Source organism: Clostridium sp. BSD9I1 (genome assembly GCF_900185645.1).
In the GTDB taxonomy this organism is placed as follows: Bacteria; Bacillota; Clostridia; order Clostridiales; family Clostridiaceae; genus Clostridium_AK.
The window spans coordinates 1-57,671 of record NZ_FYAM01000024.1 but is presented as its reverse complement, the minus strand read 5'-3'; the positions used below and the strand labels follow the sequence as shown (position 1 = coordinate 57,671).

53 protein-coding genes, 1 other RNA gene, 2 riboswitches and 1 other annotated feature (1 of these 57 running past the window's edge) are annotated in these 57,671 nt (G+C 31.4%); of the genes, 44 read left to right on the top strand and 10 right to left on the bottom strand.

Going from position 1 to position 57,671, the window contains the following annotated elements:
* From hemW to ppdK, 22 genes are all read left to right on the top strand, one after another.
* Window positions 1-68 carry the end of a radical SAM family heme chaperone HemW gene (hemW, locus tag BSD9I1_RS13700; RefSeq protein WP_186430823.1) on the top strand. The gene continues 1,063 nt to the left of window position 1, outside the view, so only the last 68 of its 1,131 coding nucleotides appear in the window; its start codon lies beyond the left edge, outside the window; its stop codon occupies window positions 66-68.
* Between the two features lie 205 nt (window positions 69-273).
* Entirely contained in the window at window positions 274-1,299 is a 1,026-nt protein-coding gene (hrcA, locus tag BSD9I1_RS13695; RefSeq protein WP_186431096.1) for a heat-inducible transcriptional repressor HrcA, read from the top strand.
* Window positions 1,300-1,349: 50 nt separating this feature from the next.
* Window positions 1,350-1,964 carry a nucleotide exchange factor GrpE gene (gene grpE / locus BSD9I1_RS13690; RefSeq protein WP_186430822.1) on the top strand — a complete coding sequence of 205 codons (615 nt, stop codon included), beginning with the start codon at window positions 1,350-1,352 and terminating at the stop codon, window positions 1,962-1,964.
* Between the two features lie 78 nt (window positions 1,965-2,042).
* Window positions 2,043-3,890 (top strand): molecular chaperone DnaK, encoded by a 1,848-nt coding sequence (gene dnaK / locus BSD9I1_RS13685; protein WP_186430821.1) that lies wholly within the window; start codon window positions 2,043-2,045, stop codon window positions 3,888-3,890.
* Between the two features lie 137 nt (window positions 3,891-4,027).
* The gene (gene dnaJ, locus BSD9I1_RS13680) at window positions 4,028-5,140 is read left to right on the top strand and encodes a molecular chaperone DnaJ (protein WP_035308432.1); all 1,113 of its coding nucleotides are present in this window, start codon (window positions 4,028-4,030) and stop codon (window positions 5,138-5,140) included.
* Window positions 5,141-5,367: 227 nt separating this feature from the next.
* A complete protein-coding gene (prmA, locus tag BSD9I1_RS13675) occupies window positions 5,368-6,315 on the top strand; it encodes a 50S ribosomal protein L11 methyltransferase (protein ID WP_186430820.1) in 948 nt (315 codons plus the stop codon).
* 12 nt (window positions 6,316-6,327) lie between these two features.
* Window positions 6,328-7,080 carry a 16S rRNA (uracil(1498)-N(3))-methyltransferase gene (locus tag BSD9I1_RS13670; protein WP_186430819.1) on the top strand — a complete coding sequence of 251 codons (753 nt, stop codon included), beginning with the start codon at window positions 6,328-6,330 and terminating at the stop codon, window positions 7,078-7,080.
* Window positions 7,080-8,381, top strand: coding sequence for a tRNA (N(6)-L-threonylcarbamoyladenosine(37)-C(2))-methylthiotransferase MtaB (gene mtaB, locus BSD9I1_RS13665; RefSeq protein WP_186430818.1), 1,302 nt, complete (start codon window positions 7,080-7,082; stop codon window positions 8,379-8,381). Before BSD9I1_RS13670 ends, mtaB begins: the two co-directional genes overlap by 1 nt.
* Window positions 8,382-8,512: 131 nt before the next feature.
* Window positions 8,513-8,857, top strand: coding sequence for a histidine triad nucleotide-binding protein (locus BSD9I1_RS13660; RefSeq protein WP_186430817.1), 345 nt, complete (start codon window positions 8,513-8,515; stop codon window positions 8,855-8,857).
* Window positions 8,858-8,992: 135 nt separating this feature from the next.
* A complete protein-coding gene (rpsU, locus tag BSD9I1_RS13655) occupies window positions 8,993-9,169 on the top strand; it encodes a 30S ribosomal protein S21 (protein WP_010292600.1) in 177 nt (58 codons plus the stop codon).
* A 27-nt stretch (window positions 9,170-9,196) separates the two neighbouring features.
* Window positions 9,197-9,643 (top strand): GatB/YqeY domain-containing protein, encoded by a 447-nt coding sequence (locus BSD9I1_RS13650; protein WP_035308445.1) that lies wholly within the window; start codon window positions 9,197-9,199, stop codon window positions 9,641-9,643.
* A gap of 105 nt (window positions 9,644-9,748) precedes the next feature.
* Entirely contained in the window at window positions 9,749-10,033 is a 285-nt protein-coding gene (yqfC, locus tag BSD9I1_RS13645) for a sporulation protein YqfC (RefSeq protein WP_035308446.1), read from the top strand.
* Complete coding sequence (yqfD, locus tag BSD9I1_RS13640; RefSeq protein WP_242966487.1) at window positions 10,026-11,171, top strand: sporulation protein YqfD; 1,146 nt, start codon at window positions 10,026-10,028, stop codon at window positions 11,169-11,171. The genes yqfC and yqfD overlap by 8 nt, the downstream gene beginning before the upstream one ends.
* A 20-nt stretch (window positions 11,172-11,191) precedes the next feature.
* Window positions 11,192-13,291, top strand: a complete 2,100-nt coding sequence (locus BSD9I1_RS13635; protein WP_186430815.1) for an HD family phosphohydrolase — start codon at window positions 11,192-11,194, stop codon at window positions 13,289-13,291.
* Entirely contained in the window at window positions 13,288-13,788 is a 501-nt protein-coding gene (gene ybeY / locus BSD9I1_RS13630; protein WP_186430814.1) for an rRNA maturation RNase YbeY, read from the top strand. The genes BSD9I1_RS13635 and ybeY overlap by 4 nt, the downstream gene beginning before the upstream one ends.
* 22 nt (window positions 13,789-13,810) lie before the next feature.
* Window positions 13,811-14,512 (top strand): diacylglycerol kinase, encoded by a 702-nt coding sequence (locus BSD9I1_RS13625; protein ID WP_186430813.1) that lies wholly within the window; start codon window positions 13,811-13,813, stop codon window positions 14,510-14,512.
* Between the two features lie 105 nt (window positions 14,513-14,617).
* Entirely contained in the window at window positions 14,618-15,031 is a 414-nt protein-coding gene (locus BSD9I1_RS13620; RefSeq protein ID WP_035308457.1) for a cytidine deaminase, read from the top strand.
* Between the two features lie 10 nt (window positions 15,032-15,041).
* On the top strand, window positions 15,042-15,923 hold the full coding sequence (era, locus tag BSD9I1_RS13615; protein WP_035308461.1) for a GTPase Era: 882 nt from the start codon (window positions 15,042-15,044) through the stop codon (window positions 15,921-15,923).
* Window positions 15,924-15,938: 15 nt separating this feature from the next.
* Entirely contained in the window at window positions 15,939-16,694 is a 756-nt protein-coding gene (gene recO, locus BSD9I1_RS13610) for a DNA repair protein RecO (RefSeq protein WP_186431094.1), read from the top strand.
* On the top strand, window positions 16,687-17,289 hold the full coding sequence (locus BSD9I1_RS13605; RefSeq protein WP_186430812.1) for a DUF4342 domain-containing protein: 603 nt from the start codon (window positions 16,687-16,689) through the stop codon (window positions 17,287-17,289). Before recO ends, BSD9I1_RS13605 begins: the two co-directional genes overlap by 8 nt.
* Window positions 17,290-17,596: 307 nt before the next feature.
* A complete protein-coding gene (locus BSD9I1_RS13600) occupies window positions 17,597-18,232 on the top strand; it encodes a helix-turn-helix transcriptional regulator (RefSeq protein WP_035308467.1) in 636 nt (211 codons plus the stop codon).
* A 78-nt stretch (window positions 18,233-18,310) separates the two neighbouring features.
* Complete coding sequence (ppdK, locus tag BSD9I1_RS13595; protein ID WP_186430811.1) at window positions 18,311-20,944, top strand: pyruvate, phosphate dikinase; 2,634 nt, start codon at window positions 18,311-18,313, stop codon at window positions 20,942-20,944.
* Between the two features lie 42 nt (window positions 20,945-20,986).
* On the opposite strand, the gene BSD9I1_RS13590 is transcribed toward ppdK, so the two are convergent.
* Window positions 20,987-22,054 carry a CotS family spore coat protein gene (locus tag BSD9I1_RS13590; protein WP_186430810.1) on the bottom strand — a complete coding sequence of 356 codons (1,068 nt, stop codon included), beginning with the start codon at window positions 22,052-22,054 and terminating at the stop codon, window positions 20,987-20,989.
* 135 nt (window positions 22,055-22,189) lie between these two features.
* On the opposite strand from BSD9I1_RS13590, the gene BSD9I1_RS13585 reads away from it, so the two are divergent.
* From BSD9I1_RS13585 to rnpB, 7 genes are all read left to right on the top strand, one after another.
* A complete protein-coding gene (locus tag BSD9I1_RS13585) occupies window positions 22,190-23,224 on the top strand; it encodes a deoxyguanosinetriphosphate triphosphohydrolase (RefSeq protein WP_035308473.1) in 1,035 nt (344 codons plus the stop codon).
* 239 nt (window positions 23,225-23,463) lie between these two features.
* The gene (gene dnaG / locus BSD9I1_RS13580; protein ID WP_186430809.1) at window positions 23,464-25,230 is read left to right on the top strand and encodes a DNA primase; all 1,767 of its coding nucleotides are present in this window, start codon (window positions 23,464-23,466) and stop codon (window positions 25,228-25,230) included.
* A 24-nt stretch (window positions 25,231-25,254) separates the two neighbouring features.
* Window positions 25,255-26,322 (top strand): RNA polymerase sigma factor RpoD, encoded by a 1,068-nt coding sequence (gene rpoD / locus BSD9I1_RS13575; protein ID WP_035308477.1) that lies wholly within the window; start codon window positions 25,255-25,257, stop codon window positions 26,320-26,322.
* A gap of 68 nt (window positions 26,323-26,390) precedes the next feature.
* A complete protein-coding gene (locus BSD9I1_RS13570; protein WP_186430808.1) occupies window positions 26,391-27,086 on the top strand; it encodes a class I SAM-dependent methyltransferase in 696 nt (231 codons plus the stop codon).
* Window positions 27,086-27,895: a Nif3-like dinuclear metal center hexameric protein gene (locus tag BSD9I1_RS13565; protein ID WP_186430807.1), complete on the top strand. Its 810-nt coding sequence runs from the start codon at window positions 27,086-27,088 to the stop codon at window positions 27,893-27,895. The genes BSD9I1_RS13570 and BSD9I1_RS13565 overlap by 1 nt, the downstream gene beginning before the upstream one ends.
* A 125-nt stretch (window positions 27,896-28,020) precedes the next feature.
* Complete coding sequence (locus tag BSD9I1_RS13560; RefSeq protein WP_186430806.1) at window positions 28,021-28,746, top strand: zinc ribbon domain-containing protein; 726 nt, start codon at window positions 28,021-28,023, stop codon at window positions 28,744-28,746.
* Between the two features lie 117 nt (window positions 28,747-28,863).
* Window positions 28,864-29,206: RNase P RNA component class A (gene rnpB / locus BSD9I1_RS13555), an RNA gene on the top strand.
* A gap of 93 nt (window positions 29,207-29,299) precedes the next feature.
* On the opposite strand, the gene BSD9I1_RS13550 is transcribed toward rnpB, so the two are convergent.
* Together BSD9I1_RS13550 and mscL are read right to left on the bottom strand one after the other, a co-directional pair.
* Window positions 29,300-29,446, bottom strand: coding sequence for a hypothetical protein (locus BSD9I1_RS13550; protein WP_035308604.1), 147 nt, complete (start codon window positions 29,444-29,446; stop codon window positions 29,300-29,302).
* A gap of 185 nt (window positions 29,447-29,631) precedes the next feature.
* Complete coding sequence (gene mscL, locus BSD9I1_RS13545; RefSeq protein ID WP_186430805.1) at window positions 29,632-30,054, bottom strand: large-conductance mechanosensitive channel protein MscL; 423 nt, start codon at window positions 30,052-30,054, stop codon at window positions 29,632-29,634.
* A 164-nt stretch (window positions 30,055-30,218) separates the two neighbouring features.
* On the opposite strand from mscL, the gene BSD9I1_RS13540 reads away from it, so the two are divergent.
* Window positions 30,219-31,184: an aromatic acid exporter family protein gene (locus BSD9I1_RS13540; protein WP_186430804.1), complete on the top strand. Its 966-nt coding sequence runs from the start codon at window positions 30,219-30,221 to the stop codon at window positions 31,182-31,184.
* A gap of 3 nt (window positions 31,185-31,187) precedes the next feature.
* Here BSD9I1_RS13540 and sdaAA read toward each other — a convergent pair whose 3' ends face one another.
* The 3 genes from sdaAA to BSD9I1_RS13525 form a co-directional block, all read right to left on the bottom strand.
* A complete protein-coding gene (sdaAA, locus tag BSD9I1_RS13535) occupies window positions 31,188-32,060 on the bottom strand; it encodes an L-serine ammonia-lyase, iron-sulfur-dependent, subunit alpha (protein WP_035308609.1) in 873 nt (290 codons plus the stop codon).
* A gap of 333 nt (window positions 32,061-32,393) precedes the next feature.
* Window positions 32,394-34,574: a cell wall-binding repeat-containing protein gene (locus tag BSD9I1_RS13530; protein ID WP_186430803.1), complete on the bottom strand. Its 2,181-nt coding sequence runs from the start codon at window positions 34,572-34,574 to the stop codon at window positions 32,394-32,396.
* A gap of 121 nt (window positions 34,575-34,695) precedes the next feature.
* Entirely contained in the window at window positions 34,696-35,994 is a 1,299-nt protein-coding gene (locus BSD9I1_RS13525; RefSeq protein ID WP_186430802.1) for a hemolysin family protein, read from the bottom strand.
* Window positions 35,995-36,193: 199 nt separating this feature from the next.
* On the opposite strand from BSD9I1_RS13525, the gene BSD9I1_RS13520 reads away from it, so the two are divergent.
* The 9 genes from BSD9I1_RS13520 to trpA all read left to right on the top strand — a co-directional run bounded on the left by BSD9I1_RS13520 (window position 36,194) and on the right by trpA (window position 46,019).
* Window positions 36,194-37,915, top strand: a complete 1,722-nt coding sequence (locus BSD9I1_RS13520; RefSeq protein WP_186430801.1) for a [Fe-Fe] hydrogenase large subunit C-terminal domain-containing protein — start codon at window positions 36,194-36,196, stop codon at window positions 37,913-37,915.
* Entirely contained in the window at window positions 37,912-39,084 is a 1,173-nt protein-coding gene (locus tag BSD9I1_RS13515; protein WP_186430800.1) for a SpoIIE family protein phosphatase, read from the top strand. Before BSD9I1_RS13520 ends, BSD9I1_RS13515 begins: the two co-directional genes overlap by 4 nt.
* Window positions 39,085-39,232: 148 nt before the next feature.
* Window positions 39,233-39,570: a binding site (T-box leader), on the top strand.
* A gap of 44 nt (window positions 39,571-39,614) precedes the next feature.
* Window positions 39,615-41,042 (top strand): anthranilate synthase component I, encoded by a 1,428-nt coding sequence (gene trpE, locus BSD9I1_RS13510; protein WP_186430799.1) that lies wholly within the window; start codon window positions 39,615-39,617, stop codon window positions 41,040-41,042.
* Window positions 41,043-41,639, top strand: coding sequence for an aminodeoxychorismate/anthranilate synthase component II (locus tag BSD9I1_RS13505; protein ID WP_186430798.1), 597 nt, complete (start codon window positions 41,043-41,045; stop codon window positions 41,637-41,639).
* A gap of 19 nt (window positions 41,640-41,658) precedes the next feature.
* Complete coding sequence (gene trpD / locus BSD9I1_RS13500; RefSeq protein WP_186430797.1) at window positions 41,659-42,678, top strand: anthranilate phosphoribosyltransferase; 1,020 nt, start codon at window positions 41,659-41,661, stop codon at window positions 42,676-42,678.
* Window positions 42,675-43,451: an indole-3-glycerol phosphate synthase TrpC gene (trpC, locus tag BSD9I1_RS13495; RefSeq protein ID WP_186430796.1), complete on the top strand. Its 777-nt coding sequence runs from the start codon at window positions 42,675-42,677 to the stop codon at window positions 43,449-43,451. The genes trpD and trpC overlap by 4 nt, the downstream gene beginning before the upstream one ends.
* A complete protein-coding gene (locus tag BSD9I1_RS13490) occupies window positions 43,451-44,062 on the top strand; it encodes a phosphoribosylanthranilate isomerase (protein WP_186430795.1) in 612 nt (203 codons plus the stop codon). Before trpC ends, BSD9I1_RS13490 begins: the two co-directional genes overlap by 1 nt.
* Window positions 44,059-45,234 (top strand): tryptophan synthase subunit beta, encoded by a 1,176-nt coding sequence (trpB, locus tag BSD9I1_RS13485; RefSeq protein WP_186430794.1) that lies wholly within the window; start codon window positions 44,059-44,061, stop codon window positions 45,232-45,234. The genes BSD9I1_RS13490 and trpB overlap by 4 nt, the downstream gene beginning before the upstream one ends.
* On the top strand, window positions 45,231-46,019 hold the full coding sequence (gene trpA / locus BSD9I1_RS13480) for a tryptophan synthase subunit alpha (protein ID WP_186430793.1): 789 nt from the start codon (window positions 45,231-45,233) through the stop codon (window positions 46,017-46,019). Before trpB ends, trpA begins: the two co-directional genes overlap by 4 nt.
* 106 nt (window positions 46,020-46,125) lie before the next feature.
* On the opposite strand, the gene BSD9I1_RS13475 is transcribed toward trpA, so the two are convergent.
* The 3 genes from BSD9I1_RS13475 to nuoE are packed head-to-tail and all read right to left on the bottom strand — an operon-like array spanning window position 46,126 to window position 50,278.
* A complete protein-coding gene (locus tag BSD9I1_RS13475; protein WP_186430792.1) occupies window positions 46,126-47,862 on the bottom strand; it encodes an NADH-dependent [FeFe] hydrogenase, group A6 in 1,737 nt (578 codons plus the stop codon).
* A gap of 24 nt (window positions 47,863-47,886) precedes the next feature.
* The gene (locus BSD9I1_RS13470) at window positions 47,887-49,782 is read right to left on the bottom strand and encodes an NADH-quinone oxidoreductase subunit NuoF (protein WP_186430791.1); all 1,896 of its coding nucleotides are present in this window, start codon (window positions 49,780-49,782) and stop codon (window positions 47,887-47,889) included.
* A gap of 13 nt (window positions 49,783-49,795) precedes the next feature.
* The gene (gene nuoE, locus BSD9I1_RS13465) at window positions 49,796-50,278 is read right to left on the bottom strand and encodes an NADH-quinone oxidoreductase subunit NuoE (RefSeq protein ID WP_035308627.1); all 483 of its coding nucleotides are present in this window, start codon (window positions 50,276-50,278) and stop codon (window positions 49,796-49,798) included.
* A gap of 443 nt (window positions 50,279-50,721) precedes the next feature.
* Here nuoE and BSD9I1_RS13460 point away from each other — a divergent pair, with 443 nt between their 5' ends.
* The 3 genes from BSD9I1_RS13460 (at window position 50,722) to BSD9I1_RS13450 (ending at window position 54,845) form a co-directional block, all read left to right on the top strand.
* On the top strand, window positions 50,722-51,264 hold the full coding sequence (locus tag BSD9I1_RS13460) for an ECF transporter S component (RefSeq protein WP_186430790.1): 543 nt from the start codon (window positions 50,722-50,724) through the stop codon (window positions 51,262-51,264).
* Between the two features lie 199 nt (window positions 51,265-51,463).
* Window positions 51,464-51,534: riboswitch (glycine riboswitch) on the top strand.
* Between the two features lie 14 nt (window positions 51,535-51,548).
* Window positions 51,549-51,648, top strand: a riboswitch (glycine riboswitch).
* A gap of 100 nt (window positions 51,649-51,748) precedes the next feature.
* Window positions 51,749-53,152: a sodium:alanine symporter family protein gene (locus tag BSD9I1_RS13455; RefSeq protein WP_186430789.1), complete on the top strand. Its 1,404-nt coding sequence runs from the start codon at window positions 51,749-51,751 to the stop codon at window positions 53,150-53,152.
* Window positions 53,153-53,399: 247 nt separating this feature from the next.
* A complete protein-coding gene (locus BSD9I1_RS13450) occupies window positions 53,400-54,845 on the top strand; it encodes an NCS2 family permease (RefSeq protein WP_186430788.1) in 1,446 nt (481 codons plus the stop codon).
* A 417-nt stretch (window positions 54,846-55,262) separates the two neighbouring features.
* On the opposite strand, the gene BSD9I1_RS13445 is transcribed toward BSD9I1_RS13450, so the two are convergent.
* Window positions 55,263-56,018: an ATP-binding protein gene (locus BSD9I1_RS13445; protein WP_186430787.1), complete on the bottom strand. Its 756-nt coding sequence runs from the start codon at window positions 56,016-56,018 to the stop codon at window positions 55,263-55,265.
* 177 nt (window positions 56,019-56,195) lie between these two features.
* Here BSD9I1_RS13445 and BSD9I1_RS13440 point away from each other — a divergent pair, with 177 nt between their 5' ends.
* Window positions 56,196-56,876: a Crp/Fnr family transcriptional regulator gene (locus BSD9I1_RS13440; RefSeq protein WP_035306029.1), complete on the top strand. Its 681-nt coding sequence runs from the start codon at window positions 56,196-56,198 to the stop codon at window positions 56,874-56,876.
* 89 nt (window positions 56,877-56,965) lie between these two features.
* Window positions 56,966-57,538, top strand: a complete 573-nt coding sequence (locus tag BSD9I1_RS13435; protein WP_186430786.1) for a YdcF family protein — start codon at window positions 56,966-56,968, stop codon at window positions 57,536-57,538.
* Window positions 57,539-57,671 lie beyond the last annotated feature (133 nt).

Sequence of the window (57,671 nt, the reverse complement as noted above, 5' to 3'; positions counted from 1 at the left end):
TATATCTATCCCCTAGAGGAATAGAGGTTTCGAATGTGATTATGAGTGATTTTATATTAACTGTCTAAAATAAAATCAATAAGTATTAGTAATAAAGAAGAGATTTTGAAAGAAATATAGTTAAAAATTAATTTATAAGGGATAATTACCTATATTTCTTTAATATTTAAAATTAAATTAATTTGACAAATGATTTCGATAATGATATTTTTTAATCATAGCAGTTAGCACTCAACAGGAGTGAGTGCTAATAAAAGAGGTGATATTATGGAAATGGATGAGAGAAAAATAAAAATACTTCAGGCTATAATACTTGATTACATAGATACAGCAGAGCCTGTGGGTTCCAGGACCATAGCTAAAAAGTATGATCTAGGTATAAGTTCTGCTACTATAAGAAATGAAATGGCTGATCTTGAGGAAATGGGATATTTAGAGCAACTTCATAGTTCTTCAGGAAGAAAGCCTTCTGACAAAGGATACAGGTTATATGTAGATAAATTAATGCAGGTTTCCCGTGTAACCTATGAAGAAGAAGAATTCATAAAAAAGCATATAATAAAATCTACACTACATGAAATAGATAAAGTAATAAAAGAAGCATCATATTTACTTGCGGAACTTACGAGACTTACATCAGTAGTAAAGGCACCATCATTTAGAAAAGGCAAGATTAAATCTATACAACTTATACACATTGATAATAATAATATCCTATCTGTAATTGTTATAGATAGAGGAATAATAAAAAACAATTTGATAAGGATGACAAAATCTATAGATACAGAATTATTAGTTAAGATTAATAATTTATTAAATATAAGATTAAGTAATTTAAATATAGAAGAAATTAATTTAGAAGTTATAAATAATTTAAAAAGTGATTTATTTGGATATGAAGAGATATTTAATTCTATTATGCCAGTTATATACGAAAGCTTAAATAGTATGGAGTCTTCAGATATTTATTTTGAGGGAACTACTAATATATTTCATTATCCTGAATACAACGATATACAAAGAGCTAAGGAATTCTTATCATTAATTGATAATAAGAAGAAAGTAAATGATTTAATAAATTCTACTGAAAGTATGGATATTAAAATTGGAGGAGAAAACTTTTTAGAAGATGCTAAGGAGTGCAGTATAGTTTCTGCAGTTTATAGCATTGGGGGACGTCCATTGGGCTCTATAGGAGTAATAGGACCAACAAGAATGCCTTATGATAAGGTTATCTCTATTTTAGCAGCAGTGGTGAATGAATTAAATAAAACTCTTACAGATGACTATATAAGATAAATTAGATTTAAATTACCTTAAATATAAAGATAAGAAACGGAGGCAGTCAAATGGAAGAAATAAAAAAAGAGGATTTGAATAATGAAGATAAAATATTTTCAGAAGATATGAAAATAGATGAATCCTTGGAAGAAGCTGAAATAAAAGAGGATAAGGAATTTGAGGAAATTGACGAAGAATTTGAAGGGGAAAGTATAGAAGAATTGAAAGAAAAAAATTCCAATATTTTAAATGAGAATAATAAATTAAGTAATGAATTAGAAACATTGAAAGAAAGACTTTTAAGAACAATAGCAGAGTATGATAATTACAGAAAAAGAACTTCTAAAGAAAAAGAAGGAATATACACAGAGGCTTGCAGCGATGTTTTAAAGCATATGCTTCCAGTACTTGATAATTTAGAGAGAGCTGTAAGTGCTGAGGGAAGTTTTGAAGATTTAAAGAAGGGTGTTGAAATGACACTAAAACAATTTAAAGGATCTCTTGAAAAATTAGGTGTGGATGAAATTAGTATAGATAATGGATTTGATCCTAATTATCATGAAGCTGTAATGCATATACAAGACGAGAATTATGGCAATAATGAAATAGTGGAAGTATTTCAAAAGGGGTATAAAAGAGCAGACAAAGTAATAAGACACAGTGTGGTAAAAGTTGTTAATTAAAATTTAAATAGAAATTCTATTTAATATTCATATATAAAAATATTTTATTGTTTGATTTATAAGGAGGTAAAAAATACTATGGCAAAGGTAATAGGTATAGACTTAGGAACTACAAACTCTTGTGTAGCAGTAATGGAAGGTGGAGAGCCTGTAGTTATAACAAATGCAGAAGGAGCTAGAACAACACCATCAGTTGTATCCTTTCAAGCTAATGGAGAAAGATTAGTAGGACAGGTGGCTAAAAGACAGGCCATAACAAATCCTGACAAAACTATAATTTCCATAAAGAGACATATGGGAACAAATCATAAGGTTAATATAGATGGAAAAGATCATACTCCTCAAGAAATTTCAGCTATGGTGCTTCAAAAATTGAAAGCAGATGCTGAGGCATATTTAGGAGAAAAAGTATCACAGGCAGTTATCACAGTGCCTGCATATTTTAATGATAGCCAAAGACAGGCAACTAAAGATGCAGGAAAAATAGCTGGGCTTGAGGTTTTAAGAATAATAAATGAGCCAACAGCTGCAGCTTTAGCATATGGTCTTGATAAGATGGATAAAAATCACAGAATATTTGTTTATGACTTAGGTGGCGGTACATTTGATGTATCTATACTTGAACTTGGTGATGGTGTATTCGAAGTTAAATCCACTAATGGTAACACAAAACTTGGTGGTGATGACTTTGATGAGAGAGTTATGAATCATATAGCAGATACATTTAAGGCGGAATATGGTATAGACTTAAGAAATGATAAAATGGCACTTCAAAGATTAAAGGAAGCAGCAGAAAAAGCAAAGATAGAGTTATCTTCATCAATGCAAACTAATATAAACTTACCATTTATCACTGCTGATGCAACTGGTCCAAAGCATATAGATATGAATTTAACAAGAGCTAAATTTAATGAATTAACTCATGATTTAGTAGATGCTACTATAGAACCAATGAGAAAAGCTCTAAGTGATGCTGGATTAAGCATGGGTGAGGTTGATAAGGTAATACTTGTAGGTGGATCTACAAGAATACCAGCTGTTCAGGAAGCTGTTAAAAACTTTACTGGAAAAGAGCCTTCTAAGGGAGTAAACCCAGATGAATGTGTTGCAGTTGGTGCAGCTATACAGGCTGGAGTTTTAACAGGAGATGTAAAAGATGTATTACTTCTTGATGTTACTCCATTAACACTTGGAATTGAAACTTTAGGTGGAGTAGCAACTCCATTAATAGAAAGAAATACAACTATTCCAACAAGAAAGAGTCAGGTATTCTCTACAGCTGCTGATGGCCAAACTTCTGTTGAAATTCACGTAGTTCAAGGGGAAAGACAAATGGCAGGAGGTAACAAGACCCTTGGAAGATTTACACTTTCAGGAATCGCACCAGCTCCAAGAGGAATTCCACAAATAGAAGTTACATTTGATATAGATGCTAATGGTATAGTTAATGTTTCTGCTAAGGATAAGGGAACAGGAAAAGAAGCTAACATTACAATTACAGCTTCAACTAATTTATCAGAAGATGAAATAAATAAAGCAGTTAATGAAGCAAAACAATATGAAGAAGAAGATAAGAAGAGAAAAGAATCTATTGAAGTTAGAAATAATGCAGACCAAATGGCATATCAAACTGAAAAAGCATTAGCTGATTTAGGAGATAAGGTTTCAGCAGAAGATAAATCTAATATAGAAGCAAAGCTTAATGCTTTGAAAGAAGTTAAAGAAAAAGAAGATTTAGAAGCAATTAAAAAGGCTACTGAAGAGTTAACACAAGCGTTTTATGCAGTTTCATCTAAGATGTATCAAGGCGCAGAAGGTGCTGGATTTGATCCAAACATGGCTGGAGGAAACCCAGGTGCTGGAGCAAATGGTCCTAAAGATGATAATGTTGTAGATGCAGATTATAAAGTAGAAGATGACAAATAGTATATAATTGACATATAATATAAAAGTAAATTGTGATTTGATTCAGATGGGGAGTATTCTCCATCTGAATATTTATGTTACATGATTTATGGAAATTTTTGATTTCGATATTTCAATTCATTAAAGGTGGTAAAAGTATGGCTAAAAAAGATTTTTATGAAATACTAGGACTTCAAAAGGGCGCAAGCGAAGAAGACATAAAGAAAGCCTTTAGAAAACTAGCAATAAAATATCATCCTGATAAGAATCAAGGGGATAAAGAAGCTGAAGAAAAGTTTAAAGAAATAAATGAAGCATATCAAGTGCTTTCTGACCCACAAAAGAAGGCTCAATATGATCAATTTGGAACCACAGATTTTAATGGTGGAGGATTTGATCCGTCTGGTTTTGATTTTTCAGGTTTTGGAGGCTTTGGAGACATATTTGATTCATTTTTTGGAGGTTTTGGTGGAAGTAGAAGAAGAAATGGACCTCAAAAGGGTGAGGATATGGAATATGCCGTAAATTTAACTTTTGAAGAAGCAATGACTGGAATAGAAAAAGAAATAAATATAACAAAGAGTGAAACTTGTGAAACTTGTAAGGGTAGTGGTTCTAAACCAGGAAGTCATTCTAAAACTTGTACCAAGTGTGGAGGTACTGGTCAAGTTAAGGTGCAAAGAAATACTCCACTTGGAAGTTTTGTAAGTGTAAATACTTGTGATGAATGTAATGGTAAAGGAACTGTAGTTACAGATCCATGTCCAGAATGTAAGGGTAAGGGTATATTAAGAAAATCTAAAAAAATAAAAGTTAATATACCAGCTGGGGTTGATACTGGAAATGTTATTCCTATAAGAGGACAAGGAGAAGCAGGAGTAAATGGAGGTCCTCCAGGAGATCTATATGTTGCAATAAGGGTAATGCCACATCCGTTCTTTAAAAGAAAGGGAGATGACATATATGTTGATACACATATAAGTTTTGGCAAGGCTTCACTTGGAACGGAACTTAAGGTGAAAACTATCGATGGAGAAGTTAAGTATACTGTTCCAGCAGGAACTCAGCCAGGTACAGTATTTAGACTAAAAGGAAAAGGAGTTCCACATGTAAATGGAAGAGGAAGGGGAGATCAATACGTAAATGTAGTAGTTGATATACCTAAATCTCTAAATCAAAAGCAGAAGGAAGCACTAGTTGCTTACATGGAAGCTAGCGGTGAAATAAAGAGTTCTGAAAAAGAAGGATTTTTAAAGAAATTTTTTAAATAAAAGTTGCGGAGCAATTTGTTTTTAGGAATTAGGATTAAGGTACTAGGAATTGGGAAATGTAGAAACTTTGCAATGCAAAGTTTCATCTAATCCTATTACCTGGTACCTTTGGCCTAGTACCTATAAAAAATGCTTCGCATTTTTTATAGGGTGTTTACTTTAAAAAAGTAGGTCAATAATGTATAATTGATAAGTAATTTAGGATAATAAAAATTGGAGGGCATTTTATGCATAATGAAGATAAAGATTGGTTAGAGGTAAGTATTATAACTAGCAGTGAAGCTATGGAAGCAGTGTCTGGAATAATGTATAATACAGGAGTAAAGGGAGTTTCAATTGAGGATCCTGAAGATATAGAATATAAGAAAAATCATCCTGGAGATTGGGATTATTTTGATGAGACATTGCTTGTTGTAAAAGATGGCGTTGTAATTAAAGGATATTATAAAGATGATGAAAGTTTTGAGGAATATATATCATACATAAAAGAAAGTATAGATAATTTACATACATATGGAATAGACAAGGGAAAAGGAATAGTTACTGTAACTAAGGTAAATGAGGCAGATTGGGAAAATAACTGGAAGAAATATTATAAACCTACGAAAATAGGACAAAAAATAGTAGTAAGGCCCATATGGGAAGAATATAAGGCAAGCCCGGAAGAATTAGTTATAGATTTGGATCCAGGTATGGCATTTGGTACAGGTACTCACGAAACCACGCGCATGTGTGTGAAGGCATTAGAAAAATATGTTAAAGAAGATTCAACAGTATTTGATATAGGAACAGGGTCTGGAATACTTGCTATTGCTGCAGCAAAACTTAAGGCTAATAAGGTTATAGGTGTTGATTTAGATCCTGTAGCTGTAAAATCTGCCAAAGAAAATATATCATTTAACGAAGTAGATAATATAGAAATACTTCATGGAAATCTAATGGATGTAGTTAAAGGAAAAGCAAATATAGTAGTAGCTAATATAATAGCAGATATTATAATATTTTTAACAGATGAGGTAAAAAGTTTTATAGAGAAGGATGGATATTTCATTTCATCTGGCATAATCAAAGATAGAAAGCAAGATGTAATAAATAAGTTAAAGGCAAGTGGATTTGAAATAATAGAAGAAAATACTGAGGGAGAATGGGTTTGTATTGTTGCAAAACGTAACTAAGGAGTGTTGAATTTGCATAAGTTTTTTGTTCCTAAAGAAAATGTAAATATGCATCAAGCTGTAATTGAGGGAGAAGATGTAAAGCATATATATAAAGTATTAAGGCTTGAGGCAGGAGAAGAAGTAAGCATTAATAATTGTAATGGAGAAGAATATTTAGGTATAGTAGAGGAAGTAAATAAAAGTCAAGTAATAGTAAAGATTAAAGAAAAGCTTTCTATAAATAATGAAGCACCTATTAATGTTTTTTTATTTCAAGGACTGCCTAAATCTACTAAAATGGATTTAATAGTACAAAAGAATTGTGAACTTGGCATAAAGGAAATAACGCCTATAATTACAGATAGGGTAGTTGTAAAAGGGGAAATTGGGCAATTTAAAAAAGTAGATAGATGGGTAAGAATTGCATTAGAGGCAGCAAAGCAAAGTAAGAGAACTATTATTCCAGAAGTAAGAGAACCCATAGAATTTGATGAAGCATTAGCTGAGTTAAAAGACATGGATTTAGTTATAGTGCCTTATGAAAATGAAAAGGGATACGGAGTAAGAAAAGTAGTAAATAGCATAATTAAAGATGAAGTTAAAAATGTAGGTATTGTAATAGGACCAGAGGGCGGATTTGAGGAAAGTGAAATAGAAAAGCTAAAGAATATGGGAGCTTTTATAGTGACACTAGGACCTAGAATACTTAGAACCGAAACAGCAGGGTTTGTAGCTGCATCTTTAATTATGTATGAATTAGGAGATTTAGGAGGAAATATTTAATGAGAGTTGCATTTACTACCTTAGGTTGTAGAGTGAATCAATATGAAACGGAAGCTATGACAGAAAAATTCATAAAATCAGGATATGATTTAGTAAACTTTGATGAGTGTGCCGACGTATATGTTATAAACACATGCACTGTTACAAATATGGGGGATAAAAAATCCCGTCAAATGATAAGTAGGGCTAGAAGACTTAATGAAGAAGCTGTTATAGTAGTTGCTGGATGTTATTCTCAAATTGCACCAGATAAGGTGGCTGAAATTCCAGGAGTAGATATAGTAGTAGGGACTAGAAATAAGGGCGAAGTAGCAGAACTTGTAGGGAAATTTTTAGATGAGAAAAGTCAAATTGTAGAAGTAGCTGATGTTCTTAGAAATAACATATTTGAAGAATTAAATATTGAAGAATATCAAGATAAAACAAGAGCCTTTTTAAAGATTCAAGATGGATGTAATAGATTTTGTTCATATTGTTTAATTCCATTTGCCAGAGGAGCGGTATGCAGTAAAAATCCTGAAAAGGTAATGGAAGAAGTATATAGACTTGCAAATCATGGATTTAAAGAAGTTATTTTATCCGGTATACATATAGCTTGTTATGGAGATGATATTGGAGAAGGTTGGAACTTAGTTAAATTATTAGAAGAAATTGATAAAGTAGAGGGAATAGAAAGAGTAAGAATAGGATCTATAGATCCTCAATTTTTCACAGAAGGTATAATAGAAAGACTTTCTAAGTTAAATAAGCTTTGCCCACATTTTCATTTATCTCTTCAAAGTGGATGTGATGAAACTTTAAAAAGAATGAATAGAAAATATACTATTAAAGAATATAGGGATATAGTTGAAGGATTAAGAAAGTACATAGCTGATGTTTCTATAACTACTGACATAATAGTAGGATTTCCAGGAGAAACTGAAGAAGAATTTAATAAGACTTACGAGTTTTTAAGTGGAATTAAGCTTTCAAAGATGCATATATTTAAGTTTAGTCCAAGGACGGGAACTAAGGCAGAGCATATGCCAAATCAAGTAGATGGAACTATAAAAGATGAAAGAAGTGCTAAACTAATAGAATTAAATAGGAAAAATGAAAAAGAATTTATGGAAAAGTTTATTGGAGTAAATTTCAAAGTTCTTTATGAGCAAAACTTTAATGGAAATGATGATTTATATGAGGGATATACTCCGAATTATATAAAGGTAGTATCAAAATCTGAATCTCATATAGATGAAAAAATATTAGATACAAAAATTATTGAAGCAAAAGATGAATATAGTATTGGAAATATTATGTAGATTAAGATATAATAAATGTAACATTTGACTATAAGGGAACATCTCAAATACTTGAGATGTGCTGATTTATAACGGGAGCAAAGATTTTTACAAAACATACAAATTATGTAAATGATGCAGGAGGTGAACTAATGGAGAACTGTATATTTTGCAAAATAGTAAAAGGTGAAATACCTTCACAAAAGGTATATGAAGATGACAAGGTTTTAGCATTTAAAGATATTAGCCCTGAAGCGCCAGTACATGTGATTATAATTCCGAAAAATCATATAGAAAACGTAAATGATCTTACAAAAGAAAATAGCGATATAATAGCTCATATATTTATGACAGTAAAAGATATAGCGCAAAGGCTTGATTTAGCTGACAGAGGATATAGAGTTGTTACTAACTGTGGAGAAGATGGAGGGCAGACAGTAGGGCATATTCACTTTCATTTGTTAGGGGGAAGAACTCTACAGTGGCCACCAGGATAAAAAGATTTCAAACATTAAATGAAATTGTTGACAGTATCTTAAATAGTATTATATAATAGAATATGTGCTATGCGACCCACGAATTACCTGTTCAATTTTTTAAATTAAATTGAAATAGCGGAGGGAGGGAGATCAATGTCAGAAATAAAAGTTGGAGAAAATGAATCACTAGAAAATGCATTAAGAAGATTTAAGAAAAAATGCGCTAGAGCTGGTGTTCTTTCTGAAGTAAGAAAAAGAGAACATTACGAAAAGCCAAGCGTAAAAAGAAAGAAAAAATCAGAAGCTGCTAGAAAGAGAAAGTTTAAGTAATATTTCTTTTGAAAGAAGGTACTAATTATGGCCCTAAAAGAAAGACTACAACAGGATTGGAAAGAAGCTTTAAAATCAGGTAACAAATTTAAAGCAAATACTATTAGTACGGCTAGATCAGCTATACTACTAGGTGAAAAGACTGATGGAAGAATTCTTGAAGATGATGAAATCGTCGATATTTTAGCTAAAGAAGTTAAACAAAGACGTGAGGCTATGCTTGAATTTGAAAAAGGAAATAGGCAGGATTTAGTTGATAGTGTAAAAGCAGAAATTGAAATCTTGTTAAGTTACCTTCCTCAGCAATTAACTAATGAAGAAGTAAAAGGTATCATTTTACAGGTAATTGAAGAAGTTGGGGCAAATAGTATAAAAGATATGGGCAAAGTAATGGCCGTAGTTGTATCTAAAACTAAGGGTAGAGCAGACGGGAAAGCTGTTAGTGAGATAGTAAAAAAGCTTCTAAATAAATAGAATTAACATAAAGGCTGAGGTAACTCAGCCTTTTTTTACATATATAAATCATAACCTTCTCTTAACATTCATAAATTAATATGAAAGTATTTTTAGGAGAAAGATATGGAGGAAAGAATAGATAAGACTAAAAATGAACTAGCTGAAAAACTGGATTTGCCAAGAGATATAGTGATGGATTTCCCTAAAATAATAATAACAGGGGATAATGAAATAATAATAGAAAATCATAAAGGAATAGTTGTTTTCGATGAAAAGCAGGTTAAAATTAAGTCAAGGGTTGGATTGGTGTGTATATACGGCAGTGATTTTGAAATACCTTTCTTAGGGGGAAGTACCATAACCCTTAAAGGAAAATTTAAATCCATAGTGTATGAAAAAAATGATTAAGATAAACTTAGAAAATTATAAAAGGAGTAGCGTTGAAATTGAAGCCCAATCCTTAAATATTGAAAAGTTTATAAACCTGCTTTGGAAAAATAACATAGGAGTAAAAAATATAAGAAAAAAAGATTTAACAACTGTATCTTTGGAAATTTCATTAAAAGATTATCTTAAGCTAGACAAAATATCAAAAAAAACACATACTAAGCTAAAGGTAATAAAAAGAAAAGGACTTGCATTTTTATTTATAAGAATGAGAAAAAGAAACGCATTAATTTTTGGCACAGTATTTTTTATTTGTATACTATATTATTTATCTACCTTTGTATGGAAGATAGATATAGTTACAGAAAAAAGGCTTTCACCCTATGAGCTCAGAAGAGAACTTGCAAGTTATGGTATAAAAGAAGGAATTAGAAAAAGGAATTTAAATATAGGGGTTATAGAAGAAAAGTTAACAAAAGATAATGATGAAATTTTGTGGGTAAGAGTTAGGGTAGAGGGGTCTGTGCTTAAAGTTGTAGCATCAGAAAGAGCTACTCCTCCGATGCTTGTGCATGAAACTACTCCAGGTAATTTAGTAGCTATGAAAGATGGAGAAGTAGTAAGGGTATATACTACTTCAGGTACGGCTTTAGTTAAAAGAGGGGATGTAGTTAAAAAGGGGCAGCTTCTTGTAAAAGGAGAGCAGGGAAGAGAAGGGAATATATATCAAGTACCTGCTAAGGGACATGTAATTGCAAGAACCTTTTACGAAGATGTGAAAAAGATACCAGTTGTTGAAAAGATAAAAGAAAGAACGGGGAATAAAGTAAAAAATATATTTATACAAATAGGAAATAAAAAGATATTTTTTAAAAAGGAAATGAATAACTTTTCAAATTATGATAAAATAGTAAATAAAAAAGGTTTTTTTATAACGGAAGAATGCTTTGAAATTCAAGAAAAAAACAAAGCCATTGATAAAAAGAAAGTTATAGATAATTATTCTAAAGAAATGATAAAAAAAATTAAACAGTCTTTAGATAAAAACACTGAAGTGGTAGACGAAATTGTAGAAGAGAAAGCAGAAAATGAATATATAATTCTTAGAGTACTTGTCGTAGGGGAAGAAAATATTGCATCACAAGAGAAAAATAATTAACATCAAAGGGATGGTAATTCATGATTAAAATTAATTTAAGAAATTTATATAGGAATAAGAATACAAATAGAATAGCAATTTTCTTTTGTATTTTTATTTTTATATATTCCGTATTAGTAACATCACTAGTAACACAAAAGTATAATTTACAAGAAGGGGATATAGCCAAAGTAGATATAAAGGCACCAAGAGAAATTATAGATGAAGCTGCAACTAAGACTAAGATACAGCAAGCGTTACAAGCAGTTCCGCTTCAATATAATAAAAATCCTGAAGTTAAAACTCAAGTGTTAAATGATATTAATGAATTGCTTAATAATGCATATACCTTGAAGGATAGTGCTTATGAAAACGATGAAAAAGTAAATAACTTAAAGACTACTTCTAAGATAACATTAGAAGAAGAGGATTATTTATCCTTAATATCCCTAAATAAAGATGAAATCAAAGTAATACAAGGTTTTTTAGCGGGTGTGATGTCCGAACTTTATGACAATGTAAATATAAGTGATAATAAGCAGAAAAGCAATCAAGAAGATATAAAAAAGGCTCAAGAATTTATAAATATAAAGGTAAATTCTTCAACACTACCAAAGAAAGTAATGAAAAATTTAGTTATATCAATTGCGTATAAGCAAATTAAACCTAACTTTTTTTATAATGAAGAAAAAACTGAAGAGCTTAGGGAGGAAATTAGGAAAAAATCGCCTATTGTTATAAAAAAAGATCAAACAATAGTTAAAGAAGGAGAACCGGTAACAAGAATACAATTAGACATTTTGCAAAAATTAGGGCTTCTAAATACCAAAGATAGCCACAGATGGTATATATATTTTAATTTAGGCATATTTGTGTTTTTGATACTATCCTTACAGTGGTTTTATGCATATAAATTCAAAAATGAAATATATAAGGACAATAGTAAAATTATATTAATTGGTATATTGAATTGTTTGGCTGTTGCTATTGCAAGATCGCTTAATATTCAGCCATTTTTAATTCCATTTGCCTTTATACCTATGATCACTACTTTACTATTGGTAGATAGGAAAATATCTTTAATAATAAATGGCTTTAACTGTGTATTTATAAGCTGTGCTGTAGGATTTAATGCTGAAATTGTTTTGCTTGCTATAGTTAATGCAATACTTGGTTCTGTAATACTTAGGAAAATGCAGCAGAGAAATGACATATTATATTGTTCTTTGTATATAGCTGTAATAAATGTTATCTTTGCGTTTTCTTTAGGATTACTTTTAAGTGATAATATAGCAGAGGTTGCGAGAAAGGCATCCTTTACTTTGGCAGGAGGTATAATTTCAGGTGTACTTACTATAGGGTTTCTACCCTTTTTTGAGAGTACGTTTGACATAGTTACCACTATAAAGCTTTTAGAACTTTCTAATCCCAATAATCCGTTACTTAAAAGGCTTTTGATGGAGGCTCCTGGTACTTATCACCACAGCATTTTGGTTGGAAATTTGTCGGAGGTTGCAGCTGAAGAAGTTGGAGGGAATCCAGTGCTTGCAAGAGTAGCTTCTTATTATCATGATATAGGGAAAATAAAAAGGCCTTATTTCTTTAAGGAAAATCAAATAGGAAATGATAATCCGCATAATAAGATTTCTGCGAATTTAAGTACGCTGATAATAACTTCCCACATAAAGGATGGAGAGGAATTAGCTAAGGATTATAAGATACCTTCAGTTATTCAAGATATAATAAAACAGCACCATGGTACAACATTAGTAAAGTATTTTTATCTAACTGCAAAAAATTCTAGTGAAAATCCAGATGAAGTCAATGAAGAAAATTTTAGATACCCAGGTCCAAAGCCTCAAACTAAAGAAGCAGCTATAATAATGCTTGCAGATAGTACTGAGGCAGCAGTGAGATCTATAAGCGAGCCAACTAAAGGGAAAATAGAAGAAATGGTAAACAATATAGTTAAAGCAAGATTAAATGAGGGTCAATTGGATGAATGCGACTTGACTTTAAAAGAAATAGAAAAGATAAAGAAAACCTTTGTAAAAGTACTAATGGGCATATATCATCAAAGAATAGAATACCCTACAGATAAGTGGGATAACAAAACTAACGGGAGTGATAAAAGAAAATGATATATATAGAAAATGGTCAAGATAAAGTAGAAGTAAATAAGGAGTTAGAAAATACTATAGAAAGTATAATAGATTATGCGCTAAAAGAAGAGGAAGTAAATATAGATTACGAAGTAAGTGTTATATTTGTTGATAATGAAGAAATAAAAGAAATAAACCTGGAGAATAGAGCAATAGATAAAGAAACAGATGTACTTTCATTTCCTATGCTTGAGTACAGTGATGGAAAAGTATTTAAAGAAATGTATAAAGGATATAAGTTTTCACCTATATATTTAGATGATGGGAAGTTAGTACTTGGGGACATAGTTCTTTCTTTAGAAAAGGCATTGGAACAAAGCGAAGAATACGAGCATTCTTTTCTAAGAGAAGCTTGTTATTTAACAATACATTCTGTACTTCATCTTTTAGGATATGATCATATGGAAGAAGAAGAAAAGTTAGTTATGAGAAAGAGGGAAGAGGAAATTTTGAGTAAGTTTCAATTAACAAGATAATATACTAAAAGTAGGTGCCTGAATGAAAAGTGTGAAAAAATTATTAGATAGCTTTAATTATTCAATCGAAGGAATATTATATGCGGTAAGAACTCAAAGAAATATGAGAATCCATATGATAGCAGCTCTTGCAGTTCTCACTATTTGCTTTTTCTATGATATAAGTAGGACGGAGCTTTTAATAATACTTTTATCAGTTACTATGGTAATAACTGCAGAGCTTATAAATACTGCTATTGAAGCTTCTATAGATGCTACAACCAATTATTATCACCCTTTAGCTAAAATTGCGAAAAATGTAGCAGCAGGGGCAGTTTTAGTTACTGCTATAAATGCTTTAGCAGTGGGATATATTATATTTTGGAGCAAACTTGTATATATAAACTTTATGGTGATTAATAAGATTAAAAATTCTAACCCATATACTATATTTATAATTTTTATTATTGTACTTATAAGCACTTTAATTGTAAAAGCTATATTTGGGGAGGGGACTCCATTAAAGGGAGGAATGCCAAGTGGTCATAGTGCCATATCCTTTTCTATAGCTACCATGATTGCCCTAATAACTGAAGATGTTGAAGCTATAATTTTAAGCTTTTTTTTAGCAATAATTGTTGCTCAAAGCAGAGTGGACTCAGAAGTACATTCTATTATAGAAGTTATAGTAGGAGCGGTATTTGGAACACTAATTACTTTGTTATTATTTAAAGTTTTTGGGTAAACTAGTATTTAGATATTAAAGGGAATTAATTTAATATTTTATTAATTAAACTGTAATGAAATAAAATGATATAATTGTTTAAGAACTAAGATGGAAATTGGAGGGATGAGGAAAGTGAAAGGGGAATATAGTAAATTAATTGAAGAAGCTATAAATGCTAGAGAATTTGCATATGTACCTTACTCTAACTTTAAGGTGGGCGCAGCAGTTCTTATGGAAGATGGAAGTATATACTCAGGATGTAATATAGAAAATGCATCTTTTGGAGCTACTAATTGTGCAGAAAGAACAGCTGTATTTAAAGCTATTTCTGAAGGTAAGAAAGAAATAAAAGCTTTAGCTGAAATTGGAGATATAGAAACTTATACAATGCCTTGTGGTATATGCAGGCAGGTAATTAGTGAATTTATATCTGAAGATATAGATGTTATTTTAATAAAAAATAAAAGTGACTTTGTAATAAAGAAGTTTAGTGAAATATTCCCATTATCATTTTCTAAAAAAGACCTCAACAAATGAAGGAGGATATATGTTTAAATCAGGATTTATAACAATAATAGGAAGACCGAATGTCGGAAAGTCAACTTTGTTGAACCATATAATGGAGGAAAAGTTGTCTATTGTATCTAGTAAACCACAAACTACAAGAAACAATATTCAAACTATCCTTACAGATAAGGAATCACAAATAATATTTGTGGATACTCCAGGAATCCATAAACCACGACATAAGCTTGGAGAATATATGGTAAATGTAGCTACAGATGCTTTGAAAGAGGTAGATGTAGTGCTTTTCTTAACTACTCCAGAAGGAGAATTTGGAAAGGGAGATGAATATATATTAAACCAGCTTGAAGCAGCAAAAGTGCCTGTATTTCTTGTAGTAAATAAAATAGACGAAAATACTCAAGAAAGGGTGGCAAAGACACTACAAATTTATTCGGAAAAGTTTAAGTTTACAGAAATTATACCTATTTCTGCAGCTAAGGGAAAAAATGTAGATAAATTAATGGAAATTGTAAAAAATTATATCCCAGAAGGACCTATGTATTATCCAGAGGACATGATAACAGATCAACAGGAAAGATTTATAGTTGCTGAAACAATTAGAGAAAAGGCATTGAGACTTTTATCAGAAGAGGTGCCTCATGGAATAGGTGTGGATATTATAACTATGAAGAAAAAAGAAAATGGAGCATATGAAATAAATGCAGATATGCTTTGTGAAAAAGATTCACACAAAGGAATAGTAATAGGGAAAAATGGAGAAATGTTAAAAAAGATAACCCAATACTCTAGACAGGACTTGGAAACATTTTTACAATGTAAGGTTTACTTGAAAATTTGGGTAAGAGTTAAAAAGGACTGGAGAGATAACAATACAGTATTAAGAGAGCTAGGGTATAAATAGCAAGGAGATGATTTTCTGGCTATATTTCAGACAAGAGCGCTAGTACTTAAAACTCAAGATTATAAGGAATCAGATAGATTGATCTGGTTTTATACAGAGAAGCTAGGGAAAATTTCTGCTATAGCTAAAGGTGCTAAGAAAAATAGAAGTAAGTATTTCTCAAATACTTTAACATTTACATATGGTGATTATATACTTTATAGAGGAAAGGGTATGTATACACTAAATGAAGGTACTATTATAGATTCTTTTCAAGGAATTTTAAGTGATTTTGATACTATATCCTATGCTTCATATCTTTGTGAACTCATAGATATAAGCATGGCTGAGGAAGAAAGTAACAGAGAACTTTTCAAGGAACTTGTAACAGCTTTTTACCTTATGAAGAATAATGCTTGTGATTTAGAAACCTTAGCTAGGGTCTTTGAAATGAATATACTTAGGGCTACAGGATATGGACTTAATTTACATAAGTGTTCGATATGTAAAGAACCTATAAGTTCAGCAGATTATATTAGTATTCAATATCTTGGGGGTGTATGTACTAAGTGCCCAAAATTAAATGGTATGAGGGTAAGCCCTGCAGCTTATAATATTATTAAATATCTAAATAATTTAGCACTGGAAAAATCCTATAGAGTTACAATACCTTCTAATTTAAAAGAAGAAATTGAAAAATTGTTAGGGAATATTATAGCTCAAAGTTATATTAGAAAACCTAAGAGTTTAGAAACATTAAACTTTATTAAAAGGAGTGAAAAAAGTGAGTGAAATAACTTTAGAAAAAATTGATATTGTAAGAGATAGAACTGGAGTTAGTTACGCCGAAGCAAGAGAAGCTTTGGAAAAGTCTGAAGGAAATGTAGTAGATGCATTAATATTTATTGAAGAAAGTAAAAAGGCTCCAAAGGAAAATTCATATACTAATAAAGATGAATTTGTGAAATGGTTAAAAGACCTTGTAAGTAAAGGTAATGTTGCTAGAATAAGAATAAAAAAAGATGAGAAGGTATTATTAGATATACCAGTAACTGCAGGACTTGCAGTAGCTATACCAAGTCTAATTTATGCACCCCTCATTACATTAGGCGTATTTGCAGCAGCCTTAACGCAGATTACTATAGAAATAACTAAAAAGGATGGCACTGTTGAGGTGGTTAATAAAATATTGAAATCCACCGTGGAAGACGTAAAAGAAAAGGCTCAAAATGCAGCATCTAAGGTACAAGATAGTGCATTAAATGTAAAAGATAAATTTACTGGTGAAAAAAGTAGTACTAATGACGAAAATAATAATGTATACACATATACAGTTGACTTTGAAGAGATTGACGAGGAAAGTAACTCGGAAAATAAGGAAAAGTAATAAAAAAGGTCAGCAGAAAAAATCTGCTGACTTTTAGTTTTAAAGGTAAAATTGTTGAATAAAAAATGAAGATTTGGTAAAATTTATGTAGTGGGTATCTTTGTAATATATGTATCCTAAATTATAAAACTATAATCTTTTACTTTCTTTAAGATTGTTAAATAGCAAAGTTATATGCAAATAGAAACAAAATGCGCAAAATATTAAAAAATAATAGACATATATAAATAAAAGTGTTATACTATTTATGAATTTAAGGGAAATAATACATATAATTGTTGGTTATGTGTGAAAGAGGGTGAAATAAATTAAACTATCACTAAGACAAGAGGAAATTATTAAATTAGTAAAGGAACACGAACCTATAACTAGTGAACAGCTTGCAGGTAAACTAAGTGTTACCAGAGCAGCATTAAGACCAGACTTAGCTATTCTCACCATGACAGGAATTTTAGAAGCAAAGCCGAAGGTAGGATATATATATTCAAGGAAACCCTCTTATAGTTTGGTTTATGATTACATAAGAAACATACAAGTAAAGGATGTAATGGGAAGTCCCGTAGTTGTTAATGAATCTACAATGGTTTACGATGCTATAGTAAATTTATTTTTAAATGATGTTGGTACACTTTTTATAGAAAATAACGGATTGCTCGTAGGTGCAGTTTCAAGAAAAGACTTTTTAAAGTCTGCTATGGGAGGAACTGACATGCATAAGATACCTGTAGGTATTATAATGACTAGAATGCCTAATATAGTATTTGTAAAAGAAGAAGACAGTGCTTATGAAGCAGCTATAAAAATTATAGAGCATGAAGTAGATAGTTTGCCAGTTGTAAAAAAAGTTGATGATAATGATAAAAAAGAAGCTTATAAAATCATTGGTAAAATATCAAAAACTAATATCACAAAACTTTTAGTAAAAATGGGAGAAAACTCATAAAAAAATTTAAGGAGTATATTAATAAACTCTTTAATATAATAAATAGATAAATAAACATACAAAAGGGGTTGTTTATAAATGGAAATCAAAAAGTATGTATACCTGTTTAACGAAGGCAATGCCTCAATGAAAAATTTACTTGGTGGAAAAGGTGCTAATTTAGCAGAGATGACTAATTTAGGTATACCTGTACCACAAGGTTTTACAGTTTCTACGGAAGCTTGCACTAGATATTATGAAGATGGTAAAAAAATATCCGATGAAATAGTAAATGAAATTTCTAATGCTATGGCAAATCTTGAAAACATTACAGGAAAGAAATTTGGAAGCTTAGAAAATCCTCTTCTTGTATCAGTAAGATCTGGAGCAAGAGTTTCTATGCCAGGTATGATGGATACAATTTTAAACCTTGGTTTAAATGATAATACAGTAGTGGCTTTAAGTAATTTAACTAATAACGAAAGATTTGCATATGATTCCTATAGAAGATTTATACAGATGTTTTCTGATGTAGTTATGGGAATAGATAAAAGAAACTTTGAAGATATTTTAGATGAGGTTAAGGAATCTATAGGAGCTAAGTTTGATACGGATTTAAAAGCATCTGATTTAAAAGAAGTAGTAAAAAAATACAAGGCCCTATATAAAAAGGAAATGGGAGAAGATTTCCCTGAAGATCCTAAAGCTCAGTTAATAGAAGCAGTAACTGCAGTATTTAGATCATGGGATAATCCAAGAGCTATTGTATATAGAAGATTAAATGATATTCCAGGTAGCTGGGGTACAGCAGTTAATATTCAAAGTATGGTATTTGGTAATATGGGAGATACATCAGGTACAGGGGTTGCATTTACTAGAAATCCTGCTACTGGTGAAAAAGAAATCTTTGGTGAATACCTTATAAATGCTCAAGGTGAAGATGTTGTTGCAGGAATTAGAACTCCTCTTCCTATAACTAGATTACAGGAAGATCTTCCTGAATGCTATAAAGAATTTATGGATATAGCTAATAGATTAGAAAATCACTACAAAGATATGCAGGATATGGAGTTTACTATTGAACAAGGTAAATTATATTTCCTTCAAACAAGAAATGGTAAGAGAACAGCTCAAGCAGCACTTAAAATAGCTGTTGAAATGGTAGAAGAAGGACTTATAACTAGAACAGAGGCTGTACTTAAAGTTGACCCAAAGCAGCTAGATACATTACTTCACCCAAACTTTGATTCACATCAACTAGAAAATGCTAAGGTTATAGCTAAAGGACTTCCAGCTTCTCCAGGAGCAGCTTGTGGAAAGGTATATTTCACAGCGGAAGATGCAAAGGCACATCACGAGTTAGGGGAAAAGGTTGTACTTGTAAGAGTTGAAACATCTCCTGAAGATATAGAAGGAATGATTGCATCAGAAGGTATACTTACTGTAAGAGGAGGTATGACATCTCACGCTGCAGTTGTTGCTAGAGGTATGGGAACTTGTTGTGTTGCAGGATGTGGAGAAATAGTTGTACATGAAAGTACTAGATGCTTTGAAGTAAATGGGGAAATGTATAAAGAAGGAGATTATATATCCTTAGACGGAAGTACAGGATATGTATACGGTCAGGCCATTAAAACTGTAGCTCCTGAGATAAGTGGATATTTTGGAACATTTATGTCATGGGCAGATGAAATAAGAGCTCTGAAAGTTAGGGCAAATGCAGATACTCCAAGAGATGCAGCTCAAGCAGTTAAGTTTGGAGCTGAAGGTATAGGACTTTGTAGAACAGAGCATATGTTCTTTGATGAAGATAGAATTCCAGCAGTAAGAGAAATGATAGTATCAGAAACAGAAGAGCAAAGAAGAAAAGCTTTAGAAAAGCTTTTACCAATGCAAAGAGAAGACTTTATAGGAATTTATGAGGCTATGGAAGAAAGACCAGTAACTATAAGATTCTTAGATCCACCACTACATGAATTCCTTCCAACAGAAGATGAAGATATTGAAGAATTAGCAAAGGATATGGGAATAACATTCCAAACTTTAAAATCAAAGGTTGAATCCTTACATGAATTTAATCCAATGATGGGTCATAGAGGATGTAGACTTAGTGTATCATATCCAGAAATTGCAGAGATGCAAACAAGAGCGGTAATAGAAGCAGCAATAAAAGTTAAGAAAGATAAGGGATTTAATATAGTTCCTGAAATAATGATACCACTTGTCGGTGAAGTGAAAGAACTTAAATATGTAAAAGATATAGTTGTAAATGTTGCAAATTCTATAATACATGAAGCAGGAGTAGAATTAAAGTACCATGTGGGTACTATGATAGAAATTCCAAGAGCAGTTATAACTGCAGATGAAATTGCAAAAGAAGCAGAATTCTTCTCCTTTGGAACAAATGATTTAACACAAATGTCATTTGGATTCTCAAGAGATGATGCTGGTAAATTCTTAAATGATTATTATGAAAAGAAAGTATATGAGTTTGATCCATTCCAAAAGTTAGACCAAAAAGGAGTAGGAAAACTTGTAGAAATGGCTTGCGAATTAGGTAAAAAGACAAGACCGGATATAAAGCTTGGAATATGCGGAGAGCATGGAGGGGATCCATCTTCAGTGGAATTTTTCCATGAAACTGGATTAAATTATGTATCTTGCTCACCATATAGAGTTCCAGTGGCAAGACTTGCAGCAGCACAAGCACAAGTGAAAAATCCAAGAAAATAAAGCTATTAAAAGAGCTAAGTCCTAAATATTTAGGACTTAGCTCTAATTTATTGTAGTTTGAAATTTTTCTTCTATATATTTTGCAAATTCATAAACAAATTTACAGTGTTCTTCAGTTTTATTTACAGATTTTTTTAGCAATGTAAAGAAAGAAGTTTTATTACACTTTCTTATATTGTTATAATAATCTCTGGAAATTTTCCAATACTTTTGTGGAAAACTTAAATATGATAAAATATATTTGTATTCATCTAAATTTAAAGGGCGAATTTTTTCATACATATTTAAGCATCTTATGCACAAATCAAAATTCCATCTAGTTTTATCACGTTTTAATATTCTTCTTAAAAAATAAGATATATCATGAACGCAATAGTCAATTTTGCATTTATCAAAATCAATTACCCAAATAGAGTTGTTCTTATCAAATATTATATTTTTATTTACGTAATCCAGATGGCATAAGGAAGTACCTAAGTTATTGAAGTTTATGCTATTGGATATGGAAAGGGAAGTTTTAGCAAGTAAAAAGTTGTCATGAAAGTTTTGAAGAAATAATCTTGAAAAATTATCCTTATACCTAAATGCTTTATTTGAGCAGTTTAAAAGGTCACCAAAATGTTTGGATGTAGATATAGTTACATCTTCAAATTCGGAGCGTAAATTGCTCCCTTTGATAGGTTTGAAGTTTATTGTACATTTGTGTATTTTTCCAAGATTTAAGGCAGAGATCAAAGTATCTGAGTCATCATCGTAACTACATTTTCGGCCTTCAATCCAATCTGTTAATATAAAAAGCATGCCATTATAATTTACAAACCTACTTTTATTGTATGTAGGTAGTACTCTAGGAACAAGTACATTGTGTCTATAGAGCCATTCTATAGCTGAATATACAAATAGCAAGTCTTCTTTATTAAAGTAAACTTTTTTAAGGCAGTAACTTTTATTTGTATCTAAAACTTTATAGACAGCTCGTTGTTTATCTGTATCTTTAAACTTTACCCTTTCAACAGGGCAATTTTCCAGGTTATAATAAGGAAGCACGTATTTTTTTATATTTTCTTCGGATAATAAATCATAACTATATGTTGAAGCCATACTTGGCATATAAACACTCCTTATCTATTCATATATTATAATGATATTACTTACGATTTAATATTATACATAGTAATTTCTATATTGCTAAAAATAAAAGGAGTTTTGCGTATTATTATAGAATACATAAAAGTGGTGATGAATATGTTAATTAGAGAAACAATAGAAGAAAATGAAAGTAAGATTTTAATAAGAGGGGCTTCGTTATCTGTAAACTCTAAAGGGAGGGCAAGCGCTGAGAACAATGATGAAATAAGAACTTGTTTTATGGTAGATAGGGATAGAATAATTCATAGTAAGTCCTTTAGAAGACTTAAACATAAAACTCAAGTATACATAAAAACTTGGGGTGATCACTATAGAACTAGGCTTACTCACACTTTAGAAGTAGCCCAAATAGGAAAAACCATAGGTAAAGCTATAGGTTTAAATGAGGACCTTATTGAAGCTATAGCATTAGGACACGATATAGGGCATGTAGCCTTTGCGCATAATGGTGAAGATGTATTAAATGAGTTACTTCCAGAAGGATTTAGACATAATGAAAACAGTATAAGAGTACTTACAAAGATTGAAAGACAGGGAAAAGGATTAAATTTAACAAAGGAAGTTTTAGATGGAATATTGAATCATAGCGGCTTTTCTAAGGGAGAAAAAGGAGATAAAGCATTTACTTTAGAAGGGCAAGTAGTAAGATATAGTGACAAAATTGCATATGTAAATCATGATATAGATGATTCTATAAGAGCAGGGCTTTTAAAGGAAGAAGAAATACCGCCAGAGCTTCTTAAAGTTCTTGGAAAAAGTCATGGAGAAAGAGTAGATACGCTAGTGAAAGATCTTGTTTATAATACTTTAAATAATATAAAAGGCAGCAAAGTACAAGTATGTTTAAGTTCAGAAGTTGAAAAGGCTTTAATAGAACTTAGAAAATTTATGTTTGAAAAGATATATAAGGGACCTATATTAAAAGAAGAAAGAGATAAGGCCAAGTTTGTATTAAAACAAGTATTTACATATTATATAAAATATCCTGAAAAAATGCCTGAATTTTATTTAAAAATTGTAAAAGCGGAAGGATTGTATAGAGGAGTTGCAGATTACATATCAGGGATGAGTGATGATTATTGCCTTATTATATTCAATCAAATATATGTTCCTAAAATTGTAATTTATTAGTATAAAACCTGCGTTAATTGGAAAAATAATGTTTGTGTCTAATAAAATAAAAAATAAAAATTATGAAGGATATTTTTATTTTTTACAGAATATATAAATATAATATAAAACTTACACTAATATTTGCTTCAGGAGAAGGATTATAATTCTTTTTGTCGAATATATAAAATAAAACGGATATTTTGTTGCAAAATCATATAAAAGTTTATTATAATTAAAAGGTTAGGTGAAATAAATAATTGATATCGGAAGATGTCGTTCAAAAGGTAAAAGAATCTAGTGATATAGTAGATGTGATAGGACAGTCAGTAAAGTTAAAAAGAGCTGGCAAGTATTATGTTGGGTTATGCCCATTTCATAATGAGAAATCTCCTTCCTTTACTGTAACACCGGATAAGCAAATCTACAAGTGCTTTGGCTGTGGTGAAGCTGGGAATGTCATAAGTTTTGTTATGAAAACCAGAAATATATCATTTACAGATGCAGTACAGGTTCTTGCAGATAAAGCAAACATAACTATAACTCATGGTAACAATAATGTGCAACAACAAAATAATTTAAAATTGTATAACATAAATGTAGAAACAGCTAGATTTTATTTTTATAATTTAAGAAAAAATAAAAATGCAATGCAGTACTTATCAAAGAGAGGTGTCACCACTCAAATAATAAATAAGTTTGGCCTTGGATATGCCTCAGATAGTTGGAATTCCCTAATTAAATTTCTTAAAGGGAAGGGTTATACTGAACTCGATATGTTAAACGCAGGGCTTATTATAAAAAGTGAAAAAGGAACTTTTTATGATAGATTTAGAAATAGAATAATATTTCCTGTGTTTGATTATAGGAATAAGGTAATTGGTTTTGGAGGAAGAGTATTAGATAATTCCAAACCTAAGTACTTAAATTCGCCTGAGACTCCAATATTCCACAAGGGAACTAATTTATATGGCCTGAATTTTGCAAGTAAGGATGTTAGGGACAGAACACTTATAATTGTAGAAGGATATATGGATTGTATATCACTTTATCAATATGGAATAAATTATGCTGTAGCTTCATTAGGTACGGCTCTTACACCATCTCAAGCAAAGCTTTTGAAGAGATTTGTAGATAAAATAATTATTTCATATGATGCAGATGCCGCAGGGCAAAATGCAACATTAAGGGGACTTGATATCTTAAAGGATGAAGGGCTTGAAGTTAAGGTTCTTATAGTTCCAGATGGAAAGGATCCGGATGAGTATCTAAAAAACCACGGAAGAGAGGCATTTGTAAATTTAATAGAAGATGCTCTTCCAATTGTGGATTATAAATTAGGTAAGATAGAAGAAAAAACCAACTTTCAAAACTCACAAGAAGTAGTAAAATATACAGAAGAAGCAGCTGAAGTAATCAGAAATCTTCATCCAGTAGAAAAGGATAAATATATAAAGAAAATTTCAACTAAGGTAAAATTAAGTGAAGAAATTCTATACCAAATAGTTAATAAAAAACACCAAAAGGATGGAAATAGTCAAGGTGAAGTGAATATTGAATCCATTTTGGGAAATAAATTATATATAGAACCTACATATATAAAGGCAGAGAGACTTCTTATAAGGATAAGTATAAAAAAGAGAGAATTAACTTCTTATATTAAGGATAGGATTAAAATAGAGGATATGATATTAGAATCTCATCAATATATATTTAATACTATACTAGAAAATGCAAATTTATCTTTAGAAGAAATAGGGAATAAAGTTGAATTAAATAGTCAGAAGTCTGAAATCATAAAGGAGTGGGTAAGTATACTTCAAAGTGATATAAGCAATGAAGAAATAGATTACAAGTTGCTTATAGATGATTGCATACGGGAAATAAAAAGATATAAGCTAGAAGAGAAAAAGAATGAAATAATGTCAAGAATAAAAGAATATGAAGCCAATGGTAATGTAACTGAATCCATGAAAGTTGCTAAAGAGCTTATGAATGTTCAAAAGCAGCTAAATGGCTTGCAGTAAGGGCGGAAGGAGGCCATATATACAATGAAAGATAAAAATGAAAAGATGCAACTTGTAAAAAAGCTTATTGAAAAAGGGAAAAAAAGCGGGAGCTTAACCTATAAAGAAGTTATGGATGAATTAGAGGATGTAGAGTTAAGCCCTGAACAAATAGAAAAGATATATGAAGTATTAGAATCTATGGGCATAGATGTTATAGGTGACATACAAGATTCAGAGGTGCCACATGAGGAAGAGTTAGATTTATCAATTCCTGAAGGTATTGCAATAGATGACCCTGTAAGAATGTACTTAAAGGAAATAGGTAAGGTTCCGTTACTGTCTTCAGAAGAGGAAATGGATTTAGCTCAAAGAATAGAAAATGGAGAACAAGCAGCTAAGAAAAAACTTGCAGAAGCTAATTTAAGACTTGTAGTAAGCATAGCTAAAAGGTATGTTGGACGTGGTATGCTATTTTTAGATCTTATACAAGAAGGAAATTTGGGACTTATAAAGGCTGTAGAAAAATTTGATTATAGAAAAGGTTTTAAGTTTAGTACCTATGCTACATGGTGGATTAGACAGGCGATAACAAGAGCTATAGCTGACCAGGCAAGAACTATTAGAATACCAGTTCACATGGTAGAAACTATAAATAAATTAATAAGAGTTTCAAGACAGCTATTACAAGAACTAGGAAGGGAGCCAATTCCAGAAGAAGTAGCAAAGGAAATGGAAATGCCTGTAGATAAAGTAAGAGAGATAATGAAAATAGCTCAAGAACCTGTTTCTCTTGAAACGCCAATAGGAGAAGAAGAAGATAGCCATTTAGGTGACTTCATTCCAGATGATGATGCACCGGCACCAGCAGAAGCTGCCGCCTTTACAATGCTTAAAGAACAACTCATAAATGTACTAGATACACTAACTCCAAGAGAAGAAAAGGTATTAAGACTTAGATTTGGATTAGATGATGGAAGAGCAAGAACGCTTGAAGAAGTGGGAAAAGAGTTTAATGTAACACGAGAAAGAATAAGACAGATAGAAGCAAAAGCTTTAAGAAAGCTGAGACATCCAAGTAGAAGTAAAAAATTAAAGGATTATTTAGATTAATATTAGGAAAGCACCTTAGGGTGCTTTATTTCTTTGAAAAGTTGGAAAGTAAAGAAAGGAAAGTGTGTATGGAATTAAGTTTAAGATTAAGAACCATTTGTAGTATGATTGATAATTGCAAAACTATAGCAGATATAGGCACTGATCATGGATATATTCCAATATATCTTATAAAAAATAAAATGTGTGAATTTGCTATAGCTTGTGATATAAATAAGGGACCATTAGAAAAGGCTGAAGAAAATATAAAGCTAGAAAATTTAGAAGGTAATATAAGCCTTAGATTAGGTTCTGGATTTGACGTTATAACCCCAGGAGAAGCAAATGCAGCTATAATAGCAGGAATGGGAGGACACTTAATAAAAGATTTGATTGAAAGTGGAATGGAAGTATTTAAATCCTTAGATTACTTAATACTTCAGCCGGTACAAAATCCTGATGTTTTAAGAAAATATATATATGATAGTGGATTTGAAGTTGTAAAAGAAGAATTATGTATTGACGAAAAAATATTTTATGAGATAATAAAAATTAGATATGCAAATGCAAATGAAAATATTAGAAAAGTTCAAAATGATATATTTTATGAAGTAAGCTATGATTTAATTAAACAAAAGCATCCATTAGTAAATAATTTCATACAGTATAAGATAAATAGATATAGAAATATACTTGAATATATACAAGAAGACTCTTCACTAGCAAACTTAAGAAAAAAAGAAGTTAAAGAAAAAATTTATAAATTGGAGGAGTTGTTGAGATAATGTCTCTAAAAATACAAGATATAGCAAATATAATCGAAGAATTTGCTCCAATAAAATTAAAAGAAGACTTTGATAATGTAGGTCTTATGGTAGGAGATGCACAAAAGGAAGTAACTTCTATCTTAATAGCTTTAGATTGTACTTTAGATGTTATTCAAGAAGCAAGTGATAGAGGCTGTAATCTTATAATTTCCCATCATCCTTTACTTTTTAAAAGACCATCTTCTATAACAACAGAGACTATCTTAGGAAAGAAAATAATAAGTCTTATAAAAAATGATATAAGTCTTTATTCAAGTCATACTAATTTAGATGCAACAAAGGATGGCATAAATGATATAATAATGAGTTTATTAGACTTTAAAAACTACGAAATTATTTCTCCAAATAAGAATAGTACGGATAATTTTACGGGATTAGGTAGAATGGCTACGTTAAGCACGCCAGTTACACTAGATGAACTTTGTGATAGAGTGAAAGATTCTTTAGATATAATATCTTTAAAATACATAGGAGATGAAAAAAAGTTAATAAAGAAAGTTGCCGTTATAAATGGAAGTGGGAATGACTTCTTAATAAAAGCTAAGGAATTAGGGGCAGAGTGTATAATCACAGGGGATACTACATATCATTATGCTTCAGATTTAGCTGAAGAGGGGATTTGCTTAATAGACGCAGGACATTTCCATACAGAATGGCCAGGTATGCAAATAGTTGGAAAGTGGTTAAAAAACAGAATAAAATTAATGGGACATAATATAGAGATAATTCCATCAAATAAAACTGTATGTCCGTATAAGTATAAATAGAAATGAGTAGGTGTCTGTTCAAATGAATGGATATCTATTCATTTTTGTTTTTTATTATATAAATTGTCAATCAAATAATGATAAAGCAACATATTAATCATTTAATATTTAAGGAGGACTAAGATATGAGTTTAAATAAAAATATTTATGAATTACAGAATGAGTACAATAAAATGAGTGAATGTGATGAAATTTTAAATAATAATTCATATAAGTATGAGTTGAAAAAGTTAAAGAAGGAATTTGAAAATTTGAAAATTGAACTTATAAATAAAAATGAATGTTTGCAACAAATAAAACAGGAAATACTTGAACTTAATGTCAATATAAATAATTTAAAAAAGGAAATAGAAGAAGGAAATTATAACTTATATAATAAAGCAGGATCTAATTTAAAGCTTATTGATATTATTAATAATAAGCTAAATAATGATAAAAAGATGCTTATAGAGTTAGATAATAAGATTATAGGTATGTTAGAGAGAGAAGAAAAAATACAAGAGGAAAGAAAAATATTAAGAGAAAAGCTAGATAATATTAAAGAAGATTTTTATAACTATAAGGAAAAAGAGGTCAATAAAGTGAATCAGGCTAACACAGATAAGGAGCTTATTGAAAAGAAAATTAGTAATATAAGAGGGAATATACCTAAGAAGTATTTAGAGATATTTGATGAAATAAAAAGTAGAAATAAAAAGGTTGCAGTAAAGTTAAATGATAGAATATGTGGAGGATGCAAAATTGAGGTGTCAGCGCTAACGATAGATAATATAAATAAAGATAATGAAATAACATTTTGTGATAACTGTGGTAGAATATTATTTTCCGATAATAAATCAGAAAATAAATAAATAAGTAATTGAAATAAATAGATTTTCAATCTATGGATAATATTTTTTAAGTAATAGTTAATATTACCAGCAAAAAATAGGTTGATTTTTATATTCAATGTGTTATAATAGAATTCGCGAGTAAGCCAGACAGTCGCTGCTGTGGAAACACAGGAGAGGAAAGTCCGAGCTCCGTAGGGCAGGGTGCTGGGTAATACCCAGTCAGGGTGACCTGAAGGAAAGTGCAACAGAGATATACCGCCTATTTTATATAGGTAAGGGTGGAAAGGCGAGGTAAGAGCTCACCAGCGCATAGGCGACTATGCGGCTATGTAAACCCCATCTGGAGCAAGATCGAATAGGGAAGCATTATGGGATTGCCCGTCCCGCTTCCGGGTGTATCGCTTGAGCCTATTGGTAACGATAGGCCTAGATAGATGACTGTTTAACACAGAACTCGGCTTATAGACTTAGTCGCAACATGAAAAGCATCAGGTTAACGCCTGATGCTTTTGTGTTTTATAAATTTAATGATGTATTAATTATAATATCTATTTTGGGACAGACAAAAATATTAATCCTTTTTCATAGCCATTAAATAATAGTCTGTTCCAAATTCAGAGTTAAATTGATTTTCTACCTCTCTAATTCTTTTTTCTTGTTGTTCCTGCAAAGAAGCAAACACAAGGTTTTTGTTAGAGTTTGTATTGTTATTATTCATATTTATCACCTCATCTTTAATTGTTTCCAGCAGATTTAATAAATATGTATTAATGAGTTAGAATTTTTGAAAGTACTAAAAAATAAGAGGAGTTGGGTATATGGGGGTATTAATGAATAATTTGGATTATAAGACTTTATTTTGATACAAAAAGCATCAGGTTAATGCCTGATGCTTTTATATCTCTACTCAAGTGAACTTGGTATGTCCTCTTTTTTTAACAAATCTCTTATTTCGGCCAATAACTGAATATCAGCTGGAGGAGCAGGCGGTTCCACTGGCTTAACATCTTCAATTTTTTCACGCCTAAATTTATTTAATGTTTTTACAACCATAAAAATAGAAAATGCAATTATTAAAAAGTCAACAATGTTTTGTATAAATTGTCCATAATTTAAAGTTATAGCAGCGTGTTTACCCTCAGCAGCCTTTAAAGTTGTATTAAGAGATGTAAAGTTTACTCCTCCAGTTAATATACCTATAACAGGCATTACGATGTCATTTACTAGTGAAGAAACTATTTTATTAAAGGCGCTACCTATGATAACACCTACCGCTAAATCTACTACATTCCCTTTCATAGCAAATTCTTTAAATTCTTTTAGCATTCAATCACTCCTTGATAATTTTGGCTTAAGTATGATTATATTATATTTAAACTTAAAAACATAGTCAAAGCAAATTTTAATTAACATAATTTACAATATAATACCTTGCTATATAAAAATCATCTTATTATAATATATTTTAATAGGATGATTAAGGAGGAAGTATGAATTTCATTGGATATAGAACACTAAAAACTGCAGTAGGTGCATTTTTAGCTATGATTATAGCAAAAGAAATAGGACTAAAGTATTCCGTAGCTGCAGGTATAATTACTATTTTGAGTATACAAACAACTAAAAGACAGTCGTTACAGGTTGCCATTAAAAGAGTGATTGCATCCATACTTGCGTTAGGTATTTCCTTTATAGATTTTAATATCTTAGGGTATAATGAAATAGCTTTTGGGATTTTTATATTAATTTTTATACCTTTAACAGTAAAGTTAAAAGCCGAGGACGGAATAGTTGTAAGTTCGGTACTTGTAACTCATTTACTAGTAGAAAAATCTACAGATATTTATTGGATCAGAAATGAACTAGGGCTTATGTTTATAGGAATTGGAGTAGCTTTGATATTAAATCTTTATATGCCAAGTATAGAAGTCCAAATAAAAAAGGATCAAGTTTATATTGAAAAAACTATGAAAGATATTTTTATGAAAATGGCAGAAGCAATGAGGGGAGAAGAAACTGATATAAGAAATAAACAATCCATTAGAAGTTTTGAAAAGAAATTAAATAATGCTAGATCACGTGCCTATGATAATTTGAATAATTATTTTACAAAAGATATGAGCTATTATGTAAAGTATATGGAAATGAGAATAAGGCAGTTTGAAGTTATAAAAAGAATGATAAAGAGTTTTAGAAAGTTTTTTGAAACCTATGAACAAACCATTATGATAGCAGATTTTACGGAAAAAGTAGCACGTTCAATATATGAAGAAAACACTGCAGAAAAACTCATAAAGGATTTATATAAATTAAAAAGTATATTTAGAGCAATGCCTCTTCCAACAACTCGGGAGGAATTTGAAAACAGAGCATCATTATTTGAATTTTTAGATGATATGGAGCACTTTTTAAAGATAAAACGTAAGTTTAAAAGAAAATGGGGAGCTAGTATCTAGCTCCTATTTCAAAATCTGTTCTTTTAATCTTTGACCTGTAGGAGTATCAGCAATGCCTCCTAAGGCTGTTTCTCTGAGTTCCATAGGAAGCTGTCTCCCAACTTTATACATAGCAGCAATGGTTTCATCAAAAGGAATAACACTTTTAATGCCTGCCATAGCCATGTCTGCAGATGTTAAAGCATTTACTACACCATTTGCATTTCTTAGGGCGCAAGGAACTTCTACAAGCCCTGCAACTGGATCACATACAAGTCCCATTATATTTTGAATGCAAATCGTAGATGAGTGTAAACTCTGACTAGGAGTACCACCCATCATTTCAACTATTGCTGCAGAAGCCATAGCAGCTGCCGAGCCACATTCTGCCTGGCAGCCACCTTCGGCTCCAGATACGCTGGCATTTTTAGCTATGATTACTCCTACTGTAGAAGCTGTAAATAGGGCTTTTATCATATCATCTTCACTTTTATTTAACTTTTCACCAGCAGAAATTATAGCGGCTGGAAGGATTCCGCAGGAGCCTGCAGTAGGACATGCGACTATTTTACCCATAGCAGCATTTACCTCAGAAGAAGAAAGAGCACGGGCCATGGCTTTAGTTACAAACTCTCCTGTAAGACTTAAGCTGCCTTGAGAATATTTATAGAGTCTATGAGCATCGCCTCCAATAAGGCCACTTACAGATATTACTTCTGTATGAAGAGCTTCATTTGATGAGTTTATCATGACCTGAAAGTTTTTTCTCATTTTTTCAAATATAACATCCTGAGAAAGTCCACTTTCTTCACTTTCTGCTTCTAAGGCATACTCCCATATGCTTATGTTTTTTTCATCGCATACTTTTACTAATTCTTCACCAGTATTTACAAACATTTTCTAACTCTCCCTTTATATTAAATTTTTATAATTTAAGTTTATAATAGACAATTTGTTTTATAGTTGCTAGTCTCTAGTCGCTAATCGTTATGTATATATTACTATCTACTAAGGTAATTTATTGGCTTATGTAGTATCTAGTATTAAACTAAAATTTAGAGACTAGGGATCAGAGAGTAGCGATTTTAAAATGCTTTGCATTTTTATTATATCCTAAAAATAAAAAATGGTGGAGTAAAATATGAAATATCTTTAAATATATCATTGTAAACAAAAAATAGAAAGCCATCTAATAGATGACTTTCATTAAAAATTATAATTTACGATATACTACTTTATTTCAGTTCCATCTTCTACTTCTATAGGTGCATACATCATGTTCATTAAATCTACAAAGTCTATAGAGTTTTTATCATTTAATGCTGGTATATTAATGTCTACAGTTTCGTTGATTTTAGTTAGGTTTGTATTAAAGTTTACGTTTAAGTTTAATACACCTTTTAAAGCAGATGATGGTTCTGGAGATAATGCACTAAACTTAGCTAAATCAACTTTTAAATCCATAGATCCAGTTTCATATATAGCATGGCCGTTTTCATTTAAGTAATAATCTATGGAGATACCTTTGCTGCCTAATAATTCTAATGAAGATAGTTTATTTACAAAATTACTGTATTGCAAACTTACATATGGCATACTTGATATTAAGTTATCCATTTCAACTTTGAAATCAGGCTTAGCTTCACCTTCAGGGGTAGGCATAGCATCAGTAATAGCGTTCATATATGATACTATAAACTCTTTAACAGCATCCTTTTGTATAAAGTTTAAAGCGTTATTTCCGGTATAGCTCATAAGTGAAGATAAAGTGCTATTATTTAGTGTAAGTCTATAAACTTCAGCATTTCTTCCATCAGGTGTTTTAGTTACATCTGATAGCTTTGAAATTATGTTAAGGTTAGGTTTGTAACCTAAAGTATATTCTTTGGCTAAGGCTTCTATTTGAGGAGTAAATTCTTCAACGACTTTATTTAACTTTTCAAAGTCTATAGTAGTTTCTTTAGGATCAGACATTTGTCCCATTTTATTGAAATCAAGTATTAGGTAGTCTTTATCTTTAAGAGCTGCCATATTTGGATCAGATTCTGCTATTGGCGCTATCGTTTCCTTAGGAAGCTTATAAAGCATTTTCATATTGTTACTTGAGTAATCAAGCCACATTAAAGTTTCTTGTGCAGGCATAGCACCCATCATTCCACCAAATTTTACTGTACTTCTTACTTCTTCTTTAACTGTAGTTTTAGTTGGAGAATTAACTTTAACATTAGAGGTAAAATCTATCTTATTGCCGATCATAGATACCATTTGATTGTAGCCTTCCTGCATTTCTGAGGATAAACCAGAAGCTGAAAAGCTTATTGCTGTATTAGAGGAAGCTTCTACAGATTGCATTTGTTTTGCTTCGCTTAATTTACTCCAAAATGTTTGGCCCTCTTTTGTATTTGGAGTAGGTTGATTTAAAGTGTCTTCAATGGATTTACTTATAGAACCTATTTCTCCAAGGATATATTGAGAAGTGTAAGTTGTACCACTTAAATATTGAGTTTGTGAACTAAAGTCCTTGCCATTTGAAAGAATTATTGGAGCATTTAATTTAGCGGCTAAGACACTTCCAGCTAAAGCATCAGAGAGGTTCTCTCCAGAAGCTATTACAGCATTATTAGTATCTAAATTAAATGCATTACATACTGCTAAATTAGTAAGATATTTAGTATTACCTGAAATTCTTACTATATCAGTATCAGTTAACGAAGGATTAATAGCTTGTACCTGTGAAATTATTTTAGAAGAAAGCATACTTTCTCCACCGATTATATAAACCTTGGAAGGTTTTATCTTATTAAGTTGTGATTTTATAGTATCAGAAATAGAATCTTTAGTACTCATAATAATAGGATATCCCTTTATAGCTGATATACTAGAGATACTTAATGCATCAGCAAAAGCATTGGAATTTACTATAAATACAGGAGTACCTTCTTTGACAGAAAGCTTACTTAGAATGTTACTATTTGTTTCAAATCTACTATTTCCAGCCAATCTTTCTACGTTATATCCTAGAGTTTTGATTTTATTTTCTATTTCAGTATTTACACTTGCAGTTCCTCCAAGGATATATACTTTACCTGAAGCTTTTAAATACTTTTGAATATAATCAAATGCATAGTTGTTATCTTTTTCAGTCTTTCCCATAAGAAGAAGAGGTGAATTTAGATTTTTAGCAAGTAAACTTCCATTTAATGCATCAGCAAATCCTTCACCACTTGCTATTACTACATTGTCTAAGGAATTTGCAGCATTATTAAAGTTTTCAGCAATAGCATAAGCAGTGGCATAGCGGTTCTCTCCACCAAGTCTATTTTCTACTTTAGCACTAGCAGGGCTTGTACAAGTAACACTAAGCATTACCGCTAGGGTAGCTGATGCCACTAAAGCCTTAATTTTTTTCATAATATAATCTCTCCTTTATGTTTATAAAAAATTACTTCCTACTAATTTTTGAATTAATAGGAAGTTTATCCCTCAATTAGATTATACATCTAATGTTAGTAAATATAAAGAATAATTTAAATTAACTGATTGTAATCTTTAAGGTCTTAATTCGTTTATCTTCTGCTTTTTCAATTTTAAATGTTATATTTTCATATTCTACTATTTCATTATCGTTAGGCATAGCTCCTAATAAATTTACCACAAATCCTCCTATAGTATCTGCATTATCTGTAGGTAAATTTAAATGAAATACTTCATTTATTTCGTCTATAGATAAAAGTCCATCTATCATATATGTATTTGGATCAATTTTAGTAATACTCATATGCATTTCATCATATTCATCGAATATATTTCCCACTATTTCTTCTAATAAATCTTCCATAGTAACAATACCTGAAAATCCACCGTATTCATCTATAAGTATTGTCATATAGGTTTTGTCCTTTTGCATTTCTTTAAAAAGTACATCTATAGGTTTAGTTTCAGGTACAAAATAAGCAGGTCTTAAAAGTTTTGTTAAATCTTCAGCTAGGAATTTATTATGTCTTAGCCCAAAGAATAAGTCCTTAACGTAGAGTATGCCTATTATATTATCTACATCTTCTTCATATACTGGAACTCTTGAGTATTTCTCTTCCAATATCTTATCTAAAACATCTTCAGTAGGCGCAGTTAAATCTACGGCAAATACATTAGTTCTTGGAGTCATAATTTCCTTTGCTAAAGTATCGTCAAAATCAAATATGCCATTTATCATTTCTTTTTCAGTTTCATTTATAACACCAGTTTCTTGACCGACCTCTATCATCATCTTTATTTCTTCAACTGAAACATCTTCTTCGATATTATCGCTATTTATTCCAAATAATCGTCCTAGTACGCTAGTAGAAAAAGTGAGTATTTTAACAAAAGGAAGCGCTGCTTTCGAAAAATAAACTATAGGTTTTATCACAGATAAAGCAATATTTTCCGAATTTTGAAGAGCTATTCTCTTTGGTAAAAGTTCTCCAAATACTAGTGTTATATATGAAAGAAGTATTGTTACAATTATTAAAGCAATATTAGAGCTTCCAGGAATATTTAAATTGTTAAGAATCTTAGTTAAAGGTGCAGAAAGCTTTGTGGCAGCAGAAGCACTGGCCAAAAATCCTGCTACAGTTATACCAACTTGAATAGTTGCTAGAAATTTACTAGGCTCATTAGTTAACTTTAAAAGAAGTTTTGCCTTAGAATTATCTTCATCTTCCGCCATACGAGTAATTTTATTTTTATTTATAGACACTATTGCCATTTCAGAAGCGGCAAAAAATGCATTTATAAGTACAAGTACTAAAATAAACAACAAATCAGGTAAAATACTGGGGGAATCATTCATTAAATATAACAGTCCTTTCCAATTAAATAGTATATATATTAAATCATATATTTGGTAAAATTACAATATTTACAACCTATAGAATACATGGTGTATTTATTGTAAAATTAGTATGTGGAATTAATATAAAGAAAAAACAAAAAATATAAAAATTTTTGATTTATAATTATATATTTTTAATTATCAGGAGGAATAATAAATGGCTCATATGAATTTTTCTACGGCTAACTGTAAAAATTGTTATAAATGTTTAAGGACATGTCCTGTTAAAGCTATAAGATTTAAAAATGAACAAGCTGAAATAGTGGAAAAAAGATGCATTGGATGTTCTCATTGTCTTGTTATATGCCCACAAAATGCAAGATATATAGAAAGCGATCTGGATAAAGTTAAAAGTGCAATAAGCTCAAAAAAAAGAATTATAGCATCGCTTGCTCCATCCTTTGCAGGGTATATTGACGCAGACTATAAAAAGTTCATAGGAGCATTAAAAAAGCTTGGAATTGAAGTTGCTACAGAAACCTCTCTAGGGGCGGAAAGAGTGACGCAGGAATACAAAAAATATATTAAGGAGAATAAAAAGGAAATATATATATCTACCTGTTGTCCATCAGCGAATTACTTAGTGCAAAAATATTATCCAACATTAATACCTTATATAATACCTGTGGTAACTCCTATGACAGCCTCTGGAAAGATATTGAAGGATGTTTATGGGCAGGATAGCTTTGTGGTGTTTATAGGCCCTTGTACTGCAAAAAAGATAGAAGCAGATAAAGATGAAAATGAAAATGTAGATGGAGTTCTAACTTATGAAGAAGTCTTGAATTGGATGAATGAGGAAAAAATAAACTTAGAAGATATAGATAGTCAAGAGTTTTATAATGTTTCTTCAAATGATTCTAGATATTATCCTATCACGGGTGGTATTTTAAATGCTATTGGAGAAATAGATAATACCCGTGGGTTTCAGAAAATATCTGTTTCAGGGTTAGAAGAGTGTATGGAGGTTTTTGATTCTTTGTCTAAAGGAGAAATAACAAATGTACTTTTAGAAGTTAGTGCTTGCTCAGGAAGCTGCATCGGAGGTCCGAGCAGTATAAAAGGGAATAATGGATATTTTAAAAGACTTTCAAGAGTTAAAAGTTATATTGAGAGCAAAGAGGAGCCTACTAAAAGTGGTGATTATATAGTTAAAGATGACATTGATTTTTACTGTGAATTTAAAGATGAATCCTTAGGGAAAAATAATCCACATGAAGAATATTTAAAGGCAATAATGAAAAGTATGGGTAAGTTTAGCCCAGATGATGAATTAAATTGCGGGGTATGTGGATATGATACCTGTAAAGATAAGGCAATTGCTATATATGAAAATATGTCAGAACCTACTATGTGCCTTCATTATATGCGAAACAAGGCTGAAAAAATTACTAATATGATATTTAAAAACTCAAATGCAATAATGATATTACTAGACGGTGAACTAAATATAAAGGAAATAAATCCAGCGGGAGAGCAGCTTTTCCTCGTAAAAAATGAAAATATAAAGGATAAGCCAATATCTGCGCTTATGCAAGATGAAGATTTTATGTATGTAAAAGAAACAATGGATAGCATAAAAGCTAAGAGAGTTGTACTTTTCAAATATAATGCAGTGCTTATAGAGAGTATAGTGTATTTAGAAAAGGAAGATTTGATACTTGCAATAATGGTAAATGTTATGGAGGAAGAGAAGAAAAGACAGGCTCTAGTTAAAGTTAAGGAGAATACATTGAATGCAGCTCAAGAAGTCATAGAAAAACAAATGAGGGTAGCTCAGGAAATAGCAAGTCTTTTAGGAGAAACCACTGCAGAAACAAAGCTTATACTTACAAAGCTTAAAAAGGTTGTAGAGGGGGAAGAAGGTGAAATTAGATGAGTCTTTTTTTCGATGTTGCATTTCAAAGCCTTGTTAAATATAATGAAGAGCTTTGTGGAGATATAGTACAGGTTGTAAGACTTAAGGACAGACTTATAGTAGTTATGGCAGATGGTTTAGGAAGCGGAGTCAAAGCTAACATTTTAGCAACGCTTACAGCAAAGATAACATCTACAATGTTAAAAGGGGGAGCTGATATATACGAAACTATGGATACCGTAGTAAATACACTACCGATTTGTAAAGAAAGAAACATAGCATATGCTACGTTTACTTTAGTGCAGATATACGAAGACGGAGAAACATATTTAGTTGAGTATGAAAACCCATCATTTATACTTGTAAGATCAGGAAGCCGCATGGATATGCCTAAAAAAGAAATTGTTATAAATGAAAAAAAAATCGTGGAAAGTAGATTTTATATTAAAGAAGGAGATGCCATTGTTATATTAAGTGATGGAGTTGTAAATGCAGGACCAGGAAATACAATGAATATGAATTGGAGCATAGATAATATAAGAGATTACCTAGAAAGAAGCATATCAGATCAAATTGATGCAAAAAGCACAACAGAGGATTTAATAGATATAACCTACAGTTTATATGGCGGAAGATGCTATGATGATGCCACAGTAGTTACTATTAAAGCGGTAATGCCTAAATATGTAGATTTATTTACAGGACCTCCATTAAATAAAGAAGTAGATTCAAAGCTTATAAAAGAATTTATGAAATCTCGAGGTAAAAAAATAATATGTGGAGGAACTGCGGGAAATATTGCAGCAAGGGAGCTTAAAAGAAAAATTAAGATAAGTACAGAAAAAATATATAATGGGGTACCACCAACAGGGAGAATGGAAGGAATAGATCTAATAACTGAAGGAGTAGTTACATTAAATAGAGCCATAGAAAATATTAAAAAATATAAAGATAATTTCGATAATGGAAATAAAGGAATGAAGATAATTGGAGAAGATGGGGCTTCAAAACTTACAAGAATACTTATAAATGAATGTACGCATTTAACTTTATGGATAGGAAAAGCTACAAATCCTGCCCATAAAAAGGATGACTTTCCAAAAGAGCTAAGTATAAAATTAAAACTAATAAAGGAACTTAGAGATATAATGGTGGAGCTCGGGAAAAAAGTAGAAGTGAAGGAGATATAAATACTAAATAATAATTAAATTAGGTATATGTTTTAATAATTGAATTAATTGATTAATGATATTTGAGATGTTTATAACATTCAAGATGATAAATTATAAAAAAATTAAAAACCTGTTGACATTATACTGACTGTGATTTAGAATTGGATTACAGTCAATGATCAGAAAGAGTAGATATGGAAGTTTAGTTTTAGCGAATCTGGGGTGGTGCAAGCCAGGTACTGTAGTCTATATTGAATGGGTCTGTGAGATGAAATGCCAATTAGGTTTAAATTGCAATTGCCTATAGTAGCATTATCCGGGAATCCACCGTTAAAAGGATAGGATATCGAGAAAATCTGTATCTGATAAAGATGATTTTATATTTAGGTGGCATAACGAGTGCAACACTTCGTCCTAGCAGGGATGAAGTGTTTTTTATTTTATAAATGTGCTACTGTAATGTAAAATTAATATGGGTGGTACCACGGCCACTTCGTCCCATTATTTGGACGAAGTGGCTTTTTTTGTTTATAAAGGAGGGGGACATTATGATTAACATTACTAAAGAACAGTTTGAAAAGTTAAAAAAGGAAGGAGCGGTTTTCCCAGTTGTTTTAGAAGCTAATGGTGATGAAGTGACACCGATAAACATTTTTTATAGTCTTAAAGGCAGTAATCGGTGTTTATTAGAGAGTGTATTTAATGATAAACAATGTGGAAGATATTCTTTTATTGGGGCAGAACCTTATATGACTATTACAAGTAATAAAGATAATATAACAATAAGAAAAAATAAGGATGAGATAGAGAATAAAAAAGGTAAAGTATTAGAGGTTTTAAAGGAGTTATTAAAGGTAAATTATAATCCTTTAGGTTCTAAAATTCCGTTTAGTGGAGGAGCTATAGGATATGTAGGCTATGATGTTATAAGACAATATGAAATGCTTCCAGATAATAATGTCAAAGAAATAGATATTCCTGAAGCTGCGTTAACTTTTTATAAAACCGTTATATGTTATGACCATTATAGGCACAAGATTTATTATATTTATAATGTTCAAAAGGAAGATAAAGATTATGATGAAATATATATAAGGCTTAATAAATTAAATGAAGCTACAAAGAAATTTGAAGGCAAATTCCCATTGTCATTATCAGAAAATCAAGAATTTTCTTCGAACCTAACTGAAAAAGAATACTGCAATATGGTAGAAAAGGCTAAGGAATATATTAGAAAAGGTGATATTTTCCAAGTAGTACTTTCACAAAGGCTTTATGTAAAAACTAATTCTAATGCTTTTGAAATATATAGAAGGCTTAGAAGTGCGAATCCATCGCCGTATCTTTTTTATATTGAATTTGATGGTTTCCAAGTAGTTGGTTCTTCACCAGAAAGCCTAGTAAGTGTTCAAGAAGGTATTGTTACAACAAACCCAATTGCAGGAACAAGACCAAGGGGAAGAACTGATGAGGAAGATAAGACTTTAGAAGAAGAACTACTAAAAGATGAAAAGGAAGTAGCTGAGCACATAATGCTAGTAGATTTAGGTAGAAATGACATTGGGAAAATAAGTGAATTTAGTTCTGTAAAAGTTAATAGATTTATGGAGGTAGATCACTATTCCCATGTAATGCATATAGTTTCAACGGTGTCTGGAAAACTTAAAGAAGGGTTAGATTGTTTTGATGCTTTAATAGCGTGCCTACCAGCAGGCACGGTTTCAGGAGCTCCTAAAATAAGAGCTATGGAGATAATAGATGAATTAGAAAAGATAAAGAGGGTACTATATTCTGGTGCTTTGGGATACTTTTCCTATGATGGAAATATGGATGTATGTATAGCAATAAGAACTTTAGTTATTAAAGATAACTATGCTTATGTACAGGCTGGGGCAGGAATAGTATATGATTCTGTTCCAGAAATGGAATACAAAGAAACTTTAAATAAGGCAAGAGCTTTGAGAGAGGTGATTTAAATGCTTTTATTAATAGATAATTACGATTCATTTACTTTTAACTTATATCAAATGATTGGAGAAATATATCCCAATATTAAAGTAGTAAGAAATGATGAAATAAAGGTTGAAGATATAAAAAAATTAGATGTAAAAGGAATTATTATTTCTCCAGGACCAGGAACTCCGGAAAAATCAGGAATATCTGTAGAGGTGATTAAGGAATATGGTAAAACTATCCCTATCCTTGGAATATGCTTGGGACATCAAGCTATAGGCTATGCTTTTAATGGTAAAGTATTAGAGGCAGATAAAATAATGCATGGGAAGACATCTTTTATAAAAAATAATGGACAGGGGCTTTTCAAGGGATTAAAAGAAAATTTTAAGGTGATGAGATACCATTCTTTAATTGTGGAAAAAGCTTCATTACCACAAGAATTAGAAGTTACGGCTGAAACAGAAGACGGAGTTATAATGGGACTTAAACATAAGCAATATCCAATATATGGACTGCAATTTCATCCAGAGTCTATTCTTACAGAATACGGCTCTGAGATGTTGAAAAATTTTGTTATGAATGTATTAGCAATTGATGATTGTTATGAACAGAATTAGAAATATAGGAGGGTCATAAATGTTAAAGGAAAGTATTAAAAAAGTTATATCTAAAGAAAATCTTTCAATAATTGAAGCAGAAGAAGCAATGAATGACATTATGACAGGAACAGCTACTCCCTCTCAAATTTCAGCTTTTTTAGTAGGGTTAAGAATGAAAGGTGAAACTATAGAAGAAATTACTGGTTGTGCAAAGGCTATGAAGAAAAATGCTATAGCTTTTGATACTAAACTAGAAAATACAATAGATACCTGTGGTACTGGAGGAGATGGAGGAAGAACCTTTAATATATCTACAGCCGTGGCAATAGTTGCGACAGCTGGTGGGGTTAAAGTAATAAAACATGGTAATAGAGCAGTATCCAGTAAAAGTGGTAGTGCGGATGTATTAGCAGAGCTAGGGTTTAATATAAATCTTGATTTTGAAAGCTCAAAACAATGTCTGGAGAAAACGGGTATGACTTTTCTCTTTGCTCAAAAATATCATGTAGCCATGAAAAACGCAGCGCCTGTAAGAAAAGAACTAGAAGCAAGAACTATATTTAATATACTTGGGCCTATCTGTAATCCAGGGAATATTAAATCTCAAGTAATGGGGGTTTTTGATAAGAATTTAACTCATCCTATAGCAGAGGTTTTATTAAAATTAGGAAGAGAAGCAGCTATGATAGTTCATGGTAATGATGGATTAGATGAAATTACATTAACTACTACTACTACTGTCAGTGAATTAAAGAATGGTAAAGTAATAGATTATATTATAAATCCTGAAGACTATGGTATGAGGCTTTGTAATATGGAAGAGTTAGCAGGTGGTGATGCTAAGGAAAATGCAGAAATAATAAAGGAAATATTCCAAGGAGCTAAAGGGTATAAGAGAGATATAGTTTTATTAAACTCTGCTACAGCTTTATATGTTGGAAAAGTTATTGATTCTTTTGAAGAAGGATTAAAGATGGCAGCTGATTTAATAGATAGCGGAAAGGCACTAGAAAAATTACAAGAACTTGTGAAGTGTAGTAAGGAGCTGGCATCATGATACTAGATAAAATAGTAGAAAATAAAAAGCTACAGCTTGAAAAAGAAGAAAAAGAAATTCCTATAGAAAAATGGATAGAATTATCTCATGGAAAAATCATAAAAAATTTTAAAGAAGCCTTACAAGGTGAGGAGATATCTGTTATAGCAGAGATAAAAAAAGCTTCACCTTCAAAAGGAATTATAAAAGAGGATTTTGATGTAGAAGCTATTGCAAAGATTTATGGAAAAATAAAAGTTAATGCTATATCTGTATTAACAGAGCAGGAATTTTTCAAAGGGAAGGATAGTTTTATAGAAATAACTAAAGCTGTTAATTCTAAGCCAATATTAAGGAAGGATTTTATCATAGATCCTTATCAAATATATCAAGCAAAAGCTATTGGTGCCGATGCGATTTTATTAATTGCAGCACTATTGCCTGGGAGACTAAAAGATTATTATGATTTGGCTACTTACATTGGACTTCATGTTTTAATTGAAGTTCATAATGAAGAAGAAGTAGAAGAAGCATTAAAAAGCGGAGGGGAAATAATAGGAATTAACAATAGAGATTTAAAAACTTTCAAAGAAGATTTAACAACTACAGAAAAGCTTATAAAGTATATCCCTAAGCACAAAGTTGTAGTTTCTGAAAGCTCTATAAAAACCTCAGAAGATATAAGATACTTAAAAAGTTTAGGAGTATCAGCAGTACTTATTGGTGAAACGTTTATGAGAAATATTGAAGATATAGAAAGGTTAGAGCGATTTTTAGAAGGGGCAAGAGAGTAATGGTTAAGATAAAGGTGTGCGGTTTGAAGAGAGAAGAAGATATAAAATATGTTAATGAATTAAAACCAGATTATATTGGCTTTGTCTTTACTAAAAGTTCTAGAGAAATTACCTCAGAATGGGGAAAAAATTTGGTTGAAAAACTGGATAAAAACATTAAAACCGTTGGGATATTTGTAGATAAGGAGATTTCAGAAGTAGAAAAGATAGCTTCTACTTTAAAACTTGATGTACTGCAATTTCATGGTAAAGAAGATAATGAATATATGAGTTGTTTTAAGGATTATGAAGTTTGGAAGGCTTTAGGTGTAACTAGTAAGGAAGACTTAAAAGAAATCAATAAATATAAAGCAGATGGAATATTATTGGACTCAAGAGTATTAGGAAGAATAGGAGGAACTGGAGAGAGTTTTAATTGGGATATAATTTCAAATTTTAAAGTAAATAAAAAGTTTATTTTAGCTGGCGGACTTAATAGTAATAATGTTAAGGAAGGAATAAGTAAAGTGAACCCTAATATAGTAGATGTATCCAGTGGTGTTGAAATAGAAGGCTTTAAGGATTTTGATAAAATAAAAGAATTTATAAAAAAAGTGAGGGAAACAGTATGAAAGGAAGATTCGGAATATTTGGTGGACAGTATGTTCCTGAAACAGTAATGAAAGCTTTATTAGAATTAGAAGAAGAATATAATAAAGCTATAGCAGATGAAAAGTTTATGGAAGAGTATAGGTATTATTTAAAAGAGTATAGTGGAAGAGAAACACCTCTTTACTATGCAGAAAATTTAAGCAAGACCTGTGGTGGAGCAAAAATTTACTTAAAAAGAGAAGATTTAAATCATACAGGAGCTCATAAAATAAATAATGTTTTAGGGCAAGTATTATTAGCAAAGAGAATGGCAAAAAAGAGAATAATAGCAGAAACAGGAGCAGGGCAACATGGAGTAGCTACAGCAACTATTGCAGCTATGTTTGGTCTAGAATGTGAGATTTTCATGGGAGAAGAGGATATAACAAGACAAGCACTTAATGTGTTTAAAATGAAGATACTTGGTTCTAAAGTTAATTCAGTAACTAGCGGTACTGGAACTCTTAAAGATGCAGTAAATGCAGCTATGAGAGATTGGGTAGCAAATATTGAAAATACTTTCTACGTTATAGGCTCAACAATGGGACCACATCCTTATCCAACTATGGTAAGAGATTTTCAAAGAGTTATAGGCGATGAAACAAGAGTACAAATATTGCAAAAGGAAAATAGATTACCAGATTACGTAATAGCTTGTGTAGGTGGAGGAAGTAACTCCATGGGTATGTTCTATCCTTTTGTTGAAGATAAGGATGTAAAACTTATAGGTGCAGAAGCAGCAGGATTAGGTGTTGATACAGATATGCATGCAGCTACTATTACAAAAGGTTCTATAGGTGTTATTCATGGTATGAAGACTTATGTTCTTCAAGACAATAACGGACAAATAATGCCTGTATATTCTATTTCTGCAGGCTTAGATTATCCAGGAGTAGGCCCAGAACATGCTTATTTAAAGGATATTAATAGAGCACAATATGTTCCAGCAACAGATAAGGAAGCTTTAGATGCTTTTAAAGCACTTTCTCAAATAGAAGGGATTATACCTGCTATAGAAAGCTCTCATGCTGTAGCTTATGCAATGAAACTGGCTAAAACTTTAGATAAAGATAAAATTATAGTAGTATGCCTTTCTGGTAGAGGAGATAAGGATATAGACACAGTGGCAAAGGAAATGGGGGTTACATTATGAATAGAATAGATGATAAATTTCAACAATTAAAAAAGAAAGATGAAAAGGCTTTAATAACCTTTATAACTGCAGGGGATCCTGATTTAGAGACTACAGTTGAATTGGTTTTGGCAATGGAAAAGTCAGGAGCAGACATAATAGAATTAGGAATTCCTTATTCAGATCCAATAGCAGATGGCGAAGTTATTCAGGCATCTTCCCAAAGATCTTTATCACAAGGGTCAAATATAGAAAATATAATGGACGCAGTAAAGAAAATAAGAGTAAGTTCTTCACAAGTTCCGGTTCTATACCTTGTATATTATAATTGTATATTCAAATATGGTATAGAAAAATTTTTATCTCAATGTAGTGAGGTAGGGATAGATGGTTTAATAATACCAGATTTACCTCTAGAGGAAAGAGGAGAAATAAGCAATTATGCACTAGAGCAAAATATTCACCTAATACCAATGGTAGCACCAACCTCTAAGGAGAGAATAGGAGCTATAATAGAAGGTGGAAGAGGCTTTGTATACTGTGTCTCTGTAAATGGAGTAACAGGAGTGAGAAATAACATAAATACTGATTTAAAAGAATATATGGAAACAGTAAAAACATTTAGTGATATTCCTGTAGCCTTGGGATTTGGTATATCTGATGCTTCCATGGTTAAAAAATATAAAGAGCATTGTGATGGAGTTATAGTAGGTAGTGCCTTAGTAAAACTCATTGCTGAAAATCAAGGTAAAGAAGTAGAAATTGCAACTAAGTTTGTAAAAGAACTAAAGGAAGCGGCATATTAAAGGGGAAATGAGTAATCTTAATATTTGTATTCTAGTATGTTAAGTTATTCAATATAGAAAAAAGCTGAATGCCAACTAATATGGAAAGTTGGCATTCAGTATATTTTTATTTTCTTTTAATATAAGTTGTATGAAGAAGCTCATGAGCTTTTTCTCCATAAGGTTTTCCTAAGAAGTCTTTATATAGTTCCTGAATAAATGGATTTTCATGAGACTTTCTTAAAGTTTTATTTCTATCTTCTGTATAAAGAGCAACTCGTCTCTTTTTAATAATATCTGTATTACCTCTAATGTATGGCTGGCCACCACCATCGATACACCCGCCAGGACAAGCCATTATTTCTATCATGTGATAGTGCTCTTTTCCTTCCCTTATTTTTTGAAGAAGTTCACGTGCATTTCCAAGACCGCTTGCCATAGCAACTTTTACTTCAGTATCTTTAATAGAGATAGTAGCTTCACGTATTCCTTCAGCACCACGTACATTAGCAAATTCAACGTCAGCTAATTCTTCTCCTGTAATCCATTCATAAGCAGTTCTAAGAGCTGCCTCCATAACTCCACCTGTAGTTCCAAATATTACTCCAGCACCTGTGGATTCTCCTAATGGACTATCGAAGTTTTCTTCATCTAAAGAGTTAAAGTCTATTCCAGCTTCTTTAATCATCTTAGCAAGTTCACGAGTACTTATAACTAAGTCTACATCTGGAATTCCGTTAGTACCCATTTCAGGTCTTGCAGCTTCATATTTTTTAGCAAGGCAAGGCATAACTGAAACTACTACTAGGTTTTTAGGATCAATTCCCATCTTTTGAGCAAAGTATGTTTTAGCTATAGCACCAAACATCTGCTGAGGTGATTTACAGCTCGATGGTATATCTAAAAGATCATGAAATTGATGCTCAAAGAAATTAATCCATCCAGGGCAACAACTAGTAAGCATAGGAAGAGTTCCACCATGCTCAAGTCTGTGAATTAACTCAGAAGCTTCTTCCATTATAGTTAAGTCAGCGGCAAAATCTGTATCAAATACTTGGTCAAATCCAAGAGATCTTAAAGCTGCAACCATCTTACCAGTAACTGCTGTGCCAGGTTCTAGTCCAAATTCTTCACCAAGTGCAGCACGTACTGCTGGAGCTGTTTGAACTATAACTGTCTTCTTTTCATTATTTAATACATTCCAAACCTTAGAAGTATTATTTGCTTCTGTAAGAGCGCCAGTTGGACATACTGCTACGCATTGGCCACAAAATGTACAGTTAGTTTCGAGCATAGGAGCTGAAAAGGCTGGAGCTATTATTGTTTCAAAACCTCTATCTATAGCGGATAAAACCCCAACAGTTTGAACCTTGTTACACATAGTTACACATCTTCTGCAAAGTATGCATTTATCTAAATCACGAACTATTGAGTAGCTAGAATTATCTACTGGATATTTAGATTTTTCTCCTTTGTATTTAATTTCACGTATTCCCATTTCGGCTGCAAGTTTTTGAAGTTCACAGTCCGTATTTTTTTCGCAAAGAAGACAATCTTGCGGATGATCTGATAGTAGAAGTTCTACCATAGTTCTTCTTGCTTTTATAGCTTTTATGGAGTTGGTTTTAACTACCATACCAGGGGTTATAGGAGTACAGCAAGCAGGAGCTAGATTTCTTCTTCCTTCTACTTCAACTACACATACACGACAAGAACCAGGATGATTTTCAGTTTTATTATCGTGAAGATGAAAATGACATAAAGTAGGTATATTTATGTTAAGTTCCTTAGCGGCATTTAATATAGTAGTTCCTTCTTGAACCTGAAAATCCTTATTGTTTATAGTAATATTAACTAAACTCAAACTTCACACCTCTTTTCGTTAAGTCTACTTTCTTATTATTGCACCCACAGGGCAGGCGCTAAAGCAGCTTCCACATTTTATACATTTATCTTGCATAATTTTATGCTTGTCCTTTACTTTTCCTTCAATGCATGAAGTAGGACATACTCTTGCACATTTTGTGCAACCTATACATTTATCTGTAACTTCATAGCGAAGTAAGTTCTTACAAACTCCTGCAGGACATCTTTTTTCTTTTACATGAGCTTCATATTCATCATAGAAATATTTCATTGTACTAAGTATTGGATTAGGAGCAGTTTGTCCAAGACCGCAAAGGGAAGTATCTTTTATGGTTTGGGCAAGTTCCTTAAGATCAACTAAGTCCTCTTCAGTACCTTTTCCTTCAGTAATTTTTGTAAGCATTTCTAAAAGTCTTTTGTTTCCTATTCTACAAGGAGTACATTTTCCACAGGATTCATCTACAGTAAACTCAAGATAAAATTTAGCTATATCAACCATACAGTTATCTTCATCCATTACAATCATTCCACCAGAACCCATCATGGAACCTATATTAGATAAGGATTCATAATCGATTTTAGTATCTAAATGGTCAACAGGGATACATCCACCAGAAGGACCACCAGTTTGGACGGATTTAAATTTACGACCATTTTTTATACCGCCGCCAATATCGTATATTATTTCTCTTAAGGTAGTTCCCATAGGCACTTCCACAAGACCTACATTATTTATTTTTCCAGCTAGAGCAAAGACCTTTGTTCCTTTAGAGGTTTCTGTACCAATGGAACTAAACCAGCCAGGACCTTCGTTGATAATTGCAGGAACTAAGGCTAAAGTTTCTACGTTATTTACACAGGTAGGCTTGTCCCACAATCCCCTTTCAGCAGGGAATGGAGGCTTGTTCGTAGGTTCTCCTCTTTTTCCTTCTATGGAGTGAATTAAAGCCGTTTCTTCACCACATACAAAGGCACCAGCGCCGTATTTAATATTTATATTAAAGCTAAAATCTGTACCTAAAATATTTTCGCCTAAAAGTCCATACTCATGAGCTTTCTTTATAGCGATTTCTAATCTGTAAACTGCAAGAGGATATTCAGCTCTAATGTATATATTTCCTTCATTAGCACCTATGGCATAACCTGCTATTGCCATTGCTTCTAATACACTGTGAGGGTCTCCTTCAAGTATGGAACGATCCATAAATGCACCTGGATCACCTTCATCTGCATTACAGATTATATATTTTTTAGAGCTTTCATATTTTTTTGCAAATCCCCATTTTGTTCCTGTAGGGAATCCGCCGCCTCCACGTCCACGAAGCCCTGAATCACTAATAATTTTTATAACATCATCAGGAGTCATTTCGGTAAGAACTTTTCCTAATGCTAAATAAGCTTTTTCTCCGATAGCTTCTTCAATATCTTCAGGATTTATAAGTCCGCAATTTCTTAGTGCAATTCTCTTTTGTTTTTTATAAAATGACATTTCATCTTGTCTTTTAACTCTTTTTTGAAGAGTAGGTTCTATAAATAAAAGTCTTTCAATAATTTTCCCTTGCAGTAGATGACTTTCTACAATTTCTTTTGCGTCTTCAGGTTTAACATGAACATAAAAGGCGTTGTCAGGATTTATATTAATGATAGGACCTTGTTCACAAAATCCGAAACAACCTGTTAAGCTTACCTGTACTTCATTTTCAAGGCCTGCAGTTTTGATTTCATGCTTTAAATTTTCAACTATTTGATAGCTATCTGCAGATTTACAGCCTGTACCGGCACAAACTGATATTGAACGTTTACATCTCTTATTCTCTGCAGCTAATTCAGCCTCATGAGAAACTTGCTTTATTGCTACTAAATTTTTGCAATCTTTATGATATTTTTTTAATTCTTCAAAAGATTTTATTTTATTCAAGGTATAATTCCTCCTATTCGCCATACTCTTCTAACAATTTAGAAACTCTATCTTTGGTAAAATGACCATATACTTTATCATTTACAGTAACAACAGGTGCAAGGCCACAAGCGCCAACGCAACGCAATACATCTAAAGTGAATTTTCCATCTTTGGTAGTTTCTCCAACCTTTATATCTAATTTCTGCTGTAATTCGCTTACTACATCTCCAGCACCTCTTACGAAACATGCAGTACCCATACATACGCTTATAACATATTCACCCTTAGGTTCTGTATTGAAGTAAGAATAAAAAGTTACTACACCATATACACTAGAAACAGGCATATTTAACTTATCTGCTACAAATTTTTGAACTTGTTCAGGTAAGTAACCGAATAACTGCTGAGCTTTATGAAGTACACTTATTAATGCTCCTTCTTTGTCCTTTAAGGAATCTATATACTCGCTTAATTCTTGAAATTTAGCTTCTGCTAGTTCATTTTTACAACTCAATCTTAAGTGCCCCCTTTGTAAATAATTTGATACTTTTTATAATTCAATTATATCAGAATCTTGTTTAAATATTAACAATTTTTATTTTTAGATTTATTTTAAATATACTAAAAAATATCCAAAAATTCAATAATGATAAAGTAAATTATGCAATGTAAATATTGGGATTTGCATGAGAAAGAGTTGATAATAAGGTAAATCCAAGTGATATAGAGGCTATGTCAATAAGTGGAAGTGAATTTATATATTTTTATTATTTTCAGAATAATCTAACACAAACAAATTGTTATATTGTTAAAATCAAAAATTTCCCTAATAAGTTTGATAATTTTAAGATAATCTATACAGTTAGTATATTGTACCGATACATTTGAAAAGAAAATATGTATAACCTATAATTATATATAATTTAATGAATTTGCTTTGGAGGAGAGGAGAAAAGTATGGAAACACATGTTAAAACCCGTTCAATGGTAGAAATGGCACTTATGACTGGCATTATATGCTTAGTGACCATGACAATGAAAATACCAACAGTTATAGGTTATACTCATCTAGGGGATGGATTTGTATTTGTGGCTGCTGTGATGTTTGGAAAAAGAAAAGGTGCACTAGCAGCAGCACTTGGAATGACTCTTGCAGATATTTTAGGTGGATATGCCATATGGGCACCATTTACATTTGTTATAAAGGCAGTTATGGCATATATAGCAGCAACTATAGCATACAGAAATAATTATAATGGAGATAATGTAAAAAACAATAGTTTTGCTTTTGCAGTGGCAGGAACATGGATGGTTTTAGCATATTATTTAGCTAATGCTGTGATTGTACGTTTTGTATATGTGGAGTCAGCAAGTTTCTATGAAAGCTTAGTTTTAGCTTTAGCAGATATTCCAGCAAATACAATGCAAATAATTGTAGGGATTGTTATAGCACTTCTTTTAATAAAAGGTGTTAAGGGAAAAGGTGTTTTTAATCGCTAATAACTATATTTCATAGTTAATTTTTAATTTTTATATGAATAAGAATTTCTTTGTTAATTAATTATAGTTTAGTAAAATAAAGCGGTAAATGAAGAGAATAATAATAATATACAGTTTAAAATGTTTACATGAATTAAAATTACTATTGATAAATTAAATTTATTATCTTATAATAAAATAAATTTAATAATTGTCTCGGATGAAGGTAATAGGAGAGAGGCTTTTGTAGCCCACCGAAGATGTTAATCTTTCAGGTACCATTATTTATGGGGAGGACTGTTACTGGACGAAACTCTGGAGAGACTCTATTTAGAGCACCGAAGGAGAAAGTTGGGATATTGTTATTCCAATGAAACTCTCAGGTAAAAGGACAGAGAATAGAACAGTATATCCAGAGGTCTGTTTTTTTTGCAGTACCTCTATTTTATTGTCACAAATCTATTCTTTTGCTGTCCTCAAAAATAATTTTATTGGAGGATGGATCATGGAAAATCTAATTCAAATCTTTAACAAAATCGACTCAATAGTATGGGGAGCACCTTTACTAATTCTTCTCGTAGGAACAGGAGTTTATTTTACACTCAGACTTAAATGTCTACAAATCATAAAACTACCATTAGCACTTAAATATTTATTTTCTAAAGAAGATGAAGATAGTTCAGGCAAAGGTGATGTTACAAGCTTTCAAGCACTGTGTACAGCACTTGCTGCAACTATTGGTACAGGTAATATTGTAGGAGTAGCTACTGCAATTAAGGCCGGAGGTCCAGGAGCATTATTTTGGATGTGGATGGCAGCTTTCTTTGGGATGGCTACAAAATACGCAGAGGGATTGCTTGCTGTAAAGTATAGGGTAATAGATAAGAATGGACAAATGTCTGGTGGTCCTATGTATTATATAGAAAGAGGACTTAAAAACAAATGGATGGCTAAGTTATTTGCTATATTTGGAATAGGAGTAGCTTACTTTGGTATAGGAACTTTTGCACAAATAAATGCAATAACAGAATCCTTAAAGGATTCATACAATGTACCAACTATAACAACAGGTTTTATAATAACTTGTTTAGTTGCCTTAGTAACTTTAGGTGGTATTAAAAGCATTGCAAAGGTCTCAGAAAAGGTAGTCCCTTTTATGGCTATAATGTATATAGTGGCAACACTTATAATACTTGTTGTAAACATTAAATTAGTACCAGCAGCGTTGGCATTAGTTATAAAAAGTGCATTTACGCCTAGTGCAGCAGTGGGAGGATTCTTAGGAGCTACAGTTAAACAGGCCATTCAAAATGGAGTAGCAAGAGGGGTGTTTTCTAATGAATCAGGACTTGGAAGTGCACCTATTGCAGCAGCAGCAGCAAAGACAAAATCCTGCGTAAGACAAGGGCTTATATCTATGACAGGAACATTTATAGATACTATAATAGTATGTACAATGACAGGTTTAACTTTAATTTTAACAGGAGCATGGAAAGCAAATTTAGCTGGAGCTGCTATGACAAATGCAGCATTTACACAAGGAATGCCTATAGAAGTTTTAGGGGAATTTATAATAACTGTAGGACTTATGTTCTTTGCATTCACAACTATACTCGGATGGAATTATTATGGTGAAAGATGTGCAGAGTATTTATTTGGAGTAAAGGGAATAAAACCTTATAGATATATATTTATAGCAATTGTAGCAATTGGTGGATTGTCTATATTAAAGTTAGACTTGATATGGATAATTGCAGACATAGTTAATGGACTTATGGCTATACCTAATTTAATAGCATTAGTGGGATTAAGTCCTGTGGTAATTCATGAAACAAAACTTTATTTTGAAAAATTGAAAAGTGAAGAAAGTCCGGAGGATGAAGAGATAATAATGTCTAAGGCATTATAATGTATAAAAGCTTCCAATGTAGTTAATATATATAGTAAATATATTAACTACATTGGAAGCTTTTGTTTATTTACGAACAATATCTATTAAATTACCTGCAAGAATGCTATATACACGAATAATAATAATAAAATTGAAAAGTAATGTTGACAGGTAATAAAAATAATGTTAATATTGGATTAGAAATTATAACATATTGTTCGTAATGATAAGAAGATTATAAGGTGATTATAAGGAGGGCTAAATAATGCAACAGTCAAAAGAAGAAAGATACGGTCAGAAACCACCTAAAGGTTTTTTAGATTCGTTTTTTAAACTAAGTGAAAATGGAACTAATGTAAAAACTGAAATTATAGCAGGTATCACTACTTTTATAACAATGGCCTATATAATATTCGTAAATCCAGGAATACTTATGCAAGCAGGAATGAATACACAAGGGCTTTTAGGGGAAGCAGCAGTAAAGGCAGGACTTAGTGCTCTAAACGATCCAATGGTTGCTTCAGTTTTTGCAGCTACATGTATTTCTGCAGCAGTTGGTACGTTTGTAATGGGTTTATATGCGAATGTGCCGTTTGCCCAGGCTCCAGGAATGGGACTTAATGCTTTCTTTGCATTTAGCGTTTGTCTTGGAATGGGATATAGTTGGCAACAAGCATTAGCCGCAGTGTTTATTTCAGGTATTTTCTTTCTATTGCTTACTTTAACTAATGTACGTGAAGCAATAGTAAATGCAATACCTACTAATTTAAAATTTGCAATTTCTGGTGGTATTGGATTATTTATTGCTTTAATAGGATTTAAAAGCGGTGGAATAGTAGTATCAAATCCAGCGACACTAGTAGGCTTTGGAGACTTCATGTCCCCAAATACGATGCTTACGCTAATTGGTCTTGCAATAACAGCAATACTTATGTCTAGAAATGTAAAAGGTTCAATACTTATAGGTATTTTATTAACTACTGTTATAGGTATTCCATTAGGAGTTACTAAAACTGTTCCATTAGCTCAGCTTGTGAGCACACCACCTTCTTTGAGTCATACTTTTTTAAAGTTAGATTTGCCAGGATTATTAAATATAGGACAACATGGATTACTTAAAGCTATATTAAATGTAATTATGGTTGTTATATCATTTAGTCTTGTAGATATGTTTGATACAATTGGAACGTTAGTTGGAACAGCTCAAAAGGCAAATATGCTAGATGAGAACGGAAAGATGAAAAATATGGATAAGGCATTGCTTGCTGATGCAGTAGCTACTACAACAGGAGCATTGCTTGGAACAAGCACAGTTACAACTTTCGTAGAATCCACTGCAGGTATTTCAGAAGGTGGAAGAACTGGACTTACTTCTGTAGTAACGGGTATCATGTTCTTAGTTGCAATGTTCTTTACAGGACTTGTTGGAATAGTTCCAGCAGAAGCAACAGCTCCAGCTTTAATAGTAGTTGGAGTACTAATGATGGGCGCTGTAACCAATATAAACTTCAATGATTTTACAGAAGCGTTACCAGCATTCTTTACAATATCAATAATGCCATTTAGTTACAGTATAGCAAATGGAATAGCAGCAGGAATTATATTTTATCCAATAGTTAAAATAGTAACTGGAAGAAGAAAAGAAGTTCATCCAATAGTTTACGTTTTAGCAGCGCTATTTATAATAAGATTTACAATACTCCCTAAATAATTTTACGACATTTTTAATATTAAAAATATCGTATGGGATTTGCATTTAAGAAAGTGTTCACTGCGTAAAGAAGCTCTAGTATTTCTGAATTGAAATCACCTAAACTTTTTAAACTCGCTGTCCCTCAGACAGTAAAAAGTTCTTAACGGTGATTTCAATTCAGAAATAAAGAGCTTCTAATTACTTATTCAATGCTTTCTACAATGCAAATCCCATACTGTTTTCCATATTAAAAATGTCTTCATGTAAACTGCTGAAGGAAGGGATTTCGCATCAGCGAAAATTCCTACAAATTAGTTATGTTTTTAAGTTTGTCAAAAGTAACTGACAAAAAAAGAAAGCCGATTGTAAAGCGACTTTCTTATATCTTAACTATAAAATTTATCAACAGGGTAATAATTAATGATTAGCGTTTTTTTAAATTACTTCTCCATCTGTTGAAATTATAACTTCTCTGTATGGTACTATTACCTCTGATTTTAACATGGCATTTTTAACAGCAGATACAATTCCACCACAGCAAGGCACTTCCATTCTAACTACAGTTATGCTTTTTATATCATTATTCTTAAGCATATCAGCTAGCTTTTCTTCATAGTATTTGTTATCATCAAGTTTTGGACATCCTATAACTGTTATGTGATCCTTTATGAAGTCTTCGTGAAAATTTTTATAAGCATAAGCTGTACAATCAGCGGCAACTAAAAGGTTAGCGCCATTTAAGTAAGGAGCTTTGCTGTTTACCAATTTTAATTGAACGGGCCATTGTCTAAGCTCTGAGTTTAACGTTGAATTTAGATTTTCAGCCATCATCATAGGAAGAGCCTTTGGTTTCATAGTTTTAGGCTGTCTTTGTATAAGCTTTGCAGCGCTTCCAGGGCATCCACATGGCATATCAGGAATTAAGCTGTTTTTAGCTTCCTCATTAGCTTTTTTTTCAGCTATCTTTTGCTTAACAAGTTCGTCATCATATTCTTTAGCTTCTCTTTCAATTATTTCAATTGCATCTGTTGGGCACTCTGGAAGACAGTCCCCAAGTCCATCACAGTATTCATCACTTATAAGTTTAGCTTTTCCATTTATAAGTTCTATTGCACCTTCATGGCAAGCCTTTACACATAATCCGCATCCATTACATTTATCTTCATGTATATGAACTATTTTTCTTTTCATAGTATAATCCTCCTAGATATTTTATTTATTTGAATTTACATAAAATTTATATCGTTTTAATCTTAGATATCCTGTTTTCAATTGATTTCATAAATTTATTATATTAGAATTAGAATTATAAATCTGTAACACATGAAACCAAGTTAAAATTTAGTATATATTTTAGGAGAGAACAATATGAAACAAGTATTACCAGTACTTAAACAATGTATATTATTTAAAAATTTGAATGGAGAGCAGTTAGAAAATATATTAGGTAAAAATACATTTAAGATTAGCAGTTATAATAAAGGTGATGTAATAGCTATTGAAGGAGATGACTGTAATAGTATAGGAATAGTAATAAAAGGTAAGATTGAAATTAGTAGAATATTTGCATCTGGTAAAACTGTAACTATGGACAGACTCCAACCAAATAGAATATTTGGAGAAGCTATAATATTTTCTAATTTTCACAAGTATCCAGCTACTATAACTTCAACAGAAAAAAGTGAAGTGCTTTTTATATTTAAGGAACAATTGCTTAAAATATGCAGTGAAAATAATATAGTTTTAAATAGCTTTATGAGTTTATTATCTAACAAGATACTTATGCTTAATAAGAAAGTCAAAGTGTTATCTTATAAAAATATAAGGCAAAGAATTGCAAGCTTCATATTGGAAGAACATAGAAAGCAAAATAGTCTTCACATTAAGTTAAAAGTAAATAGAAAAGAAATGTCTGAAGAACTTGGAATTCCTCGTCCATCACTTTCAAGAGAAATGATGAATATGAAGGATGAAGGAATAATTGATTATGATAAAAATTCTATTACTATAAATGATTTAGAGGTTTTAGAGGAATGCTTAGTGGAATAAGAATTAGAATGAATTCTATCCTTAAGGCAATTGTTATATTTTTCATGATGCACTTTTGGTTTATCGAAATATATAAGGAGTAATAGGAAATGAAAATGGTTATAAAGATAGGTATAAGCATAGTTTTATTAATTATGATTTTTGTTGTGATTATTGGTATACAAATTTATAAATTTGGAGAGTTTTCTAAGGCTCAGAAGTCTGATTGCGTAATAGTACTTGGATGCAGTGTTTATGGAGAAACCCCAAGCCCATTTTTAAGAAGCAGAACGGAAGAAGCTTTTAGATTATATAAGGAAGGATATGCAGATTATATAATTGCATCAGGAGGAATGGGAGACGGAGAAGAAATTTCAGAAGCTGAAGCGGTAAAAAGATACTTAATAGAGCTTGGAATGGATGAAAAGTACATAATAAAAGAAGATAAGTCCACTAGTACCCTGGAGAACTTAAAGAATTCTAAGGAAATAATGCAAGAGAAGGACTTTAATTCTGCTATAGTAGTATCGAATAAATATCATCTCAAGAGAGCCTCACTTATGGCAAAACGAGTAGGAATTCATGCAAGTTTTTCTGGAGTATTTGTAAAGGACTATATCAATCATGAACGTTATGGATTTATTAGGGAAATACCAGCACTTATTAAGTTTTACTTAACCTAAAAGGAAATTGCGACGTTTTTAATGTTAAATCTTCCGTATGGGTTCTGCATTTAAGAAAGCGTTCACTACGCAAAGAAGCTCTAATATCTGTCAATTTAAATCTCCTAAACTTTCTAAACTCGCTGATGCTCAG

Excerpts from the sequence above, each read along its gene's own strand:
- hrcA (WP_186431096.1), top strand. The coding sequence starts at position 274 with ATGGATGAGAGAAAAATAAAAATACTTCAGGCTATAATACTTGATTAC.
- grpE (WP_186430822.1), top strand. The coding sequence starts at position 1,350 with ATGGAAGAAATAAAAAAAGAGGATTTGAATAATGAAGATAAAATATTT.
- dnaK (WP_186430821.1), top strand. The coding sequence starts at position 2,043 with ATGGCAAAGGTAATAGGTATAGACTTAGGAACTACAAACTCTTGTGTA.
- dnaJ (WP_035308432.1), top strand. The coding sequence starts at position 4,028 with ATGGCTAAAAAAGATTTTTATGAAATACTAGGACTTCAAAAGGGCGCA.
- prmA (WP_186430820.1), top strand. The coding sequence starts at position 5,368 with ATGCATAATGAAGATAAAGATTGGTTAGAGGTAAGTATTATAACTAGC.
- mtaB (WP_186430818.1), top strand. The coding sequence starts at position 7,080 with ATGAGAGTTGCATTTACTACCTTAGGTTGTAGAGTGAATCAATATGAA.
- BSD9I1_RS13660 (WP_186430817.1), top strand. The coding sequence starts at position 8,513 with ATGGAGAACTGTATATTTTGCAAAATAGTAAAAGGTGAAATACCTTCA.
- rpsU (WP_010292600.1), top strand. The coding sequence starts at position 8,993 with ATGTCAGAAATAAAAGTTGGAGAAAATGAATCACTAGAAAATGCATTA.
- BSD9I1_RS13650 (WP_035308445.1), top strand. The coding sequence starts at position 9,197 with ATGGCCCTAAAAGAAAGACTACAACAGGATTGGAAAGAAGCTTTAAAA.
- yqfC (WP_035308446.1), top strand. The coding sequence starts at position 9,749 with ATGGAGGAAAGAATAGATAAGACTAAAAATGAACTAGCTGAAAAACTG.
- yqfD (WP_242966487.1), top strand. The coding sequence starts at position 10,026 with ATGATTAAGATAAACTTAGAAAATTATAAAAGGAGTAGCGTTGAAATT.
- BSD9I1_RS13635 (WP_186430815.1), top strand. The coding sequence starts at position 11,192 with ATGATTAAAATTAATTTAAGAAATTTATATAGGAATAAGAATACAAAT.
- ybeY (WP_186430814.1), top strand. The coding sequence starts at position 13,288 with ATGATATATATAGAAAATGGTCAAGATAAAGTAGAAGTAAATAAGGAG.
- BSD9I1_RS13625 (WP_186430813.1), top strand. The coding sequence starts at position 13,811 with ATGAAAAGTGTGAAAAAATTATTAGATAGCTTTAATTATTCAATCGAA.
- BSD9I1_RS13620 (WP_035308457.1), top strand. The coding sequence starts at position 14,618 with ATGAGGAAAGTGAAAGGGGAATATAGTAAATTAATTGAAGAAGCTATA.
- era (WP_035308461.1), top strand. The coding sequence starts at position 15,042 with ATGTTTAAATCAGGATTTATAACAATAATAGGAAGACCGAATGTCGGA.
- ppdK (WP_186430811.1), top strand. The coding sequence starts at position 18,311 with ATGGAAATCAAAAAGTATGTATACCTGTTTAACGAAGGCAATGCCTCA.
- BSD9I1_RS13590 (WP_186430810.1), bottom strand. The coding sequence starts at position 22,054 with ATGCCAAGTATGGCTTCAACATATAGTTATGATTTATTATCCGAAGAA.
- BSD9I1_RS13585 (WP_035308473.1), top strand. The coding sequence starts at position 22,190 with ATGTTAATTAGAGAAACAATAGAAGAAAATGAAAGTAAGATTTTAATA.
- rpoD (WP_035308477.1), top strand. The coding sequence starts at position 25,255 with ATGAAAGATAAAAATGAAAAGATGCAACTTGTAAAAAAGCTTATTGAA.
- BSD9I1_RS13570 (WP_186430808.1), top strand. The coding sequence starts at position 26,391 with ATGGAATTAAGTTTAAGATTAAGAACCATTTGTAGTATGATTGATAAT.
- BSD9I1_RS13565 (WP_186430807.1), top strand. The coding sequence starts at position 27,086 with ATGTCTCTAAAAATACAAGATATAGCAAATATAATCGAAGAATTTGCT.
- BSD9I1_RS13560 (WP_186430806.1), top strand. The coding sequence starts at position 28,021 with ATGAGTTTAAATAAAAATATTTATGAATTACAGAATGAGTACAATAAA.
- BSD9I1_RS13550 (WP_035308604.1), bottom strand. The coding sequence starts at position 29,446 with ATGAATAATAACAATACAAACTCTAACAAAAACCTTGTGTTTGCTTCT.
- mscL (WP_186430805.1), bottom strand. The coding sequence starts at position 30,054 with ATGCTAAAAGAATTTAAAGAATTTGCTATGAAAGGGAATGTAGTAGAT.
- BSD9I1_RS13540 (WP_186430804.1), top strand. The coding sequence starts at position 30,219 with ATGAATTTCATTGGATATAGAACACTAAAAACTGCAGTAGGTGCATTT.
- sdaAA (WP_035308609.1), bottom strand. The coding sequence starts at position 32,060 with ATGTTTGTAAATACTGGTGAAGAATTAGTAAAAGTATGCGATGAAAAA.
- BSD9I1_RS13530 (WP_186430803.1), bottom strand. The coding sequence starts at position 34,574 with ATGAAAAAAATTAAGGCTTTAGTGGCATCAGCTACCCTAGCGGTAATG.
- BSD9I1_RS13525 (WP_186430802.1), bottom strand. The coding sequence starts at position 35,994 with ATGAATGATTCCCCCAGTATTTTACCTGATTTGTTGTTTATTTTAGTA.
- BSD9I1_RS13520 (WP_186430801.1), top strand. The coding sequence starts at position 36,194 with ATGGCTCATATGAATTTTTCTACGGCTAACTGTAAAAATTGTTATAAA.
- BSD9I1_RS13515 (WP_186430800.1), top strand. The coding sequence starts at position 37,912 with ATGAGTCTTTTTTTCGATGTTGCATTTCAAAGCCTTGTTAAATATAAT.
- trpE (WP_186430799.1), top strand. The coding sequence starts at position 39,615 with ATGATTAACATTACTAAAGAACAGTTTGAAAAGTTAAAAAAGGAAGGA.
- BSD9I1_RS13505 (WP_186430798.1), top strand. The coding sequence starts at position 41,043 with ATGCTTTTATTAATAGATAATTACGATTCATTTACTTTTAACTTATAT.
- trpD (WP_186430797.1), top strand. The coding sequence starts at position 41,659 with ATGTTAAAGGAAAGTATTAAAAAAGTTATATCTAAAGAAAATCTTTCA.
- trpC (WP_186430796.1), top strand. The coding sequence starts at position 42,675 with ATGATACTAGATAAAATAGTAGAAAATAAAAAGCTACAGCTTGAAAAA.
- BSD9I1_RS13490 (WP_186430795.1), top strand. The coding sequence starts at position 43,451 with ATGGTTAAGATAAAGGTGTGCGGTTTGAAGAGAGAAGAAGATATAAAA.
- trpB (WP_186430794.1), top strand. The coding sequence starts at position 44,059 with ATGAAAGGAAGATTCGGAATATTTGGTGGACAGTATGTTCCTGAAACA.
- trpA (WP_186430793.1), top strand. The coding sequence starts at position 45,231 with ATGAATAGAATAGATGATAAATTTCAACAATTAAAAAAGAAAGATGAA.
- BSD9I1_RS13460 (WP_186430790.1), top strand. The coding sequence starts at position 50,722 with ATGGAAACACATGTTAAAACCCGTTCAATGGTAGAAATGGCACTTATG.
- BSD9I1_RS13455 (WP_186430789.1), top strand. The coding sequence starts at position 51,749 with ATGGAAAATCTAATTCAAATCTTTAACAAAATCGACTCAATAGTATGG.
- BSD9I1_RS13450 (WP_186430788.1), top strand. The coding sequence starts at position 53,400 with ATGCAACAGTCAAAAGAAGAAAGATACGGTCAGAAACCACCTAAAGGT.
- BSD9I1_RS13445 (WP_186430787.1), bottom strand. The coding sequence starts at position 56,018 with ATGAAAAGAAAAATAGTTCATATACATGAAGATAAATGTAATGGATGC.
- BSD9I1_RS13440 (WP_035306029.1), top strand. The coding sequence starts at position 56,196 with ATGAAACAAGTATTACCAGTACTTAAACAATGTATATTATTTAAAAAT.
- BSD9I1_RS13435 (WP_186430786.1), top strand. The coding sequence starts at position 56,966 with ATGAAAATGGTTATAAAGATAGGTATAAGCATAGTTTTATTAATTATG.